The organism is Pseudomonas sp. P1.8 (assembly GCF_001269805.1).
GTDB lineage: Bacteria > Pseudomonadota > Gammaproteobacteria > Pseudomonadales > Pseudomonadaceae > Aquipseudomonas.
Genome location: NZ_LHVM01000019.1, coordinates 171,223 through 227,237, shown reverse-complemented (window position 1 = coordinate 227,237; position 56,015 = coordinate 171,223). Strand labels below are relative to the sequence as shown.

Below are 56,015 nucleotides of genomic sequence, written 5' to 3'. Positions count from 1 at the left end.
GGTGCGCAAGCGCGCTTCAAGGCCTGCCTGCTCGACGCCGCGAGCAATCTGCCGGGCCATTTCATTGGTCGAACCGCTACGGCTGTAATACAGAACCAGAATGTAGGGCGCACTCATGGCAACAGTTCCAGGATCAGCTCCGGAGGGCGGCCGACGACAGCTTTATCACCGACTTCGAGAATCGGTCGCTCCATCAGTTTTGGGTGGGCGGCGATGGCGGCGATCAATTGCGCTTCGCTCAGGCTGCTGTCGGCCAGGTTTAGGGTTTTGTACTCGTCTTCGCCGGTACGCAGCAATTGCCGGGCACCGATCCCGAGTTTGCCCAGCAGGTTCTGGATTTGCGCGGCGTCCAGCGGGGTTTCCAGATATCGGACCACGGTCGGCGTCAGGCCACGGGCTTCAAGCAGTTCGAGCGCACCGCGGGATTTCGAGCAGCGCGGATTGTGATAAAGCGTCAGATCGGTCATGAGCGGGTCGCATCTTGCGTAAGGTGACGGCTATTCTAACTGTGCAGCGCGCAATCCAGAACCGTGAGAGGCGATGGGTCGCAGGCGCATTTCAATTTTTGACAAGGAACACGACATGACAAGGCGACTGGCAGCGGCATTGGCGATCATCGGGGCGTTGATGCTGGGGGGCTGCGGTAATGACTATGGCATCGACCAGAATGGTCAGAAAATCGTCGCCGATCGCCTGGATGGAAAATGGCTGGTGCTCAACTATTGGGCGGAATGGTGCGGGCCTTGCCGTACCGAGATTCCAGAACTGAATGCCTTGGCTGAGCAGCTCAAGGACAAGAAGATTGGCGTGTTCGGGGTCAACTTTGACAACGTACAGGGTGAAGAGCTGAGAAGTGCCAGCGAGAAGCTGGGGATCAAGTTCACCGTGCTGGCGCAGGACCCTTCGGAATTGTTCGAGCTGCCGCGCAGTGAAGCGTTGCCGGTGACTTACATCATCGACAGCAAGGGCAAGGTGCGTGAGCAGTTGATGGGTGAGCAGACAGCGGCGGGGGTGGCGGCGAAGCTTGAGGCGTTGCAGGCGAAGAATTGATCAGAGAGACCTTGTAGGAGCCCGCTTGCTGGCGATAGCGCCAGATCGGTCAACATTGATGTCGCCTGAAACAATGCTATCGCCGGCAAGCCGGCTCCTACAGGTTTCGATGGTTGCGAAGGGATCAACCCTCTTCGAGCCACCAACGCAACGGCTGGCCTTCGGCGGGCCAGAAGCGCATCTGGTCGATCGGCGAAACATCCCAGCGCTGCACGTTTTCCAGCGCCTGAAGGAAGCGTTTTTCCTGCTCCATCAACGCTGGCACACAGAGCTTGCGGGTGCTGCCGATTTTGCCGAAGCTCAGCTTGTGGCCTTCTAGGGTGTAGGGTGCGAACCAGTGGTTGCAGCCGCCGTTGCCGTAGGCGCGACCGTCTTCACCGAGGGTGATGGTCAGGTGGCTGTAATCCATCAGTGGCCGCTCGCCGATCCATTCCAGAATGTAGCTGCGGTTTTGTTGCAATGGCACCGGATCGGCGGCGCAGCCCATCAGGCTGGCACCGACCATTCCGGTCAGAGCAAGGCGTTTCATCACGCAGGCTCCTGGCATTTCGGGCACAGGTGCTTCTCGCCAACAGTGGTCCAGCCCAACTCGGCAATGCGCGTGGTGGCGGCCGGTTTTTCGGCCTTGTTGCCTAGTTTGGCGTCCACCGCGAACTCGAAGCTCAGTTCTTTGGCGCAGCTGTCACAGTTCACCTGCCAGGTGTGGATTGCCAGTTCGCCGAATACCGGCCCACTGGCGACCGCGACCCATTGGCCCGGCGGATTGATCAGATGGCGAACCGTTTCGACCGTCAGGCGCATGGACAAGTCCCTGGCGCCTTTGAGCGTCACGACCAGCACGTCATTGTTGCGAATCGAACCACCGTTGCCGGTGACTTGATAGCGCCCCGGCACCAGGGCGCGGCATTCGGTGAGGGTGTGTTGCGGGTTCATCAGGCTGTAGCGGAAATCGTGTTCGACCATGGGTCCTCCAAATATGCGCGATATGCTAGCACGGGCTTGCACGCGACATATTGCAGGCGGCTGACCTTCGATCCGTTTCAGTCGCCCTCGACCTGATTTTGTGCCTTGCCCGCTGCCCAGGCGGCGATGTTCTGCAGGGTGGTGGTGGCAATCGCGTCCAGGGCTTCGCGGGTCAGGAAGGCCTGGTGCGCGGTGACGATCACGTTAGGAAAGGTCAGCAGACGCGCGAGCACGTCGTCCTGCAAGGGGAGGTCGGAACGGTCCTCGAAGAAGATTTGCGCTTCCTCTTCATACACATCCAGCCCCAGATAACCCAGGCGACCGTCCTTCAAGGCGTCGATCAGCGCCGGCGTGTCCACCAGGCCGCCACGTCCGGTATTGATCAACATGGCGCCGGGCTGCATGTGCGCCAGCGACTCGCGATTGATCAGGTGTTTGCTCTGTTCGTTGAGCGGGCAGTGCAGGCTGATGATCTGCGCCTGCGCCAGCAGCTGCGGCAAGCTCAGGTAACGTGCACCAAGGGCTTCGACCTGAGGATTGGGGTAGGGGTCGTAGGCTAACAGTTGGCAGCCGAACCCGTTCATGATTTTTGCGAAGGTCGCACCGATCTGCCCGGTGCCGACCACGCCGACGGTCTTGCCCACCAGATCGAAACCGGTCAATCCCTGAAGCCTGAAATCCCCCTCGCGGGTGCGGTTGTAGGCACGGTGCAGGCGTCGGTTGAGGGCCAGGATCAGCGCCACCGCATGTTCGGCGACGGCATGGGGCGAATAGGCTGGGACGCGTACGATGGCCAATCCCAAGCGTTTTGCGGCAGGCAGGTCGACGTGGTTGAAGCCGGCCGAGCGCAAGGCGATCAGGCGAGTGCCACCTGCGGCCAGGCATTCGAGCACCGGTGCGCTGAGATCGTCATTGATGAAGGCGCAGACTACCTCGTAACCTCGGGCCAGCGCTGCGGTATCGAGGCTCAGCCGTGCCGTCTGGAAATGCAGTTCGATGCTGCCCGCAGGTTCGGCACCGAGAAAGCTGTCGCGGTCGTAGGTCTGGCTGCTGAATAGAATCGTACGCATGATTTCCCCTGTGTCCTGTTCCAGCAGGAGCCGGCATGTCGGCGATGAGAACCTCAAGCGTTACGTTATTCCTGAGGCCGATTTCGCTGGCAAGCCAGCTCCTGCAGAGTTTGCGGTGAGCTTATGCTGATGTTGGAGCAACGCCGTTGCCTTGCATCAAGCATTCATGCGCGCCTGGGCTGCCAGACGATTGATCGCCCGGTCGAGTTCATCGAGCGCCGCGCGGGCTTTTGGATCTTGCTGCTTGAGCAGGGTTTCGCTGCGCTGGCAGGCGGCGCGCAGTTGCGGAACGCCGCAATAACGAGTCGCGCCATGCAGGCGATGAACCCGCTCGATCAGGGCATTGTGGTCATTACTTTGCTGGGCCAGACGAATGGCTTCGCGGTCGGCCTCAAGGGAGGCGAGCAGCATTGCCAGCATATCCGCTGCCAGGTCAGCCTTGCCGGCCGCCAGGCGCAATCCTTCTTCATGGTCGAGCACCAACAGGTCATGGCCGCCCGCGGGGCCATCGCTGGAACGCTCAGGACCATGGTTGCGCAGCGCCAGGCCGCTCCACTTCAGGACGACCTGTGCCAGTTGTCGTTCGCTGATGGGTTTGGTCAGGTAGTCGTCCATGCCGCTTTGCAGCAATGCGCGTTTTTCGTTGGCCATGGCGTGTGCGGTGAGCGCGACGATGGGCAGCGGCGTGCAATGCCGTTCACTTTCCCATTGTCGGATCGCCTCGGTGCTCTGGCGACCATCCATGCCGGGCATTTGCACGTCCATCAGCACCAGATCGAACGTCTCGTTCTGCACTGCTTTGATGGCGGCGTAACCGCTATCGACGGCCAGCACCTTGGCGCCCATGTCTTCGAGCAGGGTCTGCACCAGCAGCAGGTTGGCCGGGTTGTCGTCGACACACAAAACTTTCGGTGCGCGGCTGGACAACGGTTCGCCCGGACCGCTGCGCACGGGGCGCGGGTTGACCAGGTCGGACAACGAACGCCGCAGTTTGCGCGTGCAGGCCGGTTTGGCCTGGAGTTGGCTATGGGGGTTGGGCACCGAGAGATGAAACAGCGTTTGTTCCGTGGTAGGACACAGTACCAGCACCTTGCAGCCCAGGTGCTCGAGATCCCAGATGTGCTGATTGAGTCGTTCCGGAGGCATGTTGTTGCTGGTGATCCCCAGCACGGCCAGATCGATGGCCTGATCGGTTTGATGAGCGCTGGTGACGCCGTTGGTCAGGCTTTCCAGGGTATTGAACAGGGTGACCGAGAGGCCGCAATCTTCCAGTTGATGTTGCAACGCCTGGCGCGCCAGTTCGTGGTTCTCCAGCACCGCCACCCGGCGCCCGAACAACGGCGCCGAGGGTAAGTCTTCAGCGTCGTCCCGGGTTTTTGGCAAACTCAGGCTGATCCAGAATTCAGAGCCTTCGCCCGGTGTGCTCTCGACGCCGATCTCGCCGCCCATTTGCTCGATCAGGCGCTTTGAGATCACCAGCCCCAGCCCGGTACCGCCGGGTTGTCGCGACAGCGAGTTGTCCGCCTGACTGAACGCCTGGAACAAGGCGCGCACATCCTGGTTCGACAGCCCGATGCCGGTGTCCTGAATACTGATGCGCAGTTGTACGCTGTCTTCGCGATCCTCTTCGAGCATGGCGCGGGCGACGATGGTGCCTTCGCGGGTGAACTTGATCGCATTGCTCACCAGATTAGTGAGAATTTGCTTGAGACGCAGCGGATCGCCCACCAAAGACAGCGGCGTGTCGCGATAGACCAGGCTCACCAGTTCCAGCTGTTTGGCGTGGGCGGCGGGGGCCAGAATCGTCAAGGTGTCTTGCAGCAGGTCACGCAGGTTGAACGGAATATGGTCGAGCACCAGTTTACCGGCCTCGATTTTCGAGAAGTCGAGAATTTCGTTGATGATCCCCAGCAGGCTGTCGGCGGATTTTTCGATGGTGCCCAGGTAATCGAGTTGGCGCGGGGTCAGCTCGCTTTTTTGCAAAAGATGAGTGAAACCAAGAATGCCATTGAGTGGGGTGCGGATTTCATGGCTCATGTTGGCCAGGAATTCGGACTTGATTCGGCTCGCTTCCAGAGCTTCCTTGCGCGCCAGGTCCAGTTCGATGTTCTGGATTTCAATGGTTTCAAGGTTCTGGCGCACGTCTTCGGTGGCCTGGTCGATGCTGTGCTGCAATTCTTCCTGGGCATTTTGCAGGGTGCTGGCCATGCGGTTGATACCGGACGCCAGTTCATCGAGTTCCTGGTTGCCAAGCGGTGGCAAGCGGGTTTCCAGGTGTCCGTCCTTGAGCTGGGTCACGGCTTGCGTGATCTGGCTCAGCGGTCGATTGATGCTGCGGCCCATGCGTAAGGCCAACAGCGCCGCGCCCAGCAACCCCACTGCGATCATCATCAGGCTGGCGAACAGGCTGCGATAGCCGCGCAACAGCATGCCATTGTGGGACAGCTCCAGTTCGACCCAGCCCAGTAAACGCCCGGACTCCTCGGGAACCACTTCTGCGGCCAGGTTGCGATGTTTGCCGAACACAGGCAGCAGGTAGCGGGTTGCATCACTGCCGCTGCGATGGAGCATTTGGGTTCCGTTACCCAATGGCGATTGATTGAGCATGCTCGGGCCGGCGTGGGCGAGCGGGGTTCGGTCGGGAGCGAGGAGGGTGACGGCGCGTACGTCGACCTGTTCCAGAGCTTGCGTGGCGATGCGCTCCAGCAACTCGTTGTCCTGGTGGCCCAGGGCCGGGGCCACCAATGGGGCGAGTTGCTCGGTGATCATCTCGCCGCGTTGCATGAGTTGGGTCTGCAGGTCGGACTGTTGCATCCAGGTGAAGTAACCGCCCAGCACCAACGCCATCAGGCTGGTCGGCAACAGGGTCAGCAACAACACACGGCCTTTAATCCCCAGTTTCTTGAGCACGCCTCTCTCCTGCATCCCGCTATTCATTGACCTGCACTTGCGTGCGGCAAACACCACGTGCGCAGTGTAGCGATTTGCATGCAGGCAATCCTCGTAAAATTGTCCACCGTCGTTCGTCGGTCTGTGTACTGGATATCCGAAAGGGGCCAACCTTGGGTTGCCCCTGGCGAAGCAATCTTGAATAATCGCTCAACTGAGAATTATTTGCAGATAGTCATGACTCCCATCGCTGCCAGCCTTCCCCGAATCCTTTCTATCGAAGACGACCTGGTGCTCGGTGCTTATGTTCATGAGCATCTTGACCGCAGCGGCTTCCAGGTCACCTGGTGTCAGAACGGTCAGGAAGGCCTGACGATGGCCCGCGAGCAACCGTTCGATGTGGTGTTGATGGACATCCTGTTGCCCGGCATGGACGGCCTGGCGGTACTGACTCAACTGCGCCAGAGCCATTCCACCCCGGTATTGCTGATGTCGGCCCTGGGGGCGGAGGCGGATCGCATCAGCGGCTTTCGACTCGGTGCCGACGATTACCTGCCCAAGCCATTCAGCATGGCGGAATTGCGGGTGCGCATCGAAGCCATTCTGCGGCGAGTGGCCCTTGATCGTCGACCGGCTCCGGTAAACGTTGTGCCAGCGTTGGACAGTCTGCGTTTCGATGATGCGTGTTTCGATGTCATTTATGGCGAGCGGCCTGCCGGCCTGACTCGCAGCGAGTATCGGCTGCTGGATACGCTGTATCGCAGCGTCGACGAAGTCCTGAGCAAAGCCTTCCTTTATCAGCACGTATTGCAGCGCGGTTATGCGGCCCATGACCGCAGCCTGGACATGCACATCAGTCAAATCCGTCGCAAACTCAAGGCCATCGGTTACACCGAGCGCGAGGTGCGTACGGTCTGGGGCAAGGGCTACATCCTGAGTGCCAGCGATGAAATGTAACTTGCCGGGCCGGCATTCGCTGTTCTGGAAGCTGGCCTGTTTGCTGGTGGCGTTCTGTCTGTTGATGATCTGGCTGAGTTGGTCATGGGGCCGTTACATGGAGCAGCGAAATCAGTTCCTCTCCGATGTGGCCCGAGGCACGTTGACCGCTTATGCCGCCGAAGCCGAACAGGCGTGGCAGCAGCGCCAGAGTGACGGGGTCGATGACTGGCTGCACGGCATGTCTGAGCGGGAAAAAGGCTGGGTCGGCGTCATTGGCGGTGATTTGCAGTCTTTGAGTAACCAGCCGCTGACGGATAAGGATATTGAACACCTGACCTTTCTGCGTGGCCTCGATTGGCCGATCCACAAGAAAGGCCGGCCATGGATGCGAGTGCCGTTTCCCGGCGACGCCTCTGCCGGCAGTCTGGTCATCGAGCTGCCCCAGCGCTTTGTGCCCGGTCACTATCGGGTTTTCTGGCGAGTGATCACCAACGGCGTGATTCCGGGCCTGTTTACCTTGCTGTTATGCGTCGGTCTGTATCGTCTGCTGGTGGTGCCGCTCAACAGCCTGCGTGCACAGGCCAACGCCTGGCGTGCCGATCAGCTCAATGTGCGGTTGTCGACCCGGACCACCAATCGATCGGATGAGCTCGGTGAGCTGGGCAGGGCGTTCGATCACATGTCCGAACGCCTGCAAACCACCGTGGCATTGCAGCAGCAGCTTTTGCGCGACTTGTCCCATGAGTTGCGCACGCCTTTGAGTCGTCTGCGGGTGGCCAGTGAAAGCGAGCAAGGCCTGGAGCAATTGCGCGAACGTATCGGCCGCGAAGTCGATGGCATGCAACGGCTGGTGGAAGACACACTGCAACTGGCCTGGCTCGACACGGAGCGCACCCGATTGCCCGACGAAGCGATCCAGATCCAGGCTCTGTGGGAAATGCTCACCGAAAACGCCTGCTATGAAAGTGGCTGGCCGGCCTCCCGTTTCCAGTGTTCAGTGGATTCCTCCTGCTGGGTTCGCGGTCACCTCAACACCTTGGCCCAGGCGTTGGAAAACATCCTGCGCAACGCTATTCGTCATTCCCCCGATGGTGGCGTTGTCCAGCTGGGCGGGCAGCGTGATGGAAAATTCTGGCACCTGTGGCTGGAAGATCAGGGCGGCGGCGTGGCTGAAGCCGATCTGGAGCGGATCTTTTTACCGTTTACCCGACTTGATGGCTCGCGGCCAGGGGATGGTGGGTTTGGCCTGGGCTTGAGCATCGCTGCAAATGCAGTGCGACGTCAGGGTGGGAGCTTGTGGGCGCAGAACACCGGGACCGGGTTGCGTCTGAATATTCGTGTTTTGGCTTATCAGCTTTCAGCGTCTGATTCAGTTGCGCCAGAGTTTCAGTCCCAAAGGATCCCGGTTTAGGGCGGTGTCTCAACGCTTTGGGTAGTTGCATGCCGTCGCTGTTGGCAAGTTGGTGTTGCTCGCCATTTTATGTAGGAAAGTTCGGAATAATCTTTAACTAGTTGTTCGTGGGTTATGCATTTTCAGATGTTTCCTACAGTTGTCGTTGTGCTGTTTTGTAGGGTGAGAGAGTCACTGATCATTGTTGCGATTTTTTGAGACAGTTAGAAATATCTTCACAGTGTGCTTGCTCTAAAGCTTTCAATTTGGCTGGCGATACCCAGCTGAAAACAAAAACCAAGGAGATATTTGATGCCTGTTAATTATCCAGCCTTATCAACGAAGTGGGATGCCTACTCGATTAAAAAAACCCTTTCGAGGTGACTAACAAATTCACGAAGTCGAATGCCGATGACGCTGTGGAGACGCTGGGTCACACGGGGGCACTGTCAATGGCTGAACTGAAGGAGTCGATCAAGGAGTATGACTTTACATCGATCAGTACCAGAGAACTTGCAATGGTCAGTTTTTTGCTTCATGAAAATGGTCTGATAAATGATAGTGCGTCGCTTATTTTTTCGACGGGTAATGGGGCGTATGATGAGCGTGGTCATCAAACTGGAAAAGATGTGAAGTTCAACGCGATAGCTATGTTCAATCAGATGCTTGAAGAAACGCTGGCAGCAGGGACCCCGGGCTTTAAGGAGTACACCAAAGGTTTGATTCAAGTCAATCAAGTCTTGGGCGCGCTCTCTTATTTTGTGAATTCGGCTCAAAGCGACCTTTTTGTCAGCATTGAAGTCTGAGATGGCCGGTGCCCTGGGGTAGAACTGAAGGGCACCGGCATGTTTACAGCTTATCGTCCGTAACGCGTAGTGCCGGAATACCCTTTGGCCACGTTTTGATCGTTAATATGGCGAACCCGATAAATACCAGACGAACCAAGTGCCGAAGCGGTGCTGCGATAACCGCCGTCAAGATGTTTTCATGTTGACCCCTCCAGTTTTTCAATAACAAGTTGTGGGGGTGAGCCAACACCCAAGGCAGTGATCGTTGAGGAGATGTTTGCCCCTCGACAGCCATTTGCACCTGTGATGGTGAATGGTCCCTGGACAACAATTTTCGAATTGGCAGGCACCGTTCCGCTGTAGGTGTTTTGAATGTAAAGGCAGGCAGCAGAAGCGTGGCCGGCCATTAGCATTATCGCGGCGAGAGGGAGGGCAATTAAAGATTTCATTTGTTTTCTTCCTTGAGGTAAATGCCAGCTTGGCAAGGTTGTGTGAGTGAGCGTTGCAGTGCTTGCTCGTCACTCTATGACCCGGCTGCTGTTTTGCCTGTCGGGTTATTGAAAAAGATTATCTGCTGCATTGGATGGGCACCAGTTCATGCATGCTGTTGCAAGGCGCAGGAAATGTCCGATGGCTGGGTTCTTTTTTCTTACAGAGAATGGCTTTTTTTGGCGGCGATTTGTTACCGCTCGCTTTCATCGAGGAAAAAGCAGCGAGAGCAGATCGACGCGTGCGCTCTATGAGGCCACTCGATTCACCGTGAACCCGCCCTTATTCCCATAAGCCATAAGCACCGCACTTTGCGTGATATGGCCTTGCGAGGTTTGCCGGTATGATAGGCGCCCCCGCAGTCTGGATTGCGAATACGCCATGACCTTGCAGTACCCAACCATCGCCGATTGCGTCGGCAACACTCCGCTGGTCCGTTTACAGCGCCTGCCCGGCGCCACCAGCAATACCCTTTTGCTCAAGCTCGAAGGGAACAACCCGGCGGGTTCGGTCAAGGACCGTCCGGCGCTGTCGATGATCACCCGCGCCGAATTGCGCGGGCAGATCCATGCCGGCGATACGCTGATCGAAGCGACCTCGGGTAATACCGGGATTGCGTTGGCCATGGCCGCCGCGATCAAGGGTTACAAGATGATCCTGATCATGCCCGACAACTCCAGCGCTGAACGCAAGGCTGCCATGACTGCTTATGGCGCCGAACTGATTCTGGTCAGCCAGGAAGAAGGCATGGAAGGCGCCCGCGACCTCGCTCAACGAATGGAAGCGGAAGGCCGCGGCAAGGTGCTGGATCAGTTCGCCAACGGCGACAACCCGGAGGCGCACTACACCACCACCGGCCCGGAAATCTGGCGCCAGACCGAAGGTTCCATCACTCATTTCGTCAGTTCCATGGGCACCACCGGCACCATCATGGGCGTTTCGCGCTACTTGAAAGAGCAGAACGACAACGTGCAGATCATCGGCCTGCAACCCATGGAAGGCTCGGCGATTCCGGGCATCCGTCGCTGGCCCCACGAATACCTGCCGAAGATCTACCAGGCTGATCGCGTGGACCGGATCGTCGACATGGCGCAAAGCGAAGCCGAAGACGTGACCCGTCGACTCGCTCGCGAAGAAGGTATTTTCTGTGGTGTGTCCTCGGGCGGTGCCGTGGCAGCGATGTTGCGTCTGTCCAAAGAAGTCGAAAACGCGGTGATCGTGGCGATCATCTGCGACCGTGGCGACCGTTACTTGTCGACCGGCATTTTCGACGCGCCCAACTGATGGCCAAGCATGAGAGAGGCCTGCGCTTCCAGCCCACCGGCGGCAGCAAGACCCCGCAAGTCCCGACCGGAAAAAAGCAGCGCCTGACCATTGAGCGTTTGGCCAACGACGGTCGCGGGATCGCGTTTTTCGAAGGCCGTACCTGGTTCGTCATCGGCGCATTGGCCGGTGAAGAGATCGAGGCGCGTGTGCTTGGCGCCCACGGTAAAGTGGTCGAGGCGCGCACCGAGCGGGTTTTCACGGCCAGCCAATTGCGCCGCCCGGCGCCATGCGCCCACGCCGGTCGCTGCGGCGGTTGCAGTGTTCAGCATCTACCTCATAACGAACAACTCGCCCTGAAACAGCGCATGCTTGCCGAGCAATTGTCCAAGGTCGCGGGTGTCGAGCCTGACGAGTGGGCGCCGCCATTGAGCGGCCCTGAATTCGCGTACCGTCGTCGCGCCCGAGTCGCCGTGCGCTGGGACATTAAAGCGAAGAAACTCGAGGTCGGTTTCCGCGCAGCCGGTAGCCAGGACATTGTGGGCATCAATGAATGCCCGGTGCTGGTACAGCCCTTGCAGCCGATCATGGCCCGTTTGCCGGAGATGCTTCGGCGCTTGAGTAAACCTCAGGCGCTCGGGCACGTGGAATTGTTCAGCGGTTCATCGTTGGCGGTACTGCTGCGGCACATGGCGCCGTTGTCCGAGGCGGATCTGACGATCCTCAAGGAATTCTGCGCGTTCCATAAAGCCCAATTGTGGCTGCATGGCGACGGCGAGCCGCAACCGGTCGAGGCCGGTCAGTCGCTGGGCTATCGTCTGGAGCAATGGGATCTCGAACTGGCTTACCGCCCGGGGGATTTCATCCAGGTCAACGCCGGGGTCAACGAAGCGATGGTCGCCCAGGCGCTGGACTGGTTGAAGCCAACGGTGGATGAACGCGTTCTCGATCTGTTTTGTGGTTTGGGCAACTTTGCCTTGCCGCTGGCCAAGGCTGCGCGAGAAGTGGTGGCGGTGGAAGGCGTGCAAGTGATGGTTGATCGCGCAGCGGCGAACGCGGCTAGCAATAATCTGCATAACGCGACCTTTTTTCAGGCCGATTTATCCCAGCCTTTGACCGCCACCGAATGGGCGCGTGAAGGCTTTTGTGCGGTACTCTTGGACCCACCGCGTGACGGTGCTTTAGAGGTCGTGCGCAAGCTCAGGACGTTGGGTGCCGAACGGTTGGTGTATGTGTCGTGCAACCCGGCAACTCTGGCGCGTGACACGGTTGAATTGATCAAGCAGGGCTACCGGTTAAAACGTGCCGGGATTCTCGATATGTTTCCTCAGACGGCACATGTCGAGGCCATGGCGTTATTTGAAGCGAGCTAGGATGCTCGTCTGGTCCGACTGGCCCGCCCGTGCAGCCGCGCACCAGCCCGACGTGGGCGCACGGGCAACGAAGGTCAGCGATTTGACGCATTGAATCTGCGTCGTAGGGAAGGTAAGCAAGATGGTACAGGTGAGAGCACACCAGCCGATCAACACCGACGGCAGTATCAATCTCGAGGCTTGGCTCGATCACGCGGTAAGTGTCGATCTGGCACTGGATCGCGAAGCCTTGAAAGAAGCCTGCGAGTACGCTCGCGAGGCTGAGCAGCAAGCCAATGCGGCACAAAATCTGTGGTCGGAAGGCAACTCGACTTTCCGCACCGGGCTTGAGATCGCCGAGATTCTCGCCGACCTCAAGCTTGATCAGGATTCGCTGGTCGCCGCGATCCTGTATCGCGGCGTGCGCGAAAATCAGATCCCGCTGCCGGCCGTCAGCCAGCGCTTTGGTCCCGTGGTCGCCAAACTCATCGACGGCGTGCAACGCATGGCGGCGATCAGTGACAGCCTGAGCCCACGCAAGTCCATGGTGATGGGCACGCAGGGCCAGGTGGAAAACCTGCGCAAGATGCTGGTGGCGATGGTCGACGACGTGCGCGTCGCTTTGATCAAACTGGCCGAACGCACGTGCGCGATCCGTGCGGTGAAAACCGCCGACGACGAAAAGCGCAATCGCGTGGCCCGTGAAGTCTTCGACATCTACGCGCCACTGGCCCATCGTTTGGGGATCGGTCATATCAAGTGGGAACTGGAGGACTTGTCCTTCCGTTACCTTGAGCCTGACCAGTACAAACAGATCGCCAAGCTGCTCCATGAGCGGCGACTGGACCGCGAGCGCTTCATCAGCGAGGTGATGAGCCAGCTGAAGAACGAATTGCAGGCCACCGGTGTCGATGCCGACATCAGTGGCCGGGCCAAACACATCTATTCGATCTGGCGCAAAATGCAGCGCAAGGGTCTGGAGTTCAGCCAGATCTACGACGTGCGCGCCGTTCGCGTGCTGGTGCCGGAAATGCGCGATTGCTACACCGCGCTCGGTATCGTCCACACCTTGTGGCGGCACATCCCGAAAGAGTTTGACGACTACATCGCCAACCCCAAGGAAAACGGCTACCGCTCGCTGCACACCGCAGTCATCGGGCCTGAGGGCAAGGTGCTGGAAGTGCAGATCCGCACCCACGCGATGCACGAAGAAGCCGAGCTGGGGGTTTGTGCTCACTGGAAGTACAAAGGCACCGACGTCAAATCCGGGTCCAATCACTACGAGGAGAAAATCTCCTGGTTGCGTCAGGTGCTCGAGTGGCATGAAGAGCTGGGCGACATCGGTGGCCTGGCGGAACAGCTGCGGGTTGATATCGAACCCGACCGGGTCTACATCTTCACCCCGGACGGTCACGCCATCGACTTGCCCAAGGGCGCGACGCCGCTGGACTTTGCTTACCGCGTGCACACCGAAATCGGCCACAACTGCCGTGGCGCCAAGATCAACGGGCGCATCGTGCCGCTCAACTACAGCCTGCAAACCGGTGAGCAGGTCGAGATCATCACCAGCAAGCACGGCACGCCAAGCCGCGACTGGCTGAACCCGAACCTGGGCTACGTCACCACGTCGCGGGCGCGGGCGAAAATCGTCCACTGGTTCAAGCTGCAGGCGCGCGACCAGAACGTCGCGGCCGGTAAGACCCTGCTTGAGCGCGAACTCAATCGCCTCGGTCTGCCGGCGGTGGATTTCGACAAGCTGGCCGACAAGGCCAACATGAAAACCGCCGACGACCTTTTCGCGGCCCTCGGTGCCGGTGATTTGCGCCTGGCGCAACTGGTCAACCTGGCACAACAACTGGTTGAGCCGGAACGCGGCAATGAACAGCTGGAGCTGATTCCGCGCAAAGCCACCGGGTACAAACCGGGCAAGCGCGGCGACATCCAGATCCAGGGTGTGGGCAACCTGATGACGCAAATGGCCGGTTGCTGCCAGCCACTGCCGGGCGATGCCATCGTCGGTTACATTACCCAGGGCCGAGGCGTGAGTATTCACCGCCAGGACTGTGCCTCGGTGTTGCAACTGGGCGGGCGTGAGCCAGAGCGAATCATCCAGGTCAGCTGGGGCCCGGTGCCGGTGCTCACCTACCCGGTGGACATCGTCATTCGCGCCTACGACCGTTCCGGTTTGCTGCGTGACGTCTCGCAGGTGCTGCTCAACGAGCGGATCAACGTGCTGGCGGTCAACACCCGCTCGAACAAGGAGGACAACACTGCGCTGATGTCCCTGACGATCGAGATTCCGGGGCTGGACGCGTTGGGGCGGTTGCTGGGGCGGATTTCCCAGTTGCCGAACATCATCGAAACCCGGCGTAACCGCACACCTTGAGAGGCGCGCTTTACTGTAGGAGCGAGCTTGCTCGCGAAGAGCCAGAGGACGGCGCGTTCATCCAGATTGAACGCGTCATCGTTAACGTCCATCGCGAGCAAGCTCGCTCCTACAGGGAGCGGAAAGAGACTGAACGATGTATTCACTTGCAGACCTGCTTCACCTCATGAACCGCCTGCGCGACCCGCAGTACGGTTGCCCATGGGACATCAAGCAAACCTATGCAACGATCGTCCCGCACACCCTGGAAGAAGCCTACGAAGTGGCCGATGCCATTGAGCGCGGTGACTTCGATCACCTGCAGGGTGAATTGGGTGATCTGCTGTTCCAGGTGGTTTATTACAGCCAGTTGGCGCGGGAAGAAGGTCGCTTCGAATTTGACGGTGTGGTCGACAGCATCACCCGCAAGCTGATCCGTCGCCATCCCCACGTGTTTCCCACCGGCGATCTCTACGCACCGCTGGATGTCCCGCACCTGAGTGAAGAACAGGTCAAACAGCGCTGGGAAGAGATCAAGGCCGAGGAGCGTGCCGAGAAGTCTTCAGCACCCGAACAGCTGTCGTTGCTCGATGACGTGCCCGGCGCGTTGCCAGCGCTGTCACGCTCGGCGAAATTGCAGAAACGCGCAGGGCAGGTCGGTTTCGACTGGCCGGACGCCTTGCCGGTGCTGGACAAGGTGCGCGAGGAACTCGATGAAGTCCTCGAAGCCATGTCGGAAAATGATTCCGAGGCCGTAGCCGACGAGATTGGCGACCTGTTGTTTTCGGTGGTCAATCTGGCGCGTCACCTCAAGGTCGATCCGGAAACCGCATTGCGTGGCGCCAACAGCAAGTTCGAGCGACGCTTCCGTTTTATCGAACAGGCATTGCGCGACACCCACCGTCCCATGGAAGATTGCACCCTCGAAGAGTTGGACGCCCTGTGGGGCGAAGCCAAACGTCAGGAAAAGAATATGCCCAGCTGCGGTTGAGCAGTTGCCTAAGTGAGTAATAAGCACCATGAGCATTTCCCTTCGCGACCAGTTGCTCAAAGCAGGGCTGGTCAACCAGAAGCAGGCCAAGCAGGTCAGCAAAGACAAACAGAAGCAGCAGCGTCTGGCCCATAAAGGCCAGGTCGAGCTGGATGACTCGCAGCAGCGCGCAGCCCAGGAAGCCATGGCCGAGAAGGTCAAGCGCGACCAGGAGCTCAATCGCCAGCAGCAAGAGAAGGCTGAGGCCAAGGCCCGTGCCGCGCAGGTCAAGCAATTGATCGAAGTCTCGCGACTGCCGAAGCTGACGACCGAGGATTACTACAACTTCGTTGACGACAAGAAGGTCAAGCGCCTCTGCGTCAACACCCTGATGCGTAACAAGCTCAGCAGCGGCTCGCTGGCTATCGTGCATCATGCCGGGGGTTATGAAGTGATTCCGCGTGAAGCGGCGCTGAAGATCCAGGAGCGCGACCCACAGCGCATTGTGCAATTGAATGTGCAGACCGAAGAGGTCGCTGCCGAGGACGATCCGTACGCGGCGTATCAGATCCCTGATGATCTGATGTGGTAAGCCGTTAACGGCTGCAAAAACGACAAACCCCGCTCATGGCGGGGTTTGTCGTTTTCAATGCTGTGATTACGCGGAGCGCCGCTCGCGCCGTTGCTCAAGAGTTTCCAGTTCGGCCTTGTAGTTCTGCGCATCGGTTTCGGAGTGGAACATCCCCACCAACAGGTCTTGTTGATGGACATCCCAGATACGGATACCGGCGGCTACACCTTCGTGGGATTTATGTGAATCGTCGCGTTCAGTTACTTTTACAGTCATCTGCTAGCTCCAATCTCTGTTATCTGCAGCAAGGCATGTGCAGGACTCTGTTATAGAGTTTGATAGCTTGCTAAGTAAATGACTGAGTTTGGTAAGGGTTTTTTGCAAAAACGGCAACAGTGCTGCAGCCCACGGAATCCGCGACATTCGGTCGCAGGGCGTTTGGTTTCATGACAAATGCTTCATGTTCGGCTTGATGAATTCCCGACTTGAAATGCATACCTGTAGGAGCCCGGCTTGCCGGCGATGGCGTTCTCGAGGACGCCATCGCCAGCAAGCCGGCTCCTACGAAAAGCGATTTGCGATGCCACATTATTCAGTAAAAAAAAACGCCCCGAACCAGTCGGGGCGTTTTTCTGTGCGGCTCAGCGGCAGGGAATTACTTGCCTTCCCAGCGTTTCAGTACCAGCGTGGCGTTGGTGCCACCGAAACCGAAGCTGTTGCTCATCACAGTGTTGATCGTGGCGTTTTCGCGGGTCTTGGTCAGCACCGGCAGGTCGGCCACTTCAGGGTCCAGCTCGTCGATGTTGGCGGAACCGGCAATGAAGTTGCCTTCCATCATCAGCATGCAGTAGATCGCTTCGTGAACGCCGGCGGCGCCCAGGGAGTGACCCGACAGGCTCTTGGTGGAGCTGATGGCCGGAGCCTTGTCGCCGAACACTTCACGCACACCTTTCATTTCCGCGACGTCGCCGACCGGGGTCGAAGTGCCGTGGGTGTTCAGGTAGTCGATCGGGGTGTCGACGGTGGACAGCGCCTGCTGCATGCAGCGGATCGCGCCTTCGCCACTCGGGGCAACCATGTCGTAACCGTCGGAGGTCGCGCCGTAGCCAACGATTTCCGCGTAGATTTTTGCGCCACGGGCCAGAGCGTGTTCAAGCTCTTCAACCACGACCATGCCGCCACCGCCGGCGATGACGAAACCGTCACGGTCGGCGTCGTAGGCACGGGAAGCTTGTTCCGGGGTGTCGTTGCGCTTGCTGGACAGGGCGCCCATTGCGTCGAACAGGAACGACTGGCTCCAATGCTCTTCTTCACCGCCACCGGCGAACACGATGTCCTGCTTGCCCATCTGGATCTGTTCCATGGCGGTACCGATGCAGTGAGCACTGGTGGCGCAGGCAGAAGCGATGGAGTAGTTCAGACCCTTGATCTTGAACGGAGTCGCCAGGCAAGCGGAAACGGTGCTGCTCATGGTCCGCGTTACGCGGTATGGGCCGACGCGCTTGACGCCTTTCTCGCGCAGGATGTCCAGCGCTTCCATCTGGTTCAGGGTCGATGCGCCACCGGATCCGGCGATCAGGCCGGTACGCGGGTTGGACACTTGCTCTTCGGTCAGGCCGGAGTCAGTGATGGCGTCTTTCATGGCCAGGTAGGCGTATGCCGCCGCGTGGCCGACGAAGCGATAGATCTTGCGATCGATCAGTTCTTCAAGGTTGAGGTCAATGGAGCCGGAAACCTGGCTACGCAGACCCATTTCAGCATATTCCGGGTTGAACCGGATGCCAGGGCGGCTTGCACGCAGGTTAGCGGAGACGGTCTCTTTGTCATTGCCCAGGCACGAAACAATGCCCAGACCAGTGATAACGACGCGGCGCATGCGAATAACCCTTAGAAGTTGTCAGTTGAGGTAAACACGCCGACCCGGAGGCCTTCGGCGGTGTAGATTTCGCGACCGTCTACGGTCACCGAACCGTCGGCAATGGCCAGGTTCAGCTTGCCCTTGAGGACGCGCTTGATATGAATGTTATAGGTGACTTTCTTGGCGGTCGGCAGAACCTGGCCGAAAAACTTCACTTCGCCCGAACCCAGCGCACGGCCGCGGCCCGGCAAACCTTGCCAGCCCAGGAAGAAACCGACCAATTGCCACATGGCGTCGAGGCCAAGGCAGCCTGGCATCACCGGATCGCCTTCGAAGTGGCAGGCGAAGAACCACAGGTCCGGATTGATATCCAGCTCGGCGACCAATTCACCTTTGCCGTACTTGCCACCCTCTTCGCTGATCAGGGTAATGCGATCGACCATCAGCATGTTCGGGGCGGGCAGTTGCGCGTTACCAGGGCCGAACAACTCACCGCGACTGCAGCGCAGCAGGTCTTCCCGGGTAAAGGCGTTTTGTTTGGTCATGCGAGCTCCTCAATAGTCCCGTGCGGCAGGTGGGGCAAATCTTCCCGGCCGATCGAAGCGTTCATGCCTCGAACCGGCAGCCTACTCATAGACTATTGCGTTGTGGTGAAAGTCACAGCACCAAGGACATGAATGTACACTTGTGCACTGAAATTATTATTCAAGCCCCTTTTCGGGCTTGTCGAGGTGCCTAAGACTGCCGCACTTTCGTCTTTCACGCCAGTCGCAGATGGTCGAAAGGCCTGTACTACTGCACCCAGCGCTGCAAAATTTGATGAAGATCGTTCCGTTTGAAGGGCTTGGCCAGATAATCGTTCATGCCGGCGGACAAACAGGCTTCCCTGTCACCCTGCAGGGCATTGGCGGTCAGGGCAATGATCGGCAGATCTGTGCAGCCGGGTAGCTTGCGGATTTGTCGTGTGGCCTCGTATCCGTCGATGATTGGCAGCCGGCAATCCATCAGGATCGCTTCGAAAATCAGACTTTCGGCACTGCGAACTGCCTGCGCGCCATCGGCGGCAACGCTGACCTTGAACCCAAGGCTGCGCAGCATGGCTTCGATGACCGTCTGATTGACCGGGTTGTCTTCGACCAACAGCACATTGCGGCCGTCGCCATTACTGTTGCCGGCCGGCGCAAGCTGGACCAGCGTAGGCGGTGTCTGTTGATACAGGGCGAGCGGAATTTCCAGCGTGAATACCGAGCCGAGACCTTCTTCGCTCTGAGCGCGCAACGTTCCGCCCATACGCTCGGCAAGTGTGCGAGCAATCGGCAGGCCCAGGCCCGTTCCACCGTAACGTCGTGAAATGGAGCTGTCAGCCTGCTGAAACGCGTCGAACATCATCTCCAGGCTTTCGGACGGAATGCCGATGCCGCTGTCGCGCACGGTGCAGGTAAACCATAGCAATTCGTGATCCAGCGACTGCCACTGGGTTTCGATGGTGACGCGGCCCTGCTCTGTGAACTTCAGGGCATTGCCGAGCAGATTGACCAGGATCTGACGGATGCGCGTCGGGTCACCCTTGACCTGCAATGTCCGCATGTCTTCGGGAATCACCAGTTGCAGATCGAGGCTGCGTTGCGCCGCGCTGTGCTGAAACGACTGGGCGCAACTGCCGATCAGGTCGCAAAGGCTGAACGGAATGTGCTCCAGCTCCAGTTCCGAGCGTTCGATCCGTGAGAAATCGAGAATGTCGTTGATGACCTTCAACAGGTGTTCGGTCGATTCCGATGCCAGTGCCGCATATTCGACCTGCTCATCGGTCATGTCGGTGGTTTCCAGCAATTGCAGCATGCCCAGCACGCCGTTCATCGGAGTGCGCAATTCATGGCTCATCATGGCGAGAAAGTCGGACTTGGCGTTGTTGGCCTTTTCCGCTTCTTCGCGGGTCTGGATCAACTGCGCCATCGCTTGATGCTGCTCACGGCTGGCCTCTTCGAGGCCGCTGGCGAGGTTGTTGATGTGTTGTGACAGTGCCCCCAGTTCCGTGTCGTCGACGATGGGCAGCGGGGTCCTGTAGTCACCTTTCTGTATTGCCTTGACCGCATTGCCGATATCGCGGATCGGTTGCGACAGGCTACCTGCGAGCCGCCGGGCCAGCACAAAGGTAAACAGCAGGGCGAAAAAAGCCAGAATCGCAGCCTTCAGCAGGATTTCCTGCTGGCGTTGGCTGAATGCATCACTGGACAGGCCGACGATCACCCGGCCCAGATAGTCTTCGGTCGGGACGGGGGGGGGCTTGCTGCCCTGGAAAAAATCATTGTGCATAGCGATTCGCTGCAGGCGCACCGGTGCCTGGAACACTTCAACCTGTTTTGGGCGATTGTGATGTTCGGAGGGTTGTTCGACATAGACCAGAACACGGTTGGCGCTGTCCTGAACTTCCAGAAAGCGCACGTTGGGCGTAGCCAGTGTGGCCTTGAGCAGATTTTCGAGCACTTCGCTGTTGCCGGAAATCACACCGTACTCAGTCGCGGGCGCCAGTTGGTTGGCGATCAACTGGCCGGTGTGGGTGATTTCCTGGCGCAGGTCCTGGATGCGCACGAAGGTAAAGAAGCTGATCAACAACAACGTCAACAACAAGGCAGGGCCAAGGCTGATGAGTTGCGTGCGGGTGTTGATGTCCCAACGGCGACGGAAGGTCACGGGCGGCGTTCTCCTTCTGCCAGCAAAGTTGCGACGAGTACGTCGTCGATCTGTTCCATTCCCAATGAGCGAGCGACCTGCGGATTGCTCGAGACCTTGAAACGATTCGGGTAATACGTGCGCGGCCATGTCGACGTCGGCCGATCGAGCAGTTCGTCGAGGATGACCAACCAATCGTGTTGATCACTGTAAGTGCTGGCCAGGCTACCGGCCTTGACGAATGCTGTATTGGGACCGATCAACGCCATTTGCCGTGCATAGCTGCTGAGCAGAACGTTCTTTGCCGTCTGCGGGTTGTACAGGTCGGGGTCGTCCAGCCCCAGCAGGACGTCGCTTTTTTTCAGCAACGCCTGTAATGCACGGCTGTCGTGAGTGTTCTCCCAGCGCTGCGTGACCACCTCCAGACCCAATGGACGGGCCGCCTGACGCAATTCATCGAGCAGGAACTCGCTGTGATTGTCGTAGAGCACGCCGACCCGCTTGACTTGAGGCAACAGGACTTTGGTCAGGCGCAACTGCCGTCCCGGTGGCGGATCGCTCCACAACAGGCTGAGGTGTGGCGGGTGAATGTCATTCAGACGTTGTCGGGCTTGCAGGCGGCTGATCCGCAGTACCAGCGTCGCCGGACCTGCGATGTCCTGCAGACGCCAATCGAGGCAGGCCAGATCGAGCAGAATCAAACGGGTGTCAGCAGGCAGGTTACCTGGCGTCGGTAACTGCGCCAGCGCCTCGAAGCGCACGGTGTCGTTTGGACGCAGTTCTCTCAAAGCCTGGGTGAAGGCCTGCACGCCAGGACTGTCTTCGACGCCGGCCAACAGTATGTCCGCAGCATGGCCGGTCAGACTGCACAGCAGGCCGCTCGACAGCAGGCATAGCATGGCCAGCATACGGCCAAGCGCAGGCGCTTTCCAAACCGGTCGATGGCGCATCCTAGAGTTCCAGCTCCGCGCTGAAATACATCACACGTTGTTCATCGTAACGGTTGTCAGCGAACGTGGTTGGCTGATTGTCGAGGCGTTGCTGGAGCACTCCGGCCAGCTCCAGGCTACTTTTGCCAAGGCTGAGGCGTTTGGCGACACGGGCATCCACCCGTTCGAAGCGGTATCCATTCAGGGCGTCGTCTCCATAGTAGAAAAGGCCAGTGTTCCAGCCTCGCCCCCAATCCCGCAGCCAACTGGCGGAACCGCTGTTGCGTGCCGTCTGCCTGGCGTCCAGCGGGTTGCTCGCGTCGATGTCGATATAGGCATAGGTCAGTCTCAGGCGATCGAGGCTGCCGACCCGCCAGTCGAGTTGGGTCTCGGCTCCCGAGAAACGTGATGTGTTCGAGTTGCTGGCGATGAACTGATTGTTGCGCAGCGGCTCGCTGATCATGCCCGAGATTTCGTCGTAGAACAGTTTTACGTCCAGCGCAATTCCCTGCTCGGCAAAGTAGCCGTTGTAACCTAGCTCCCGAGAGCGCATGTGCTCCTGATCGAGATCGCCGGGGCCTCGGGTCTTGACGAAGTAGCGGGCGCTGGACTGGCCAAAGGCTTCCGGCTTGAGGTGCGTCACCCGATAACTCCAGTTAATGTTGTTCTCGAACATGTCCGGTGAACGGACGGCTTCGGAGTACACCGCACGAAAGCCGTGCCGTTGGTTGATCAGGTAGTTGAGTGCCACTCGTGGCGTCAGTGAACTGCCGATCAGCCGAGAATCTTCGAACATGCCCCCGCCTTGCACCAGCCAGTGTTCGGTGGCGCGCCACTCGAATTGGCCGAATACCCGCCAGGTCGTGTCGTCAAGAGTGCCATTGAAATAGGTTTCGGAATCTGCCTGGTCGTAACGATAGTTCAGGCCACTGACCAGTCGAAGGTTATCGGACAGGCTCAGGGTGTCCTGCACTTCGAGGTCGTAGCGCGATTCACGAGTGCTTTGGTCGAGGTTGCCGCAGACAGTCTGGCTGGCGCCATTGCGCCATTGGTCAAGCACCTGATTGGCCAGTGCCTGTTCGGCCAGCGAACCGGGCGGGGCACCGGGGCCGATGAAATCCGAGATATTGCGGGCCAGGTGTTCAGTGTAATTGGGGTTGAGTTGCCACAGTTCGCTCAACTGTGGGCTGAATGAAACCTGCGCGTCACAGGCGCGCCAGGTTTGCTGGCGATCCCAGTGTTGCGCGGAGCCCTGAATGTAAAGACTGTGATCGGGGTTGATGTCCCGGTTCCAGCGCAAAGAGCCGGCATAGTCCTTGGCCGTGACGTCGGAATCGTCGCCTGCGCGAGTAGTCCCCGCAAACACGGGGCGGTAGGTATAAGGTCGCTGGTTGGTGCCGTCCTTGGCATTGATTTGCCAATCGATGCTCTGCTGTTCATTGAGCGTCTGGTTGACGGCGAGGTTGAAGCGGTTGAGACGGCGATTGTCATGGTAATCGACGCCTTTTCGGTCCGAGTCGAAGCCATCGTCCTGCTGTCCGGACAGCGACAGGCGCAGATCACCGTCCTTCCAGCCCAATCCCTGACTGGCGTAAAAATCGTTGATGCCGCGCTGCCCCTGGGTGACTTTCATCCGCGTACCGTGGCTGTCGGCTGGCCGTCGGGTGACGACATTGACCACCGCCATCAAGGCGTTGGCCCCATAACTGACGGTGTTCGGGCCGCGAAAGACTTCGATGCGCTCGATGTCCTCCATGGCCACTGGGATATCGCTCCAGTCCACCGTGGCCAAACCGGCGCGGTATACCGAGCGCCCGTCGATCAGTATCTGCATGCGCCGTGCTGCGGTGGCATTGGTGCCGTGGTAGTTCACCGCTGCCTGATTGCCGCTGATATTGCCGACCATCATGCCCGGAATCAGGCGCAACAGTTCGCTGATGTCCCGGGCACCGCTGGCGTTGATCAGTGCGCTGTCTATCACGGTCATGCTCCCCGGCACGGCGGCCGGTGACTGCTTCAGACGTGTGGCTGTCAGCACTTTAGGCAGTGGCTCGCTGTCGAGGAACATGTCGTCGCCCAGTGCCGGCGGGCTGAAGATCAGCGCCAGTACCAGAGGCGAGCGTGGCGAAGGAGAACCCGGAGACACCGCACATCCCTGTTAGCGTTCAAAGTCGCGCATTTTAACCGAGGCGATCAACTTTTCCATTCACGATGCCCGCATTTTCTGCGTATTAAATGGTCTTCTTGCAACAGATGTCGCTATTTGACACGGGGGCTGTCCGCGCAGGGGCCGCTCCGTATAATGCCTGCATCGCCACTGGTATGGATTAACGGATTACATATGACTGAACAGCGCCCGATTGCGGTCCTGGGAGGCGGAAGTTTTGGAACCGCCGTGGCTAATTTACTGGCCGAGAACGGGCATCAGGTCCTTCAGTGGATGCGTGATCCCGAGCAAGCCGAAGCTATTCGAGTCAATCGCGAGAATCCGCGTTACCTCAAAGGCATCAAGATTCTACCCGCCGTAACGCCGGTTACCGATTTGCAGGCGACCCTGCAAGCCTGCGACTTGTGTTTCGTTGCGTTGCCGTCCAGCGCGTTGCGTTCGGTGCTGGTACCGAATGCCGAGCGCTTGAGCGGCAAGATGCTGGTCAGTCTGACGAAAGGCATTGAGGCTCAAACCTTCAAACTGATGAGTCAGATCCTTGAAGAGATCGCGCCACACGCACGAATCGGCGTGCTGTCGGGGCCTAACCTGGCCCGTGAAATAGCCGAGCATGCGCTGACCGCCACGGTGGTTGCCAGTGAAGACGAAGAGCTGTGCCAGCAGGTTCAAGCCGCGTTGCACGGTCGCACCTTCCGCGTTTACGCCAGTGCCGACCGTTTTGGCGTGGAGTTGGGCGGAGCGCTGAAGAATGTCTACGCGATCATCGCCGGCATGGCGGTGGCTCTGGGCATGGGCGAAAATACCAAAAGCATGCTGATCACCCGGGCGCTGGCCGAGATGACCCGTTTCGCGGTGAACCAGGGCGCCAACCCGATGACGTTCCTGGGCCTGGCGGGGGTGGGCGATCTGATCGTGACCTGCTCGTCGCCCAAGAGCCGTAACTATCAGGTCGGATTCGCGCTCGGTCAGGGTTTGAGCCTGGAAGAAGCCGTCAACCGCCTGGGCGAAGTCGCCGAAGGGGTCAACACCCTCAAGGTGCTCAAGGCCAAAGCCCAGGAAGTTGGCGTGTACATGCCCCTGGTCGCCGGGTTGCACGCAATATTGTTCGAAGGACGCACGCTTGAGCAGGTCATCGGCCTGTTGATGCGCGGCGAACCGAAAACCGACGTCGACTTTATTTCCACCAGCGGCTTCAACTGAGCCCTCAATTTAATTCAACCGAGCCCTCTTTAATAGGAACGGAGCGAGACATGAACGATCAGAAAGTAGAAGCCAAGTACGAATCCATCCTGCTGCGGGTACTTTGGATGATCGTCTTTGTGCTGGTCTGGCAAGTGGCGCAGTTCATTCTCGGCGCCGTCGTGCTGGTGCAGTTGATCTATCGTTTGTTCTATGGCGCCCCGAGCGCCAGCCTGATGAACTTCGGCGACAGCCTGAGCCAGTTTCTGGCGCAGATCGGTCGTTTCGGCAGCTTCCACAGCGACCAGAAACCCTGGCCGTTCGCCGACTGGCCGACGCCGCGTACACCGGAAGGTGAAGCGCCGCACGTCGTGGCGCCGGCACCGCATCCGGCCCGAGATGAGGAACCCAAGCTATGAAACTCTGGGTATTGCGTCATGGTGAAGCTGTACCGCACGGTTCCCGCCCCCACGATTCGGAGCGGGAATTGACGGATCACGGCCGCAAGGAAGTGCTGAAAAGTGCCGCGCTGTTGATGGGGCAACCATTGACGGCAATCTACGCCAGCCCTTATCTGCGCGCGCAACAGACTGCGCAACTGGTGCGTGAGGCATTGGGGTTCGAGCCGGAAATTCGCACCGTCGAATGGCTGACGCCTGACACCGAGCCGGACAAGGTGGCCGAGCAAATGGTGGCTGTGAGCGATGTGCTGCTGGTCAGCCACAATCCGCTGGTGGGAAATTTGTTGAGTTACCTGGAACACGGCGCGGGGCATCCGCCGGAGCGAGTCAGCACCGCCGGGCTGGCCGAGCTCTCGGGCGCGGAACTGATTGTCGGCTCGATGAAGCTCAACGGCATCAAGCACCCGTAGACGCAAAGATCGCAGCCTGCGGCCCTCCTACAGGCGACTTAAAAAAGTCAACCAAGCACTTGCTTGGTTGACTACGCTTGCTCCAGACCAAAAAAACAGGAGCGAGTCATGTCTGCTGCTTTTCGTTTGCCTCTGGACGTTTTCTACGAACGTGAGGCCCGGCATCCGCGCCAACGCTTTTTGGTCCAGCCTGTCGGCGGTGGTCAGGTTGAAACCCTGACCTGGGGGGATGTCGGTCATCAGGCCCGCTGCGCTGCGCATTGGCTGCGAGCGCGCGAGTTACCGCTAGGCAGCCACGTTGCCCTGATTTCGAAAAACTGCGCGCACTGGATCATTGCCGACCTGGCGATCTGGATGGCCGGGCATGTCTCGGTACCGCTGTACCCCAACCTCACCGCCGAGACCGTTGCCCAGGTCCTCGAACACTCAGAAGCGGCGCTGGTCTTCATTGGCAAACTCGACGATTGGCCAGGGATGTCTCGTGGGGTTCACCCTGACTTGCCGACCATCAGTCTGCCGCTGCATCCGCCCGGCACCTTCGATTTCAGCTGGGCCGATCTGCAACGCTGCTCGCCCATCCAGGACGATCCCAGGCCGGCCGCCGATCAACTTGCCACCATCATTTACACCTCCGGCACCACCGGCATGCCCAAAGGCGTGATGCACAGTTTTGGCAATCTGGGCTTTGCTACCACGCGCGGCACTTCACTGTTCGGCCTCAATGAGTCGGACCGGCTGCTTTCCTATTTGCCGCTGTGCCATGTGGCGGAGCGGATGTTTGTTGAATTGGCCTCGATTTATACCGGCCAAACAGTGTTTTTTGCTGAAAGCCTCGAGACCTTCCTCACGGATTTACAGCGAGCGCGGCCCACTGCGCTGTTTGGTGTCCCGCGGATCTGGACCAAATTCCAGATGGGTGTGTACAGCAAGATCCCGGCAAAGCGCCTGGATTTTCTTCTCGGACTTCCATTCATAGGCAAGCGGGTAGGGCATAAAGTCCTGGCCGGCCTAGGACTCGACGCCTTGCGCATCGCACTTTCCGGGGCCGCTCCTGTGCCGCAGACCTTGCTGCTGTGGTACCGCAAACTGGGCCTGGATGTGCTGGAGGTTTACGGCATGACCGAAAGCTGCGGTTACTCGCATATCTGCCTGCCTGGCCAGAACAAACCGGGCTGGATCGGCAAGCCATGCCCGGAAGTCGAGGTGCGGATAGCCGAGACAGGGGAGGTCTTGGTGCGCAGTGGCGCGACCATGCTCGGGTATTACAAGGAGCCGGAAAAAACTGCTGACACCATCACCGAAGACGGATTTCTGCGCACCGGTGACAAAGGCGAGGAAGACGCCGAAGGCAACCTGCGTCTGACTGGACGGCTGAAGGAAATCTTCAAGACCAGCAAGGGCAAATACGTGGCCCCTGCGCCGATTGAAAACCGCTTGGCGGTGCACTCGCGCATCGAACAGGTTTGCGTGGTCGGGGATGGCTTGAGTGCGCCGTTGGGCTTGTGTGTGCTCTCTGCCGTCGGACAGCAGGAGGCACGGGCGGGGTTGCATTCCAGCCTGGAAAAACTGCTGGAAGAGGTCAACGCGCTGCTCGATAAGCACGAACGTCTGCGCAGCCTTGTGGTGGTCAAGGATAGCTGGGCAGTAGAGAACGGTTTTCTCACGCCGACCCTGAAGATCAAGCGCAATGTGATCGAAGCCGCGTATGGAGAGCGTTTTGAAGAGTGGAGCGAGCGCAGTGAGGCGGTGCTGTGGCAGGATTGATCCACGAACAAAACCAACAAGGAAAATCTGCAATGAGCCTGTGGCGTACCACTCCCAATATCGAGCAGTTGAACTTAATCCAGAAAAACACCATCGGCGAAGTGCTGGACATACGTTTCGAAGCCTTCGACGAAGAGTCGCTGACGGCCAGCATGGTCATCGACCATCGCACTCATCAGCCTTATGGTCTGCTGCATGGCGGCGCCTCGGTGGTGCTGGCCGAGTCGGTCGGTTCCATGGCCAGCTACCTGTGCATCGACACCAGCAAGTTTTATTGCGTGGGTCTGGAAGTCAACGCCAACCACTTGCGCGGCTTGCGCAGCGGGCGCGTGACGGCGGTGGCCAAGCCAATCCACATTGGCCGTACGACACATGTCTGGGACATCCGTTTGACCAGCGACGAGGGCAAGTCCAGTTGTGTGTCGCGACTGACGATGGCTGTGGTGCCGTTGGGTGAAAATCCGCCTGCCCGTTGAAACCTGCGTTCGTCTGTAGGAGCGAGCTCGCTCGCGATGGTCGCTAACGATAACGCGGGTTACCGGGAAAACGCGGTGCGCTTGAGTTCATCGCGAGCCAGCTCGCTCCTACAGGGATCGGTATTCGTATGGCCGGACTGTCATCATTCCTGTCAGTTACGGTCATTGCTGCCGGACGCTCTCTTGCGGACAATCAACGCCTGTTCTCGCTCATGGATTTGCAGGTATGTCGCAACAGATATTTTTCGCCCACGCCAACGGTTTTCCTTCCGGAACCTACGGCAAACTGTTTGCGGCGCTGGCGCCCGAGTATCAGGTGACGCATCTGGAGCAGCACGCCCATGATCCGCGTTTCCCGGCGGACGATAACTGGTACAACCTGGTGGATGAGCTGATTCATCACCTGCAGCAACAGTCGGAACCGGTGTGGGGCGTGGGCCATTCCTTCGGTGGGGTTCTGCATCTGCATGCGGCGCTGCGTTGCCCCGAGCTGTATCGAGGCGTGGTCATGCTTGATTCGCCAGTACTGACCCGCACTGATCAATGGGTCATTCGTGCGGCCAAGCGCTTTGGTTTCATTGATCGATTGACACCGGCCGGGCGCACGTTGGGTCGACGAGAGGAGTTTTCCGACCTCGAAAGCGCCCGTCGCTATTTCGCCGGCAAAACCCTGTTTCGCAGCTTCGACCCGGAATGCTTCGATGCGTACCTGCACTACGGATTGCACAAGGTTGGCGACAAGCTGCGCCTGCGTTTCGATCCTGCAACGGAAATCAGTATCTACCGCGGCGTGCCGCACACCAGTCCTGGCAGAACGCGCCAGTTGAAGGTGCCGCTGGCAGTGGTTCGCGGAAATAAAAGCAAGGTAGTGATGCGTCATCACGCCAGTTCCGTCGGGCGCATGCCGTTGGGTGAGTCCCTGAGCATGCCTGGTGGCCATATGTTTCCCCTCGAACGCCCGCAGGACACCGCCGCAATGCTCAAGGGCCTGTTCGATCGCTGGGTTGGCCGTCAGGATTGCGCATGAGCAAGGTCGTCGAGGAAGTCCGTCTGAGCCTGCCGCACATCGAGCTGGCGGCGCACTTGTTCGGCCCTGAAAACGGATTGCCGGTGATTGCCTTGCACGGCTGGCTGGACAACGCCAACAGTTTCTCCCGCCTGGCGCCCAAGCTCAAAGGTTTGCGCATCATTGCCCTGGACATGGCCGGTCACGGTCATTCCGGGCATCGTCCGGCAGGGGCTGGCTATGCAATGTGGGACTACGCCCACGATGTGCTGCAAGTGGCCGAACAACTCGGACTCAAGCGGTTTGCGCTGCTGGGGCACTCCATGGGCGCCATCGCTTCGTTGATCATCGCCGGTTCCTTGCCGGAGCGAGTGACCCATCTGGCCTTGATCGACGGCCTCATTCCTCCTACAGACAACGTTGAAAATGCCGCCGAGCGCATGGGTATGGCCCTGCAAGCGCAACTGGAGCTGCGGGAAAAACGCAAACCGGTGTACAACACGCTCGAGCGCGCCATCGAAGCGCGCATGAAAGGTGTGGTGGCTGTCAGCCGTGAAGCAGCCGAACTGTTGGCCCAGCGTGGGCTCATGCCGGTGCCGGGCGGTTACACCTGGCGCACTGACAATCGCCTGACGCTGCCATCGCCGCTGCGTCTTACAACCGAACAGGCGATGGCGTTCGTCCAGCGAATCAGGTGCCCTGCAAAACTGGTGGTGGCTGCCGACGGTATGCTCGCCCGACAAACGGAGTTGCTCAAGCGTCTACCCTTTAGCCGTGAACAGCTGCCAGGCGGCCATCATCTACACCTGAATGATGAGACCGGTGCCGATCTTGTCGCAGACTGTTTCAATCGGTTCTTCGCCATTCCTTGACTTGCACCGGGCAACTGTCGAGGCTGGGCGGGTTGAAATGGGAGACAACCATGATAGATCTCTACACCGCTGCGACCCCGAATGGCCACAAGGTCTCTATCGTGCTCGAGGAACTCGGCCTGCCCTATACGGTGCATGCCTTGAGTTTCGACAAAAAGGAACAGAAATCCCCGGACTTCCTCAAGATCAACCCCAATGGCCGGATTCCGGCGATTGTCGACCGCGCCAACGGCGATTTTGCCGTATTCGAGTCCGGCGCTATCCTGATTTACCTTGCTGAAATGACCGGAAAACTGTTGCCTGCCGACCCCAAGGGGCGCTCGGTGGTGTTGCAGTGGCTGATGTTCCAGATGGGTGGGATCGGGCCGATGCAGGGGCAGGCCAACGTGTTTTTCCGGTATTTTCCGGAAAGACTGCAGGGCGCCATTGACCGTTATCAACACGAAACCCGGCGCCTTTACGAGGTGCTTGATACTCGTCTGCAAACCGTGGAGTTTCTTGCCGGCGAATACAGCATTGCCGACATCGCGACGTTTCCATGGGTGCGGGGCTACGAGTGGTCAGGCGTCTCGGTGGACGGCTTGACGGCGTTGCAACGCTGGATGGCAACCATGGAGGCGCGTGCGGCGGTGCAGCGTGGTTTGCAGGTGCCTCAGCGCGCCGATGAAGCCAGTATCGTCAAGGGTGCCCAGGCCATGCTGATCCGATGAGTTTATCCATGCGTTCAATCACCCTGCTGGCGCTGTGCTGTTTCAGTCCATTGTTGCTTGCCGCCGATCTACCGGGCAGTCAGGACCTGCCGATCGTGCCGCGTATGGTCGACGCCCAGATTGTCGATTACCGCCCACCGGCGGAACTGGAGCGGATCTACCCGCTGGGCTCGATTCGTAAAATCAGCGGCCAATTGCGTTTCGATGGCCAGGTCAGCGCCCGAGGGCAGGCCACTTCGGTGACCTACGAGCTGCCGCCGGAACACACATCCAACGACGCCTTCACTGCCGCCCGCGAAGCCTTGCAGAAGCAGGACGCGCAATTGCTGTTCTGGTGCCAGGCCCGTGATTGCGGTGAAAGCAGCCTGTGGGCCAATGAAGTCTTCGGCAACGCCAAGTTGTATGGCGCCGATGATCAGCAAGCCTATTTGCTGTTGCGCCTGGCAGCACCACAGGACAACACGCTGGTGGCGCTTTACAGCATCACCCGTGGCAATCGCAAAGCCTACTTGCATGTCGAACAGTTCAACGCTTCGGCGCCGCTGGGCGATCTGCTGCCAACGTCTGCGACCTTGCTGCGTGAACTCAAAAGCACCGGTGAACTCGATTTTCCGAAACTGACCGAGGCGCCTGACGAGACCTGGCTGCGCCTGATTTCCCGGGGGCTGAACCTGGACACCACGCTGCGGGTCAGTATTTCCGGGGCCAATGCCGAGGCCTGGCGTCAGGCCTTGATCACACAAGGTGTGAGGACGGCCAGAATGGAAACCGGCAGTGCCGACGGCTCTGGCCTGCACATCGAACTATTGCGGTAGGCTTTACCGGGTGAACGTGCACGCCACGTTCGCCTACTCTTTTGCTGACAGATTTTTTCGGGATTTCAAATGCTCAATAACGATCGCCTGTTGGTGCAGATCCTGCTCGTGGCGCTGTTCGGCGCGAGTTTATGGGTGATGGCGCCGTTCTGGTCGGCGTTGTTCTGGGGAGCAGTGCTGGCGTTTGCCAGTTGGCCACTGATGCGATTGCTGACCCGCTGGCTCAATGGCCGCGAGTCCCTCGCGGCCGCATTGTTGACCTTCGGCTGGATGGTGCTGGTCGCGGCGCCCCTGGTTTGGCTGGGTTTCAACCTGGCGGATCATGTGCGTGATGCCACGGTATTCATCAAGGACGTTCAGGTCGATGGTTTGCCGCATGCACCGGTGTGGCTGGGCGCTATTCCCCTGGTGGGCGAACGTCTGGTCGTAATCTGGAACAGTATCGATCAGCAGGGCGCGGCGATGATGGTGTCGATCAAGCCGTATCTGGGGCAGGTCGGCAATTGGTTCCTGGCGCGCAGTGCGCAGATCGGTGGCGGTATTCTCGAGCTGACGCTGAGTATCGTCTTCGTGTTCTTTTTCTATCGCGACGGGCCGCGGCTGGCGGCGTTTGTTCACAGCTTGCTGGAGCGGTTGATCGGCCAGCGTGCCGGTTATTACATCGAACTGGTGGCCGGTACGGTGCAACGAGTGGTCAACGGCGTGATCGGCACGGCGGCGGCCCAGGCAATCCTGGCGTTGATCGGTTTCCTGATTGCCGGAGTACCGGGGGCTCTGGTGCTCGGTATCGTGACTTTCCTGCTCAGTCTGATCCCCATGGGCCCACCGCTGGTGTGGATTCCTGCCACGGCATGGCTGGCCTGGAAAGGCGAATACGGAATGGCCATGTTCCTGGGGGCCTGGGGCATGTTCATCATCAGTGGCGTCGACAACGTACTCAAGCCTTACCTGATCAGTCGCGGCGGTAATCTGCCGCTGGTCATCGTGCTGCTCGGAGTGTTTGGCGGCTTGATTGCGTTTGGCTTTATCGGCCTGTTCATCGGGCCTACTCTGCTGGCAGTGGCTTACAGCCTGTTGACTGACTGGAGCAAGAGCCAGGCGCGGGTTGAAGATCGCCGCCCCTGAGTTCCTGGAGCAAACAAAGCCCACTGAAGCTGTCACGAGGTCAGTGGGCTTTTTGTTGAGGGTTCATGGCCACTTCGCGAGCAAGCTTTCCTGCGTCGACGCAGATCCACTGTAGGAGCGAACTCGCTCGCGATGTGTTTGCATCAAGCCGCCACGTTCAGGTGTATCCCAACGCTCGTCACATTGTCGAGCGAGTACAGCTTGCTCAAATTGGCGATCATTTTCTGTAATGCCTCGTTGCCGCTCGATTGAGCTGAGGTACTGTCAGTGTTCTGTTCACGACCCGTCTTCAAGGCTGTTATGAGTTCGTCGCTGCTGACTCCACCGCTACCATCGCTGTCCAGCGCCGTGAACAGGGTCGTGCTGTTGTCGGTGATGGTCGATGAGTCGCGGTCGCTCGCCTGCAAGGCATTCAGTTCATCGCTACTGATGACACCATCCCCGTTGGCGTCGAGAGCACTGATCAGCGCATCGGCAAGTTCGGCGTCGGCCGGTGCATTGCCGGGCGGTGGCGGCGGGGGAGCCATGGCGGCCATTTCTTCACTGCTCAGGCTGCCGCTTTCGTCGCTGTCAAGGTCGGCAAAGTTCTCGCTCAGGCTGACCAGCAAGCCATCGTCTGACTTCTGCGACAGGGCGCTACCGAGTTCATCCTGATCCACCGAACCATCGCTGTTGCTGTCGAGCCTGGCCAGCAACTCTTCCTGGAACTGCTGGCTGCGGGCGCTGTTGGTTGCCGCGTTGCTAGTGTTGGTGCTGGTATAGCTGGTGTAGTTGCTGATGCTGCCGATCATTGGGCTCACTCCCTGGAATCGAAAACCGGTGGGTGTACCGGCTTATGTAGGCTCACGGGGGGAGTTGTCGCGGGTGTGTGGGGTTTGTACCGACTGGTACACACTGCGTAATCAACCTCGGGGCAGTTGAATAACGGCGGTCAAGCCACCGCCCGGTGTTTCTTCCAGGCTCAAGTTTGCGCCCATTCGCTGGGCAGCTTCGCGCGCAATGGTCATGCCCAGTCCAACACCGCCGGAGTTGCGATTACGCGATCCCTCAAGGCGAAAGAAGGGTTCAAACACCGCTTCGCGCTGATCCGCGGCGATACCCGGGCCATGGTCGATGACGCGGATCAGCAGGTGGTCGCGATGGTCTTCCAGGCTGATCAACGCCTGCCCGGCATAGCGCAGGGCATTGTCCATGAGGTTATTGATGCAGGAGCGCAGCGCCATCGGCTGCACGCGCAACGGCGCACAGTGTCCGCTGGACTGCACGTCGGCACCCTGGTCCTGGGCATTTTCGCTGAGGGATTCAACCAGTGCCTGCACATCCATCCTCTGCAAGGCCTCGCTGGTACGTTGCTCGTGGAGATAAGTCAGGGTTGAATCGAGCATGCTGATCATGTCGTCCAGGTCCTGGCGCATCTGACCTTGCAGTTGCTCGTCGTCGATTTTTTCCAGTCGCAGCTTGAGCCGCGACAGCGGCGTACGCAGGTCATGGGACACGGCGCCAAGCATGCGCGAGCGCTGATTCACTTGCTCGATGATGCGACGCTGCATCTTGTTGAAGGTGTGTGCCGCTTGCCGCGCTTCCCGCGGGCCGGACTCATCCAGAGGCGGGCTGTCGAGGTTTTCGCTCAGACGCTCGGCCGCATCGCTCAGGCGCTGGATTGGGCGGCTGAGCAACTTGGCACCGTACCAGGCGGCGATGATCAGCGTGATCAGCTGAAACGTCAGAGGCACGACGGGGCCGCCGAACCAGGGGCGCGCAGGCCGCTCTTCAAAGCGTGGATCCGCTGGCGGGCGGGCCCCATCCGTGCTTTCGGGAAACTCCGGCGGTGGTGGCGGCGGCGGTGGACCGTAATGATGAAACCAGGCAAAGGCCAGCAGGTGCGCGAGGATAATCGCCAGCAGTAGCACGCCAAACAGGCGGCCGAAAAGCGTATCGAAGCGCCTGCGCATCAGCCGATGTCTCGTGCATCAAACAGGTAACCCTCACCGCGAACGGTCTTGATCAGATGCGGCGCTTTAGGGTCATCGCCGAGCTTCTGGCGCAGGCGTGAGACCAACAAATCAATGCTGCGATCAAAGGCTTCAATCGAACGACCGCGTGCGGCATCGAGCAATTGTTCACGGCTGAGCACCCGGCGCGGGCGTTCGATAAATACCCAGAGCAGGCGGAACTCGGCGTTGGACAGCGGCACCACCAGCCCATTGTCAGCGATCAACTGGCGCAACACGCTGTTCAGGCGCCAGTTATCGAAGCGAATGTTCGCCCGCTGTTCGCTGCGGTCGTCACGCACTCGACGCAAAATGGTCTGGATGCGTGCCACCAGCTCCCGGGGCTCGAACGGCTTGGCCATGTAGTCATCGGCGCCCAGTTCGAGGCCGATGATACGGTCGGTCGGCTCGCAACGAGCCGTGAGCATCAGGATCGGGATATCCGACTCGGCGCGTAGCCAGCGACATAGCGACAGTCCGTCTTCGCCGGGAAGCATCAGGTCGAGCACCACCACATCGAAATGCTCCGCCTGCATCGCCTGCCTCATGGCAGTGCCGTCGGTGACGCCGCTGGCGTGGATGTTGAACCGGGCCAGATAGTCGATCATCAGTTCGCGGATCGGGACATCATCGTCGACGATCAGGGCGCGAATGCTCCAGCGCTTGTCGTCGCCGGGCGCTTTTTGGTCGTCGTTCACAGGAGCTTGGGTGTTGTGCATGCGTGCATTCATCTGCCAGTAGGCTGCCAACCACAAAGATGGGCCGCGAGGTTGTGGTTCCAGCATAGGCGTCCGGCCCGGAGGCGGGAAGTGCTGTAGTAAGGACGTATTGCGGTTGGCGAGGGTAGCGGGCATGGGTGTTGTGGGCGTGTCGTGTGTGTATCGGACTCGACACAATTGCCGCAACGGCTAGTCTTGCCTGAGCCATCTCGACGATTTACCGATCATCGGGTCCCGCAGGGGCGCTGGTTCCGCTACAATGCGCGCCGATTTCGACTTGCCTGAGAGCCCACTCATGTCCGCCTGCCAGACTCCTATCATCGTCGCCCTGGATTTCCCCACCCGTGACGCCGCACTGAAGCTGGCCGATCAGTTGGACCCGAAGCTGTGCCGGGTCAAAGTCGGTAAAGAACTGTTTACCAGCTGCGCCTCGGAAATTGTCGGAACCCTGCGGGACAAGGGTTTCGAAGTGTTCCTGGACCTCAAGTTCCACGACATTCCGAACACCACCGCCATGGCCGTCAAGGCTGCCGCGGAAATGGGCGTATGGATGGTCAATGTGCATTGCTCCGGTGGTATGCGCATGATGGCGGCCTGCCGTGAAGTACTGGACAAGCGCAGCGGCCCACAGCCACTGCTGATCGGCGTGACCGTACTGACCAGCATGGAACGTGAGGATCTGGCGGGTATCGGACTCGATATCGAGCCGCAGGAGCAGGTGCTGCGTCTGGCTGCACTGGCGCAAAAAGCCGGCATGGACGGTCTGGTGTGTTCGGCCCTGGAAGCCCAGGCGCTGAAATCGGCACACCCGTCGCTGCAACTGGTGACTCCGGGGATTCGTCCGGCGGGCAGCGCCCAGGACGATCAGCGCCGCATTCTGACGCCGCGTCAGGCACTGGATGCCGGTTCCGACTATCTGGTGATTGGTCGCCCGATCAGCCAAGCGGCGGATCCGGCCACGGCGCTGGCTTCGGTAGTGGCCGACCTGGCGTAAACATCAAAGCTGTAGGAGCCGGCTTGCTGGCGATCGCGTCACCACGGTTTACCTGTGTAATCGCGGTGATGCGATCGCTGGCAAGCCAGCTCCTACAAGGGCAACGTTAAACCTTCAGCACCAACTTCCCGAAATTCTCCCCGCTGAACAACTTCATCAGCGTCTCTGGAAAAGTCTCCAGACCTTCGACAATGTCTTCCTTGCTCTTGAGTTGCCCTTTGGCCATCCAGCCGGCCATTTCCTGCCCGGCAGCGGCGAACTGTGCGGCATAGTCCATCACCACAAACCCTTCCATCCGCGCACGGTTGACCAGCAGCGACAGGTAGTTGGCTGGGCCTTTGACCGCTTCCTTGTTGTTGTACTGGCTGATCGCACCGCAAATCACCACCCGCGCTTTCATGTTCAGACGGCTCAACACGGCGTCGAGAATGTCGCCACCGACGTTATCGAAATACACGTCCACACCTTTCGGGCACTCGCGTTTGAGGCCGGCGATCACATCTTCGTTCTTGTAATCGATTACTCCGTCAAACCCCAGTTCATCGACCAGGAACTTGCACTTGTCCGCGCCACCGGCGATGCCGACGACCCGGCATCCTTTGATCTTGGCGATCTGACCGGCAATGCTGCCCACTGCCCCCGCCGCGCCTGAGAGCACCACCGTGTCACCGGCTTTCGGAGCGCCGACGTCGAGCAGGGCGAAATATGCAGTCATCCCGGTCATGCCCAGCGCAGACAAGTAGCGCGGTAGCGGTGCCAGATTCGGATCGACCTTGTAAAAACCTCGCGGCTCACCGAGGAAATAATCCTGCACTCCGAGGGCACCGTTGACGTAGTCGCCGACGGCAAAACCCGGGTTATTCGAGGCGACGACCTTGCCTACACCCAATGCCCGCATGACTTCGCCGAGACCGACTGGCGGGATGTAGGACTTGCCTTCGTTCATCCAGCCACGCATCGCCGGGTCCAGGGACAGGTATTGGTTTTTTACCAGGATCTGACCCGCCGCCGGTTCGCCGACTGGAACTTCCTGATAGGTGAACGTCTCGCGAGTCGCTGCGCCGACCGGGCGTTTGGCGAGCAGGAATTGGCGGTTGGTCTGGGTAGTCATGACAGGCACTCAAGATGAATGAAGCCTTGTTGATAGCTGCTTAAGCGAGCGGTCGCAAGACCGGCTGATGTGGCGAATACATGCCGATCCAGTGCGGTGATGGAGAAGCCGGTAGTTTCATCACTGCAACTCATGGCCGCTTAACCGGCCTTCTGATAGTGCTGCCGCGCTCAAGGCCCCTGTGTCTAGACTGGGGGCACGCAAACTCCGGCTTCTTCTTTACGAGGACATAACAATGAGCATGACCTTTTCCGGCCAGGTGGCAGTGGTGACAGGTGCAGCGGCGGGCATTGGTCGCGCAACTGCTCAGGCATTCGCAGCCGAAGGCCTGAAGGTAGTAGTGGCCGATATGGATGCGGCGGGGGGCGAAGGCACGGTGGCGCTGATTCGTACGGCCGGTGGCGAAGCGACCTTCGTACGCTGCAACGTTACACTCGAAAACGAAGTGAAAAATCTGATGGATGAGGTGATCAATACCTACGGCCGCCTCGACTATGCCTTCAACAATGCCGGCATTGAGATCGAAAAAGGCAAGCTTGCCGAAGGTACCGTCGACGAATTCGACGCGATCATGGGCGTCAATGTCAAAGGCGTCTGGCTGTGCATGAAGTACCAGTTGCCATTGTTGTTGGACCAGGGTGGCGGTGCGATCGTCAATACCGCTTCAGTCGCCGGCCTCGGGGCGGCGCCAAAAATGAGCATCTACGCGGCATCCAAACATGCAGTGATTGGTCTGACCAAATCGGCCGCCATCGAATACGCCAAGAAAAAGATCCGGGTGAACGCAGTATGTCCGGCAGTCATCGATACCGACATGTTCCGTCGAGCCTATGAAGCAGACCCGAAAAAGGGCGAGTTCGCCAATGCCATGCACCCGGTAGGTCGCATTGGCAAGGTCGAGGAGATTGCCAGCGCGGTGCTGTATCTGTGCAGCGACGGGGCGGCCTTCACCACGGGGCATTCGTTGGCGGTAGACGGTGGCGTCACCGCATTCTGAAATCGCTCGATGCAAGAATGAACCCGCCGTCGTGCGGGTTTTTTCTTGGGATCGAGAAAGCTTCGATAATGTGTTTCAAACGGTAAGAAATTCAGTGTTTGGTGTCTTTCGCGCACATTCCGTTCAGCGTTCCTGTGATTAACTGCGCCCGGCAAAAACGAACAGGAGTTTGCTTGCTCATGGAGTTGAGAATTGATCGACAGGCATTGGTGCCGGTCGTACAGCAAATCGTTGATGCATTGACCTGCTGGCTTCGCTCCAGTGCAGTAACGCCCGGCGTGCGCTTGCCTTCGGTGCGGCAAATCGCACGAATCAATTTGCTCAGCCAGTCGAGTGTTTCAGAGGCCTGCGACCGTCTGGTCACACAAGGCTTGCTCCTGTCATGTCATCGGGGCGGCTATTGGGTTGCCGATCTGGCGGCGCTCGTGCAGGAGAGCTCGGAGGAAAGGGGAGCAATCAAGCCTGTCTCAACGTTGAGCGAGTTGCGATTGGGTTGCGGCGGATTACCCGAGAGCTGGCGCGAGACAGACGATCTGGGGTATGCGATTCGCCAGGTCAGCCGCACCGACATGGCTGGACTTTTCAACTACAGCACGCCATTGGGGTTGCCAGCTTTGCGCCAGCAGATCCTCAAGCGCCTCAAACAGTTGGGTATCGAGGCGTCGGATAATCGAATCGTGACTACGGCAGGGGCCAGTCAAGGGCTCGACCTGATTGTACGAACGTTGTTCAAGCCGGGCGATCAGGTAGTCGTTGAAAGCCCGGGCCATCCCTTGTTGTTCGATCTGCTCAAACTACATGGCATCGGCCTGGTCGAGGTGCCACGAACCCCGCGTGGGCCGGAACTGGAGGTCCTTGAGCAGTTGATACTCAAGCACCGGCCCCGGGGGCTGTTCATCAATAGCTTCCACCACAACCCGACCGGCAGCAGTGTTACCCCGCTCATGGCGAGAAAGATTCTGCAACTGGTCAATAACCATGATGTTCTGTTGATCGAAGACGATGTCTACGCGGATTTCTACACCGGCCCCGGTACGCGATTAGCAGCACTGGATGAAAACGTGATTTACGTCGGCAGTTACTCCAAGACATTGAGCAGTTCCTTGCGGGTCGGTTTCGTGGTGGCCAACGCCGGGATTGTTTCGCGCCTGGCCGAGATCAAGATGATCAGCAGCATGGGGGGGTCTCGATTTTGCGAAGCGGTACTGGCATGTCTTTTGGCCAATGGTGCATATCGCAAGCTGGTACAGCGCCAGGAACAACGCTTGTGCAGTAACAGACTGTCTGCCTTGCAGTTGCTGGAAGACGCCGAGTGGGAGGTTTTCGGAAAGCCGGCAGGGGGGTTGTTCATTTGGGCACGTTCACGAATGTCAGACGCCGATCAGGTGCGCGAGCAGGCGCGACGCTTTGGCGTCTTGCTGTCACCGAGTTCAGCCTTCAGCCCTACCGGCCAGTCCAGTGACTGGCAGCGCATCAATGTGGCCTATGCCTGCGATCCCCGTGCGCGAGCATTCTTCCAGGCCACCGCTGCGGATCGACCTCAAACATTCTGAAAACGACGTTGGTGTAGCTTTTTGCCATTGTTCAGGCGCCAGAGCCTTGTGTTGCTGCAAGCGCATTGCGAGTCTGCGTCTACAGACGATGGCAGGAGATTGAGTGCAATGAATTCGGCCGTGCAGGGACGTTTTACCAACCTCGGTATGGCGAAAAAACTGGGTATGGGTTTTTTGCTTGTACTGTTGTTGACGGCCCTGGTGGCGAGTATTGGCATCTGGTCCCTACAAGCTATCAGCCAGCGCTTCGACGGACTGAAACAGATGTCTTCGCTCAACAGCGGTTTGCTCAAGGTGCGGCTGCTGGAGCAGGAATATGCCCTGCACGCAAACCCTGAAACCATCGACGCGTTGCACGAGGGCGTTGACGGGTTGATCGCACTGGCCACTCAGCTCAAGGCGGGGTCTTCGGCAAGCGTCGAGCAGTCCTTGGTCGCCTACCGTAAGGCTTTCGACGAGTTTGTTTCCCTCAGTCAGGCCAAAGACCTGGCGCTGGAAATGGCCAGTTGGTCAGTGTCCAGCGTGGCCAACAATCTTGATGTCCTGCAGGCTGGGCTTGCCGATGATGCTGCCTACACGCTGAAAGATTCAGACGGTAAGGACGGTGGGCAATTCATCGAGCAAGCCGGTCAGGTCAGCCAGGTTTCGCGGCTGATGCTGCAAGCCATGAATGAAGCGCGCACGCGACTGGATCAGAGCCGCAAGGGCGATGTCAGCGTCGGGCAGGGCAAAATCGAGCAGGCCAGTCAGGCGCTCATTCAGGCTGAACAGCTCAAAACCACGGTCAAGGATGAGGGCTACCAGACCGTCCTCAACGAAGTGACGGGTCACATTGCCAGCTTCAGCGACAAGCTCGCGGAGTACACCGGTCTGTTGGAGCAGGAAAAAATCGTTTACCAGAATCTTCATCAGCGCGCGGCTGAAGTGGTTGATCGGGTGGACCAGTCCTATATGGCCCAAGACCGTTCGATGCAGGCCGAGCTGAAAAAGAACACGCTTCTGATCCTCGGTTCTTCTGCTTTGGCACTGTTGGCCGGATTGATTGCAGCGTGGCTGATTACCCGGTTGATCGTGGCGCCGCTGCACAGTGTGATCCAGGTCGCCCAGCAGATTGCTGCAGGGGATTTGAGTGCGAGGATCGACGTGAACCGTCGTGACGAGATCGGTCAATTGATGCGGGCGATGCAGCAGATGGGCGCGGGACTGAACCATATTGTCAGTGGTTTGCAGTCGGGTATCGGGCAATTGGCGAGCTCTGCGCAATCGCTGTCGGCGGTAACAGAGCAGACCAATCTGGAGGTCAGCAGCCAAAAGGAAGAAACCGAACAGGTTGCCACGGCGATGAATCAAATGACCGCCACCGTGCACGACGTCGCGCGCAATGCGCAAGAGGCGGCCCAGGCCGCGCAAACGGCGGATGACAAGGTTGAAAGCGGTCAGCAAGTGGTGCGCCAGAGCATGGTGCGGATCGAACAGCTGGCGGACTCTGCCACTGCGGCCAGTTCGAGCATCGAAAGCCTGAGTGCAGAAATCCAGAATATCGGCGCAGTGTTGAGTGTGATCAAAAGTGTAGCCGAACAAACCAACCTGTTGGCGTTGAACGCGGCAATCGAGGCCGCCCGGGCTGGCGAGCAAGGTCGAGGGTTTGCGGTGGTGGCCGACGAAGTGCGCGCACTGGCCAGGCGGACCCGGCAATCAACCGAGGAAATTGAACACCTGATCAGCGCCTTGCATTCGGCAGCGCAGGAATCAGTGCGGCAGATTCAAGGCAGTGGTGAACTGGTGAAGCTGGCGGTCAGTGATGCGCTGCAGACCGAGAGCGCGCTGGGGAGCATTGCGGCGGCGGTGTCGTTGATTCAGCGGATGAACCAGCAGATTGCCGCCGCTGCCGAGGAGCAGAGCTCAGTGGCTGAGGAGATCAATCGCAGTGTCACCAGCATTCGGGCAAGCGCGGATCAATCATCGATGGCGATGCAGGGGAACGCAACGTCGAGCATTCAGTTGGCGCAGCTGGGAGTTGAACTGAAGGGGATGGTGGGGCATTTCAGGCTTTAAGCAGGAGCGAGCTCGCTCCTACAAATTTGTTGCCACCTTTGCGGTGGCTTCTCGATTTCGATGATCAGTCGTAAATCACTTTCTTCTTCCAGTCCGCATCGGCTTCAACGTCTTTGAGGCCTTCGGTCAACTGGTTGACCTCGCCCTCTACCGGCGCGATGCGATCCATGACCTGGTCGTTGGCTCGGGCCAGGAGCTTTTCCAGATACTCCAGTTGTTCAGCGTAGACCTGTGGATCCTGCTGTTTGCGCAGATACTGCACGCCGCGCTCGAACGCCAGCCGTGCCTGGCCGGGCTGATTTTGTTGCAGGGAGTGCTGGCCGAGGTTGTTGAAGAACTCTATGTGCAGCAGTACCAGAATGTGGCGGACTTCGCGGATCCAGCGTTTGGCTTCGCTGGGCGGCAAGAATCCGTCCTGGGCCGCGCGAGTAATCTGGCCGTGCAATGCTTCGAGCAGAAAGCGCACGTCCTTGGCCTTGGCTTCGGTATGGATGGGTCCGGGTGGATTATTGACCGGAATGGATTCACCCTGGCCAACGAGGGCCTCCAGCTCGGTAATCCGTGCCTTGAGATTGGCGCTGGACTTTTCCAGGTTGAGCAAGCGTTGGCAGACGTTCAGTTCCAGGCGAGTCACCAGCAGCTTGAGTGCCGGGGTCATCAATTGACCGGGAAAGGTCTCGGTGATTTCGCCGCAGCGACGCACGCGATCATTGAGTTCAAGCTTGGTACGGGCCTTTTCCAGCTTATTGTTTTCCACTACATGGTTCATGTAGCCAATGGCAATCAACAGTGCGATCCCGGCTACAACCAGCAGGGTGATCATGAGTGGTGTCACCGTTAAGACCTCTTATATAGGGTTTGCGTGCGAGTGTAGTGGCTGGGTATTCAAGCGCATAGGCTCGCACGACGGGCGAATCGGACAGGCTTGTGCCTATATCGGCCGCAGTCCCGGTTCTATAAATAATGGCACCTAACAGGCAGGTTGCCATCATTGGAGGGACTATAGCGTCTTGATGAATGCCAGAATATAGGCGTCAAACGTTGGGCATCCCAAATTCCGCCGAGGCGCCCAAAAGCGGGGCGAAGTCATTGATTTAAATAAATTTATATCTGGGGGTTGACGACTTCTCAATCCATCCATAGAATGCGCGCCACTTGCAGCGTAAAGCACACAGCGAAACGAAGCAGGTAGTGAATGTTGTACGTGTGTCCCCTTCGTCTAGTGGCCTAGGACACCGCCCTTTCACGGCGGTAACAGGGGTTCGAGTCCCCTAGGGGACGCCAATGCGGGAATAGCTCAGTTGGTAGAGCACGACCTTGCCAAGGTCGGGGTCGCGAGTTCGAGTCTCGTTTCCCGCTCCAATTTTAAACAGCGTTGCTTTCGGGCAGGGCTGAGTGAAACCAGAACCAAGTCTTCGGATGCGGGTCTGGGCACCGAAACACACACCATGTGTTCCGGGCAGCGTGTCCCCTTCGTCTAGTGGCCTAGGACACCGCCCTTTCACGGCGGTAACAGGGGTTCGAGTCCCCTAGGGGACGCCATTTGCGGGAATAGCTCAGTTGGTAGAGCACGACCTTGCCAAGGTCGGGGTCGCGAGTTCGAGTCTCGTTTCCCGCTCCATATTTAACAAAAACGCCGCTCATTGAGCGGCGTTTTTGTTTGTGCGCGATTTGTATCGATAGTTGATAAAAAAGGCCCGCCAGTCTGACTGAGCGGGCCTTATTCATGTCAGGCGCTTGTTACATCGACAGAATCAGCCTTCCGGCGAATAAAATCAGAATCACTCCCATGGTCCGTTCAAACCAGTGCCCCAGCCGCATGAACAGCAACCTCACCTGGCTGCTGGAAAAGAACAGCGCAACGATGACGAACCACAGGGCATTCACCAAACACATCCAAACGCCGTACAACGCCTGTATCTTCAGGGGTGTGGTGGCGCTGATAATCGTGGTGAAAATCGCCAGGAAAAACAGTGTGGCTTTTGGATTGGTCGCGTTGGTCAGAAAACCTGTGGAGAAGGCCTTGAAGAGCGTTTGCTCGGCTAGCGGTTCATCGCCAGCCTTTTGAACTTCCGGTAACGATTTAGGTTTGCTGCGCAGCAAGCTCACGCCGAGATACAAGATGTAGGTACCTCCCACGACTTTGGCCATCGTCAGTAGCCAGGGAATCGTGTGCATCAATGCGCCGACGCCCAGCAATGTGTAAAGCACGTGCACGGAAATACCTGCGCCGATACCCAGCGCCGTACAGACCCCGACCACTCGACCGAAGCGTACGCTCTGCCGGATTGTCACGGCGAAATCTGGCCCGGGAGCGACCACCGCTAGAAAGTGGACGGTCGCCAATGCCAGAAATTCGCCCAGGTAGTTCGAAAGCATTTCAACTCCAGACATTCAGATGTGCGCGCTATCACCGAGAAAGAAAAACGCTCGCGGGAAATGACGGCTGGGTTCTCTGCTCAGCCCACGTGATAGTGGACGGACAACGCGCCTTTCTTGTTCGAAAGGGAATCGATCGTGACAACGCCAAGGTCCTTCAGGCTTCGGACATGGGTGCCGCCACAGCCATAGGCGGGCAGCTCACCGAAACCGATTTCCCGAGCACCTTCGCGCAGCGAGGTCAGGCGCGGCAGATCGTGGCTGACCCAATGCTTGATGCCTTGCTGAACAGCCAGGGCATCGACATCCTGCGCGGAATTCCCGGGCATGAACTGAACGCGACCTTCACCTGGCCAGTGATGTGCCTTGACGGGCATCCAGCCCAAAGCCTGGACGAAGTGACCGATCAGATGACCGGCGGAGTGCATGCGTGTGTTGAGCCAGCGACTGTGTTCATCGACCCGTATGACTGTCATGCCGAGTCTTACCGGCAGGTCGACGAAATGGATGATCCGCTCGGGGTCCTGAACCACTCGCAATACCTGGCTTTCGCCAATCCAGCCTGTATCAGAAGGCTGTCCACCGCCTTGTGGGTGAAACAGGGTGGCACGCAAGACCACGGCAAACTCGTTCTCGTGAGGGATGCATTCCAGGACTTCCACGTTGGCCTTGAGCTCATCGCTATGGAAAAAAAGGCGCAGCGTCATATTTCAGGCTCGATAGAATTTCTGGTTTTTATTATAGAAAGCCTGCAAATGCGTGATAATCCAGCCAAACATCAAAGGACTGTTGCGCTGTGAGCATAAATCTTCCGCTGCCACTACTGGGTGAAATGGCAATTTTCGTCAAGGTCGTCGAGACCGGCAGCTTCTCCGAAGCGGCACGTCAATTGGGCTCTTCGCCTTCAGCGGTCAGCCGCAGCATTTCGCGGCTGGAAAAAGCGCTGGCAACTCGTCTGCTGCAGAGAACCACGCGCAAGTTACGTTTGAGCGACGGTGGTGAAGAAGTGTTCAAGCGATGCCAGGAAATGGTCAGTGCCGCCCGTTCCGTGATGGAGGTCAGTGGTCAATTTACCGACGAACCCGAGGGCCTTGTGCGTCTCAGTGTGCCAAAAGCGGTCGGTCGAATTGTGATCCACCCGCATGTGCCGGAGTTTTTGCGCCGTTATCCCAAAGTGGATGTGGAACTGTTGCTTGAGGATCGACAGGTGGATTTGATCGATGATCACGTCGACCTGGCGATTCGTATTACCGACCGCCCGCCCGTGGGATTAGTGGGGCGACAGTTGCTGACTATCGACCACCTGCTCTGCGCGACACCGCAATATCTGGCCGAACACGGTACACCGACGCACCCCCATGACTTGCTCAACCACAGCTGCATTTACCTGGGTGAAACCCCGAGCGATGCGCGCTGGAAATTCAAGAAGGGCAGCAAATCCGTCACCGTCGGTGTGCGTGGGCGATATGCCGCCAATCACACGGGCGTGCGATTTGGTGCGGTTCTGCAACACATCGGTATTGGCAGTCTGCCGTACTTCACTGCGCGCCGAGCTCTGGAGAAGGGGTTGATGGTGCAAGTGCTGCCGGACTGGACCTTTTTGGCGTCCTATCATGGCGGTGCCTGGTTGCTGCATTCACCGACCCGATATTTGCCGCCCAAGCTTAGGGTGTTGATTGATTATTTGGTGGAGTGTCTGGAGCAGGAACCGACTCTGACCAAGCCCGGCAAGTCGAGCGGTCTGAATACAGCCGTATCGGAGTATGAACTGCCGGAGAGTGACGGGTTGTTCTGAATAAAGATCAAAGATCGCAGCCTTCGGAAGCTCCTACATTGGAATGCGCTTTTCCTGTAGGAGCTGCCGAAGGCTGCGATCTTTTGATCTGCCTGAAATGAAGAGGCCCGCATGTTCAACCATGCGGGCCTTTTTCATTACGGATGCAGGATCAGTGCTTGCTGTCCTGGTTCGACAGCGCCAGCAGTTGTTTCTCCTGGTTCCAGTCGAAAGGCTCGTCATTCTGCTCGGCTTCGAAGCGACGTTCTTCCAGTGCCTGATACAGGTCGATTTCTTCATCGGCCAAGTAGTGCAGGCAGTCACCGGCGAAATACCACAGCAGATCCCGTGGAATCAGGTGGGCGATTTGCGGATAACGGGAAATGACTTGAGTCAGGATGTCCTGGCCCAGGTATTGGCTTTCGATCGGATCGATCGGCAGTGACGCCAGCAGTTCGTCGAAGCGCTCCAGGAACAAGGCATGGCTTTCTTCGGGAACCTGTTCGGCCTCACCTACGGCGACCAGGATGCTGCGCAGGTGGTCGAGTAAAACGAGATGATCGGCAACGATGTTGGACACGAGATAAGTCCTCAAGAGCAAAACGGGCGCCGGAGTATAAAGCTCCAGCGCCCGTTTTTACATGCCTGGGTAGATCAGCGGACCTTGCGGTCGGCCAGTGCCAGTTCCTCTTTATCGAAATCGTCGACATCGATCACTTTGCGCTGTGCTGCTTCTGCCTCCCGCAGGGTTTGTGCTTCCACCGGTTGCAACACACCAGCCTCCAGCGCGGCGTCGATGACATGTTCCCCGGCAACCGGTTTGAGCTGACCACTTTTGAGCGCTAAATGCAGTTTTTTCTGCAAGGGCTGCGCTGTGCTCAACAGGTTGCAGGCATGTTGCAGGGCCCCGACCGCATCGTCGGGCGACTGTGGGCGATAGCAGCCCAAGAGCAATTCCTCCAGGGCCGGGTCGCCTTTGGCGCGGCCGCTAATTGCAGCCACTTCGGCACCGAGGCTGTCGGACGGTCCTTTGTGCCGGCGACCGAGCGGGAACACGATCACTCGCAGCAGGCAGCCCACAACTCTATTCGGGAAGTTGTTCAGCAGTTCATCCATGGCCCGTTCGGCCTGCCCCAGACTTTCTTCCATGGCCCAGGTCAGCAGCGGTGTCATGTACTCCGGCGCGTCGAGGTCGTGATAACGCTTGAGCGCGGCGGATGCCAGGTAAAGATTGCTCAGGATGTCACCGAGTCGTGCGGAGAGGCGTTCGCGGCGTTTCAGTGCGCCGCCCAGCAACATCATGCTGAGGTCGGCGAGCAAGGCAAAAGCGGCGGCCTGACGATTGAGGGCGCGGAAATAACCCTGGCTGAGTTTGTCGCCGGGCGTGTGCTCCAAGTGTCCAAAACCGAGGTTCAGCACCAACGTGCTGGCGGCGTTACTCACGGCAAAACCGATGTGCTGGAGCAGCAGGTCGTCAAACTCCTTGAGTGCCTGATCCTTGTCTTCGCGGCCGGCGAGGGCCATTTCCTTTAGCACAAAGGGATGGCAGCGAATCGCGCCCTGACCGAAGATCATCAGGTTGCGCGAAAGAATGTTCGCGCCCTCGACGGTGATGAAAATCGGCGCACCGCACCATTTGCGCGCGAGGTAATTGTTCGGCCCCTCAATGATCGCCTTGCCGCCGTGCACGTCCATGGCATCGCTGATGCAATCGCGGGCCCGCTCGGTGAGGTGGTACTTGAGAATGGCCGACAGGACCGACGGCTTCTCACCCAGATCCACGGCGTTGGCAGTCAGCATGCGGGCGGCGTCCATCATCCAGGCGTTGCCGCCGATACGGGCCATGGCTTCCTGGATGCCTTCGAACGCGGCAATCGGGACGTTGAACTGTTCGCGAATCTGCGCGTACTGGCCCGTCACCAGGCTGGTGAACTTGGCCATACCGGAACCCACCGCCGGCAGGGAAATCGAGCGCCCGACCGACAGGCAATTCATCAGCATCATCCAGCCCTTGCCGAGCATTTCCTGACCGCCGATGAGGAACTCCAGCGGTACGAACACATCCTTGCCCGCATTCGGACCGTTCATGAAGGCAGCGCCCAAAGGCAGGTGGCGGCGACCGATATCGACGCCGGGAAGATCGGTTGGAATCAGCGCCAGGCTGATGCCCAGGTCTTCCTTGTCGCCCAACAGATGATCCGGGTCGTAGGCCTTGAATGCCAGGCCGAGGAGGGTGGCGACCGGTCCGAGGGTGATGTAGCGCTTTTCCCAGTTCAGGCGCAGGCCCAGGGTTTCCTGGCCTTCCCACTCACCTTTGCAGATTACCCCGGTGTCGGGCATGCCGCCGGCATCGGAACCGGCCAAGGGCCCAGTGAGGGCGAAACAGGGAATGTCGTCACCCCGTGCCAGGCGCGGCAGGTAGTGGTTGCGTTGTTCATCGGTGCCGTAGTGCAGTAGCAGTTCGGCCGGGCCGAGGGAGTTGGGGACCATCACGGTGGAGGCGAGGTCGCCGCTGTGGCTGGCCAGTTTCATCGCGACTTGCGAGTGGGCATAGGCCGAGAAGCCCTTACCACCAAACTCCTTGGGAATGATCAGGGCGAAGAAACCTTTGTCCTTGATAAAGGCCCAGGCCTCGGCAGGAAGATCCATGGTCTGGCCCAGCTCCCAGTCACTGACCATGGCGCACAGTTCTTCTGTCGGGCCGTCGATGAAGGCCTGTTCTTCTTCGTTCAATTGCACTTTGGGGTAGGAAAGCAGTTTGTTCCAGTCCGGACGGCCGCTGAACAACTCGCCATCCCACCACACCGTACCGGCATCGATGGCGTCGCGTTCGGTTTGCGACATCGGTGGCAGGGTTTTCTGGAACCAGTCGAACATCGGTGCGCTGAAGAATTTACGGCGCAGGTCGGGCAGCAACAAGGGGGCGGCAATTGCCGCGATCAATACCCAGAAAATCAGCAGCAGCCAGCCCGGTGCGTGGCTGAAGGCCCCCATGGCCACGACATAGACAGCCACGATGCCCAGGGCAGGCAGAGGCGCAATGCGGCGGTGAGCCAAATAGGCAATCCCGACCACCAGAACCAGTATCCACAACAGCAGCATATTTAATCCTCCGTGAACCCAGGGCAAAACAACCCTCAGAGCTTAGACGGCATCCGAAAAACCGGTTGGTCGCGGCATGTGACTGAAGTCGTGAGAAACCCTGGATGAATTTCGTCGCCCCGAGTGGTGGCGGGCGCAGGAAATTTGAGCGAGCGGCATAGCGCCCATGTTTGGCCGAAACGTCGTTATCTCTGTGCTCAACCTCTGGTTAGACTCGAGACTTCCCCAGGAGATTGTTCTCATGCACGAGTATCTGCGTCCCGGCCGCTTCATCGATAGTGACCACCCGTGCGTGGTGGAGTTCGCCGAAAAACACCGTGGTGCCCGCCGCGACCCGCTTGAGCAGGCGATCAATCTCTATTACGCCGTGCGCGAGGCGGTGCGCTACAACCCCTACACTTTCAGCCGCGACCCGCAAACCTTGCGCGGCAGTTATGCGCTGGCGACCGGCGAAAGTTACTGCGTGCCCAAAGCCACTTTGCTGGCAGGTGCTGCGCGACATTGCGGCATTCCTGCACGGATCGGTCTGGCGGACGTGCGCAATCATTTGTCCACGCCTCGCCTGCTTGAGTTACTCAAGAGCGACATGTTTGCCATGCACGGCTACACCGAGTTCTATTTGAATGATCGCTGGGTCAAGGCCACACCCGCGTTCAATCAGAAACTCTGCGAGCTGTTCAATGTGGCGCCGCTGGAGTTCGACGGGATCAACGACAGTGTTTTCCACCCGTACAACCGTGATGGCGAGAAGCTGATGGAATATCTGGTCGATCATGGCCAGTTTGCCGATGTGCCGGAACAGTTCTTTTTCGAGCACCTGGAAAAGTGTTATCCGCACTTGTTCGGCGATCAGCTGACACCGCTGCTGGGTGACATGCAGAGCGATTTGAGTCGCGCGTGATCCGGCGTATGCTGCCTGCCCACTTATGGAAAAAGAGGCGGTCATGCTGAAGATCTGGGGTCGGAAAAATTCGTCGAATGTCAGAAAGCCGCTGTGGGCCGCCGAAGAATTGGGGCTGGCCTATGAAACCATCGATGCGGGCGGCGCCTTTGGTGTCGTCGATACGCCTGAGTACCGTGTGATGAACCCCAACGGCCGTGTACCGGTCATTGAAGATGACGGCTTTGTCCTGTGGGAATCCAATGCCATCGTGCGCTACCTGATGGCCCGCCACGCCAGCGGCACAGCCTGGTACCCGGCGGACCTGCAGGCCCGCGCCAGCGCCGACAAGTGGATGGACTGGACTACCTCAAATCTCGCCGGCCCGTTCCGCACCGTGTTCTGGGGCGTGCTGCGCACCCCCGCCGACCAACAGGACTGGCCCGCGATCAAGGCGGCGATCAAAGAGTGCGAGACCCTGCTGGCGATGGCCGACCAGGCGCTGGCGGACAAACCCTGGCTGTCCGGTGACGAGATCGGCATGGGCGACATTCCCCTGGGCAGTTTCATTTATGCCTGGTTCGAGATGCCGATCGAGCGTGCGCCGCAGCCTCATCTGGAGGCCTGGTACGCCCGGTTGAAACAGCGTCCGGCGTATCGCAAGGCCGTTATGACCGCGTTGACTTAATACTCACTATCGACACACTTGACTGTACTTGTGTGGCGGCGACAAGCACCATTGCGCTCATGCGCTGCGGTTGCATTGCTCGCCGTCCGCCCATATTTATCCCTTTCCTCCCTTCTTGGTGCGTAAATCCGATATGAGTTCCGCTCTGTCCATCCGGCAGCTAACCAAAACCTACGGCAACGGTTTCCAGGCATTGAGTGGTATCGATCTGGATGTCGCCGAAGGTGACTTCTTCGCCTTGCTCGGCCCTAACGGTGCCGGTAAATCCACGACCATCGGCATTCTCTCGACCCTGGTGAACAAGACCAGCGGCACGGTGAATATCTTCGGTCACGACCTGGACAAGAATCCTGCACAGCTCAAGCGCTCCATTGGCGTGGTGCCGCAGGAATTCAATTTCAACCAGTTCGAAAAGACCTTCGACATCGTCGTGACTCAGGCCGGTTACTACGGCATCCCGCCGAAAATCGCCAAGGAACGCGCCGAGCAATACCTGACCCAATTGGGGCTGTGGGACAAGCGTGATGTGCCGTCGCGCTCGCTGTCCGGCGGCATGAAGCGTCGACTGATGATCGCCCGCGCGCTGGTTCACGAGCCGCGCCTGCTGATTCTCGACGAACCGACTGCCGGGGTGGACATCGAACTGCGTCGCTCGATGTGGAGTTTCCTCACTGAGCTGAACCAGAAAGGCATCACCATCATCCTCACCACCCACTATCTGGAGGAGGCTGAACAGCTGTGCCGCAACATCGGCATCATCGATCACGGCACCATCGTCGAGAACACCAGCATGAAGCAGTTGCTCAGCCAACTGCACGTAGAAACGTTCCTGCTGGACATGAAGAACACCTTGCAAGTGGCGCCTCAGTTGATCGGCTACCCCGCCAGACTGATCGACAGCCACACCCTGGAAGTCCAGGTCGACAAGGCCATGGGCATCACTGCGCTGTTCACCCAACTCGCGCAGCAGAACATCGAAGTGCTGAGCCTGCGTAACAAAACCAATCGCCTCGAGGAGTTGTTCGTGTCCCTGGTGGAGAAAAATCTGTCGAAGGTGGCGGTATGAGTTCCGAGTTGCGCCCCAACCTCATTGCCCTCAACACAATTGTTTACCGTGAAGTCCGGCGCTTTACCCGGATCTGGCCGCAGACCTTGCTGCCGCCGGCAATCACCATGGTTTTGTACTTCGTGATTTTCGGTAATCTCATCGGTCGGCAAATTGGCGACATGGGTGGCTTCACCTACATGGAGTACATCGTGCCGGGGCTGATCATGATGTCGGTGATCACCAACTCCTACGGCAACGTGGTGTCGAGTTTCTTTGGCAGCAAGTTCCAGCGCTCCATCGAAGAGTTGATGGTATCGCCGCTGTCACCGCACACCATCCTCATCGGCTACACCCTGGGCGGCGTGCTGCGCGGGTTGATGGTGGGGATCATCGTGACCTTGCTGTCGCTGTTCTTCACCCACTTGCAAGTGCATCACCTGGGCTTGACCATTTTGGTGGTGGTGCTGACCGCGACGATCTTCTCGTTGCTGGGCTTTATCAACGCCGTGTTTGCGCGCAACTTCGATGATATCTCGATCATCCCGACCTTCGTGCTGACACCGCTGACGTACCTGGGTGGTGTGTTCTACTCGATCTCGTTGCTGCCGCCATTCTGGCAGACCGTTTCCCTGGCCAACCCGGTGCTGCACATGGTCAATGCGTTCCGTTACGGCATCCTTGGGGTGTCGGACATCAGGATCAGCATTGCGATCACGTTCATGCTGGTGGCGACCGTGGTCCTGTACCTCGGGTGTGCGCGGTTGTTGGTCAGCGGGCGCGGAATGCGTACCTAACGACGACTAACCAACCTGATTCGCGGACGTATCACGCCGTAGGAGCTGCCGAAGGCTGCGATCTTTTGATCTTGCCTTTAAAAATAGAGATCAAAAGATCGCAGCCTCGTTGCACTCGACAGCTCCAACAGGGAATCACGCACGCATCAGAACCAGGCCGGCCGGTTAGCCGCCCCCGGCCATGGATGGCCGATGGTGGCGGGCCCACGGCGCAGGACCGGAGCGAGGCACCGAATGTCAGGGGCAAGAGCCCTTGGTTACTTGGGGCCGGGCGGCGTTCCGTTTTTTCCAAGTGACCCGCCGTAAGGGCGGAACCAATAGCCGCCGTCACCGCAGCAACGGATATGTACCCCCTCCCTTAAAATGCAAAAAAAACGGCCTCCCATATCGGAGGCCGTTCTGCATTCTCACATCCTGCTTTTCTTGCGCCGCTTCCATTGCCGCGCCACCCACCAGCGCCAATACATCATCACCAGGCAATAGGCCAATGCGCCAAGGACCACCCCCGTCACCACCGAACCCAACAAAAACGGCTGCCACAACGTCGAGAGTTCTCCGCTGACCCATTCCCAGGTCAGTTCATCCGGCAGGTGCCGGGTGGGAACATCCATCAGCCAGGCACCGGTCTGGTACGTGCAGAAGAACACGGCGGGCATGGTGATGGGATTGGTCAGCCAGACCAGGCTCACCGCAATCGGCATGTTGCCGCGCACCACAATGGCCAGGATCGACGCCAGCAGCATCTGCATCGGAATCGGCAGGAACGCCGCGAACAGGCCGACCGCCATGGCGCGTGCAACCGAGTGCCGGTTCAGGTGCCAAAGATTCGGGTCATGCAGCAGCGTGCCTAGAAAGCGTAAGGATTTGTGTTCCCTGATGCTGATCGGATCTGGCATGTAACGTTTGAATAAGCGCCGGGGCATAAGGCTTCTCGGTCGGTCAAGGCGGCAAGTATGTCTGGAATCCATGAACTGCCCATTCAGACTTTGTGACAATTGATAACGACGTCGATACGACGGACGGGCTAAGCCTAGGGCTGGGACTCTCAAGGACGGGCTTATGCGCATAGGGATGATGGCGCTGGCGCTGGGATTGTTGGCCTTGCGTTTTTTACCGGCACTACCGCCGGTCTGGTTGTGGTGGGTGATGCCGGTGGCGGGTTTGATGTTGCTGCCGTTCAGGACGTACCCGGTGGCGTTTTTTCTGTTCGGGTTCAGTTGGGCCTGCGCAAGTGCGCAATGGGCCATGGATGAACGGTTAACACCGGCGCTGGATGGGGAAACCCGCTGGATCGAAGGTCGAGTGACCGGTTTGCCCCGGCATGATGACGGTGTCGTTCGATTCGAGTTGAGCAACAGCCAGTCCCGCCGCGTCCGCCTGCCGCAAAAAATGCGTCTGGCCTGGTACGGCGGACCGCCGGTGAGCAGCGGTGAGCGCTGGCGCCTGGCAGTCAAGTTGAAGCGTCCGGTGGGGCTGCTCAACCCCCACGCCTTCGACTACGAGGCCTGGCTACTGGCACAACGCATTGGCGCAACCGGGACGGTCAAGGATGGTCAACGTCTTATGCCGGCGAGTGGAGCTTGGCGTGATGCTGTTCGTCAGCGTTTGCAGACTGTGGATGCCCAGGGAAGAACCGGAGCGCTGATTGCGCTGGTCCTCGGAGACGGTGCCGGGCTGACGCGTGAGGACTGGCAAGTGTTGCAGGACACCGGCACCGTGCACCTGTTGGTGATCTCCGGGCAGCACATCGGTTTGCTTGCCGGGCTCATCTATTTGTTGATCGCCGGCATGGCCCGCCTTGGCCTGTGGCCCAGTCGACTGCCGTGGTTACCTTGGGCGTGCGGGCTGGCGTTTGCCGCCGCACTCGGCTACGCACTGCTTGCCGGGTTCGGAGTGCCGGTAAGACGGGCCTGCCTGATGATCGGTCTGGTGTTGTTGTGGCGTCTGCGTTTTCGTCACCACAGCGCCTGGTGGGCGCTGCTGCTGGCGCTCAATGGCGTTCTGTTGTTCGATCCGCTGACCAGCTTGCTCCCCGGGTTCTGGTTGTCTTTTGCTGCAGTGGCGGTATTGGTCTTTACATTCGCAGGCCGTCTGGGACCTTGGCGATGGTGGCAGACCTGGACCCGTGCCCAGTGGTTGATCGCGATCGGGCTGTGCCCATTGTTACTGGCATTGGGATTGCCAGTCAGCCTGAGCGGCCCACTGGCCAATTTGTTTGCGGTGCCCTGGGTCAGTCTGGTGGTGCTTCCCCCTGCGTTGCTCGGGACGCTGCTGCTGCCCGTGCCTTTTGTGGGGGAGGGATTGCTGTGGCTGGCGGGCGGTTTGATCGATGGGTGGTTCAGGGGGCTGCGGCTGGTGTCCGGTCAGGTTCCCGCATGGGTGCCCGCGGCCGTTCCGCTCTGGGCCTGGGCAATCGGTGCCGTTGGCGCCTTTTTGCTATTACTGCCCCGAGGCGTGCCGATGCGACCCTTAGGGTGGCCGATGCTGTTGATGCTGGTGTTTGCGCCCCGGACGATGGTGCAGGAAGGTATCGCTGAAGTCTGGCAACTGGATGTCGGTCAGGGTCTGGCAATCCTCGTGCGTACTCGGCATCACACATTGCTGTTTGATGCCGGACCACGCTTCGGAGAACTTGATCAGGGGGAGCGGGTGGTGTTGCCGGCATTGCGCAAACTGGGGGTGGAGGATCTGGACCTGATGTTGATCAGCCATGCCCATGCCGATCATGCCGGCGGTGCCCAGTCGGTTGCCAAGGGCCTGCCGGTGAAACAGGTGATCAGTGGTGAGCCGTCTGACTTGCCTGCACAGTTGCGAGCCGGGCGTTGTGAGAGCGGCCGGCGATGGACCTGGGACAGCGTTGACTTCCAGCTTTGGCATTGGCCATTGGCCAGCGACAGCAATCAGAACTCCTGTGTATTGCTGATCGAGGCCAATGGCGAACGGTTGCTGTTGAGCGGCGACATTGATGTCTTTGCCGAGCGAGCCCTGCTGGACAGCCCCATGGCCGTGCCCATCGATTGGTTGCAGGCACCGCACCACGGTAGTCGAAGCTCGTCGTCCAAGGCGCTGCTGAATGTGTTGCAGCCCAAAGGCGCGCTGATCTCCCGTGGACAGGGCAACTCGTTCGGACATCCGCATCCAACCGTCATCCAGCGTTATCGCAACCGAGACATGGCGATTTACGATAGCGCCGAACAGGGCGCCATCCGTCTGCAATTGGGACGCTTCGAAGCACCCTGGACGATGCGTCAGGAGCGGCGTTTCTGGCGTGAACCAGCACCGCAAAGCCAATAATCCGCAATTATCAGAGCCCGACCGGAAGCGACATCACGGTCTTCGATGCGCCGACCCCCTATGTTAGAGTGGCGCACTTTTTCGAGGGGATTGTC

The 56,015-nt window shown here is 58.9% G+C and carries 52 protein-coding genes, 4 tRNA genes and 1 pseudogene (1 of these 57 running past the window's edge); 34 read left to right on the top strand and 23 right to left on the bottom strand.

What is annotated here, in order from left to right; genetic code table 11:
* Positions 1-117: the 5' portion of an NAD(P)H:quinone oxidoreductase gene (gene wrbA, locus AD668_RS21665; protein ID WP_053162034.1), read on the bottom strand. 480 nt of this gene lie to the left of the window's left edge; only the first 117 of its 597 coding nucleotides appear in the window; it begins with the start codon at positions 115-117; the stop codon falls past the left edge of the window.
* Entirely contained in the window at positions 114-467 is a 354-nt protein-coding gene (gene arsC / locus AD668_RS21660; RefSeq protein WP_053162032.1) for an arsenate reductase (glutaredoxin), read from the bottom strand. Before arsC ends, wrbA begins: the two co-directional genes overlap by 4 nt.
* 115 nt (positions 468-582) lie before the next feature.
* Between arsC and AD668_RS21655 the strand changes: the two genes are divergently transcribed.
* A complete protein-coding gene (locus tag AD668_RS21655; RefSeq protein WP_053162030.1) occupies positions 583-1,050 on the top strand; it encodes a TlpA disulfide reductase family protein in 468 nt (155 codons plus the stop codon).
* Positions 1,051-1,174: 124 nt separating this feature from the next.
* On the opposite strand, the gene AD668_RS21650 is transcribed toward AD668_RS21655, so the two are convergent.
* The 4 genes from AD668_RS21650 to AD668_RS21635 form a co-directional block, all read right to left on the bottom strand.
* Positions 1,175-1,579 carry an META domain-containing protein gene (locus tag AD668_RS21650; RefSeq protein ID WP_053162028.1) on the bottom strand — a complete coding sequence of 135 codons (405 nt, stop codon included), beginning with the start codon at positions 1,577-1,579 and terminating at the stop codon, positions 1,175-1,177.
* On the bottom strand, positions 1,579-2,013 hold the full coding sequence (locus tag AD668_RS21645; RefSeq protein ID WP_053162026.1) for a hypothetical protein: 435 nt from the start codon (positions 2,011-2,013) through the stop codon (positions 1,579-1,581). Before AD668_RS21645 ends, AD668_RS21650 begins: the two co-directional genes overlap by 1 nt.
* Positions 2,014-2,090: 77 nt before the next feature.
* The gene (locus tag AD668_RS21640; RefSeq protein WP_053162024.1) at positions 2,091-3,083 is read right to left on the bottom strand and encodes a 2-hydroxyacid dehydrogenase; all 993 of its coding nucleotides are present in this window, start codon (positions 3,081-3,083) and stop codon (positions 2,091-2,093) included.
* Between the two features lie 156 nt (positions 3,084-3,239).
* A complete protein-coding gene (locus tag AD668_RS21635) occupies positions 3,240-5,993 on the bottom strand; it encodes a response regulator (protein WP_053162022.1) in 2,754 nt (917 codons plus the stop codon).
* A gap of 216 nt (positions 5,994-6,209) precedes the next feature.
* Here AD668_RS21635 and AD668_RS21630 point away from each other — a divergent pair, with 216 nt between their 5' ends.
* The 3 genes from AD668_RS21630 to AD668_RS21620 all read left to right on the top strand — a co-directional run bounded on the left by AD668_RS21630 (position 6,210) and on the right by AD668_RS21620 (position 9,107).
* Complete coding sequence (locus AD668_RS21630; RefSeq protein ID WP_053162020.1) at positions 6,210-6,929, top strand: response regulator transcription factor; 720 nt, start codon at positions 6,210-6,212, stop codon at positions 6,927-6,929.
* The gene (locus AD668_RS21625) at positions 6,919-8,322 is read left to right on the top strand and encodes a sensor histidine kinase (RefSeq protein ID WP_053162018.1); all 1,404 of its coding nucleotides are present in this window, start codon (positions 6,919-6,921) and stop codon (positions 8,320-8,322) included. The genes AD668_RS21630 and AD668_RS21625 overlap by 11 nt, the downstream gene beginning before the upstream one ends.
* 431 nt (positions 8,323-8,753) lie before the next feature.
* Complete coding sequence (locus AD668_RS21620; RefSeq protein WP_053162016.1) at positions 8,754-9,107, top strand: hypothetical protein; 354 nt, start codon at positions 8,754-8,756, stop codon at positions 9,105-9,107.
* A gap of 179 nt (positions 9,108-9,286) precedes the next feature.
* Here AD668_RS21620 and AD668_RS29575 read toward each other — a convergent pair whose 3' ends face one another.
* Positions 9,287-9,538: a hypothetical protein gene (locus tag AD668_RS29575; RefSeq protein ID WP_156322384.1), complete on the bottom strand. Its 252-nt coding sequence runs from the start codon at positions 9,536-9,538 to the stop codon at positions 9,287-9,289.
* Between the two features lie 421 nt (positions 9,539-9,959).
* On the opposite strand from AD668_RS29575, the gene cysM reads away from it, so the two are divergent.
* The 5 genes from cysM (at position 9,960) to AD668_RS21595 (ending at position 16,120) form a co-directional block, all read left to right on the top strand.
* Positions 9,960-10,862 (top strand): cysteine synthase CysM, encoded by a 903-nt coding sequence (gene cysM / locus AD668_RS21615; protein ID WP_053162014.1) that lies wholly within the window; start codon positions 9,960-9,962, stop codon positions 10,860-10,862.
* Entirely contained in the window at positions 10,862-12,214 is a 1,353-nt protein-coding gene (gene rlmD, locus AD668_RS21610) for a 23S rRNA (uracil(1939)-C(5))-methyltransferase RlmD (RefSeq protein ID WP_053162012.1), read from the top strand. Before cysM ends, rlmD begins: the two co-directional genes overlap by 1 nt.
* A 121-nt stretch (positions 12,215-12,335) precedes the next feature.
* Positions 12,336-14,579, top strand: a complete 2,244-nt coding sequence (gene relA, locus AD668_RS21605; RefSeq protein WP_053162010.1) for a GTP diphosphokinase — start codon at positions 12,336-12,338, stop codon at positions 14,577-14,579.
* Between the two features lie 136 nt (positions 14,580-14,715).
* Complete coding sequence (gene mazG, locus AD668_RS21600; RefSeq protein ID WP_053162008.1) at positions 14,716-15,549, top strand: nucleoside triphosphate pyrophosphohydrolase; 834 nt, start codon at positions 14,716-14,718, stop codon at positions 15,547-15,549.
* A 28-nt stretch (positions 15,550-15,577) separates the two neighbouring features.
* Entirely contained in the window at positions 15,578-16,120 is a 543-nt protein-coding gene (locus AD668_RS21595) for a DUF2058 domain-containing protein (protein WP_053162007.1), read from the top strand.
* Positions 16,121-16,186: 66 nt separating this feature from the next.
* Here the strand turns inward: AD668_RS21595 and AD668_RS21590 are convergent, their stop codons facing one another.
* The 6 genes from AD668_RS21590 to AD668_RS21565 form a co-directional block, all read right to left on the bottom strand.
* Complete coding sequence (locus tag AD668_RS21590; protein WP_053162005.1) at positions 16,187-16,375, bottom strand: hypothetical protein; 189 nt, start codon at positions 16,373-16,375, stop codon at positions 16,187-16,189.
* A gap of 379 nt (positions 16,376-16,754) precedes the next feature.
* Complete coding sequence (fabB, locus tag AD668_RS21585; protein WP_015096439.1) at positions 16,755-17,975, bottom strand: beta-ketoacyl-ACP synthase I; 1,221 nt, start codon at positions 17,973-17,975, stop codon at positions 16,755-16,757.
* An 11-nt stretch (positions 17,976-17,986) separates the two neighbouring features.
* Entirely contained in the window at positions 17,987-18,502 is a 516-nt protein-coding gene (gene fabA / locus AD668_RS21580) for a 3-hydroxyacyl-[acyl-carrier-protein] dehydratase FabA (RefSeq protein ID WP_003227150.1), read from the bottom strand.
* A gap of 247 nt (positions 18,503-18,749) precedes the next feature.
* Positions 18,750-20,648 (bottom strand): ATP-binding protein, encoded by a 1,899-nt coding sequence (locus tag AD668_RS21575; protein ID WP_053162002.1) that lies wholly within the window; start codon positions 20,646-20,648, stop codon positions 18,750-18,752.
* Positions 20,645-21,577, bottom strand: a complete 933-nt coding sequence (locus AD668_RS21570; protein WP_053162000.1) for an ABC transporter substrate-binding protein — start codon at positions 21,575-21,577, stop codon at positions 20,645-20,647. Before AD668_RS21570 ends, AD668_RS21575 begins: the two co-directional genes overlap by 4 nt.
* Before the next feature lies 1 nt (position 21,578).
* A complete protein-coding gene (locus AD668_RS21565) occupies positions 21,579-23,702 on the bottom strand; it encodes a TonB-dependent siderophore receptor (RefSeq protein ID WP_053161998.1) in 2,124 nt (707 codons plus the stop codon).
* 195 nt (positions 23,703-23,897) lie between these two features.
* On the opposite strand from AD668_RS21565, the gene AD668_RS21560 reads away from it, so the two are divergent.
* The 10 genes from AD668_RS21560 to AD668_RS21515 all read left to right on the top strand — a co-directional run bounded on the left by AD668_RS21560 (position 23,898) and on the right by AD668_RS21515 (position 32,541).
* A complete protein-coding gene (locus tag AD668_RS21560; RefSeq protein WP_053161996.1) occupies positions 23,898-24,923 on the top strand; it encodes an NAD(P)H-dependent glycerol-3-phosphate dehydrogenase in 1,026 nt (341 codons plus the stop codon).
* A gap of 50 nt (positions 24,924-24,973) precedes the next feature.
* A complete protein-coding gene (locus tag AD668_RS21555; protein WP_053161994.1) occupies positions 24,974-25,321 on the top strand; it encodes a DUF4389 domain-containing protein in 348 nt (115 codons plus the stop codon).
* Positions 25,318-25,773, top strand: coding sequence for a phosphohistidine phosphatase SixA (gene sixA, locus AD668_RS21550; protein ID WP_053161992.1), 456 nt, complete (start codon positions 25,318-25,320; stop codon positions 25,771-25,773). The genes AD668_RS21555 and sixA overlap by 4 nt, the downstream gene beginning before the upstream one ends.
* A gap of 108 nt (positions 25,774-25,881) precedes the next feature.
* On the top strand, positions 25,882-27,537 hold the full coding sequence (locus AD668_RS21545) for an AMP-binding protein (RefSeq protein ID WP_053161991.1): 1,656 nt from the start codon (positions 25,882-25,884) through the stop codon (positions 27,535-27,537).
* Between the two features lie 32 nt (positions 27,538-27,569).
* Positions 27,570-28,013, top strand: a complete 444-nt coding sequence (locus AD668_RS21540; protein ID WP_053161989.1) for a hotdog fold thioesterase — start codon at positions 27,570-27,572, stop codon at positions 28,011-28,013.
* Between the two features lie 226 nt (positions 28,014-28,239).
* Complete coding sequence (locus tag AD668_RS21535; protein WP_053161987.1) at positions 28,240-29,040, top strand: alpha/beta fold hydrolase; 801 nt, start codon at positions 28,240-28,242, stop codon at positions 29,038-29,040.
* The gene (locus tag AD668_RS21530) at positions 29,037-29,891 is read left to right on the top strand and encodes an alpha/beta hydrolase (protein WP_053161985.1); all 855 of its coding nucleotides are present in this window, start codon (positions 29,037-29,039) and stop codon (positions 29,889-29,891) included. The genes AD668_RS21535 and AD668_RS21530 overlap by 4 nt, the downstream gene beginning before the upstream one ends.
* A gap of 50 nt (positions 29,892-29,941) precedes the next feature.
* The gene (locus AD668_RS21525; protein WP_053161983.1) at positions 29,942-30,601 is read left to right on the top strand and encodes a glutathione S-transferase family protein; all 660 of its coding nucleotides are present in this window, start codon (positions 29,942-29,944) and stop codon (positions 30,599-30,601) included.
* 8 nt (positions 30,602-30,609) lie between these two features.
* A complete protein-coding gene (locus AD668_RS21520) occupies positions 30,610-31,416 on the top strand; it encodes a DUF4892 domain-containing protein (RefSeq protein ID WP_053161981.1) in 807 nt (268 codons plus the stop codon).
* Between the two features lie 69 nt (positions 31,417-31,485).
* Positions 31,486-32,541, top strand: a complete 1,056-nt coding sequence (locus tag AD668_RS21515) for an AI-2E family transporter (RefSeq protein ID WP_053161979.1) — start codon at positions 31,486-31,488, stop codon at positions 32,539-32,541.
* A gap of 143 nt (positions 32,542-32,684) precedes the next feature.
* On the opposite strand, the gene xopAW is transcribed toward AD668_RS21515, so the two are convergent.
* The 3 genes from xopAW to AD668_RS21500 all read right to left on the bottom strand — a co-directional run bounded on the left by xopAW (position 32,685) and on the right by AD668_RS21500 (position 35,251).
* Positions 32,685-33,332, bottom strand: coding sequence for a XopAW family type III secretion system calcium-binding effector (xopAW, locus tag AD668_RS21510; RefSeq protein ID WP_053161977.1), 648 nt, complete (start codon positions 33,330-33,332; stop codon positions 32,685-32,687).
* A 111-nt stretch (positions 33,333-33,443) separates the two neighbouring features.
* Positions 33,444-34,493, bottom strand: a complete 1,050-nt coding sequence (locus AD668_RS21505; RefSeq protein ID WP_053161975.1) for a HAMP domain-containing sensor histidine kinase — start codon at positions 34,491-34,493, stop codon at positions 33,444-33,446.
* Entirely contained in the window at positions 34,493-35,251 is a 759-nt protein-coding gene (locus AD668_RS21500; protein WP_053162109.1) for a response regulator, read from the bottom strand. The genes AD668_RS21505 and AD668_RS21500 overlap by 1 nt, the downstream gene beginning before the upstream one ends.
* A 295-nt stretch (positions 35,252-35,546) precedes the next feature.
* Between AD668_RS21500 and pyrF the strand changes: the two genes are divergently transcribed.
* Positions 35,547-36,245 (top strand): orotidine-5'-phosphate decarboxylase, encoded by a 699-nt coding sequence (gene pyrF, locus AD668_RS21495; RefSeq protein WP_172681853.1) that lies wholly within the window; start codon positions 35,547-35,549, stop codon positions 36,243-36,245.
* Between the two features lie 106 nt (positions 36,246-36,351).
* Here pyrF and AD668_RS21490 read toward each other — a convergent pair whose 3' ends face one another.
* Positions 36,352-37,356, bottom strand: a complete 1,005-nt coding sequence (locus AD668_RS21490) for an NADP-dependent oxidoreductase (protein ID WP_053161971.1) — start codon at positions 37,354-37,356, stop codon at positions 36,352-36,354.
* A gap of 235 nt (positions 37,357-37,591) precedes the next feature.
* On the opposite strand from AD668_RS21490, the gene AD668_RS21485 reads away from it, so the two are divergent.
* The 4 genes and pseudogenes from AD668_RS21485 (at position 37,592) to AD668_RS30395 (ending at position 41,961) form a co-directional block, all read left to right on the top strand.
* Complete coding sequence (locus AD668_RS21485; RefSeq protein WP_053161970.1) at positions 37,592-38,353, top strand: SDR family oxidoreductase; 762 nt, start codon at positions 37,592-37,594, stop codon at positions 38,351-38,353.
* A 179-nt stretch (positions 38,354-38,532) separates the two neighbouring features.
* Positions 38,533-39,906 carry a PLP-dependent aminotransferase family protein gene (locus AD668_RS21480; protein WP_053161968.1) on the top strand — a complete coding sequence of 458 codons (1,374 nt, stop codon included), beginning with the start codon at positions 38,533-38,535 and terminating at the stop codon, positions 39,904-39,906.
* Positions 39,907-40,014: 108 nt separating this feature from the next.
* Positions 40,015-41,103: pseudogene (locus tag AD668_RS30400) on the top strand (HAMP domain-containing protein); the annotation flags it as partial.
* Positions 41,080-41,961, top strand: coding sequence for a methyl-accepting chemotaxis protein (locus tag AD668_RS30395; RefSeq protein WP_371259838.1), 882 nt, complete (start codon positions 41,080-41,082; stop codon positions 41,959-41,961). The pseudogene AD668_RS30400 and the gene AD668_RS30395, both read left to right, overlap by 24 nt.
* Positions 41,962-42,025: 64 nt before the next feature.
* Here AD668_RS30395 and AD668_RS21470 read toward each other — a convergent pair whose 3' ends face one another.
* Positions 42,026-42,784 (bottom strand): hypothetical protein, encoded by a 759-nt coding sequence (locus tag AD668_RS21470; RefSeq protein WP_053161963.1) that lies wholly within the window; start codon positions 42,782-42,784, stop codon positions 42,026-42,028.
* Between the two features lie 385 nt (positions 42,785-43,169).
* Here AD668_RS21470 and AD668_RS21465 point away from each other — a divergent pair.
* From AD668_RS21465 to AD668_RS21450, 4 genes are all read left to right on the top strand, one after another.
* A tRNA-Glu gene (locus AD668_RS21465) sits at positions 43,170-43,245 on the top strand.
* Between the two features lie 2 nt (positions 43,246-43,247).
* Positions 43,248-43,323: transfer RNA gene (locus AD668_RS21460), tRNA-Gly, on the top strand.
* Between the two features lie 104 nt (positions 43,324-43,427).
* A tRNA-Glu gene (locus AD668_RS21455) sits at positions 43,428-43,503 on the top strand.
* A 3-nt stretch (positions 43,504-43,506) separates the two neighbouring features.
* Positions 43,507-43,582: transfer RNA gene (locus AD668_RS21450), tRNA-Gly, on the top strand.
* Between the two features lie 119 nt (positions 43,583-43,701).
* On the opposite strand, the gene AD668_RS21445 is transcribed toward AD668_RS21450, so the two are convergent.
* Together AD668_RS21445 and AD668_RS21440 are read right to left on the bottom strand one after the other, a co-directional pair.
* Positions 43,702-44,340, bottom strand: coding sequence for a LysE family translocator (locus tag AD668_RS21445; RefSeq protein ID WP_053161961.1), 639 nt, complete (start codon positions 44,338-44,340; stop codon positions 43,702-43,704).
* A gap of 80 nt (positions 44,341-44,420) precedes the next feature.
* Positions 44,421-45,047, bottom strand: a complete 627-nt coding sequence (locus AD668_RS21440) for a serine-tRNA(Ala) deacylase AlaX (RefSeq protein WP_053161959.1) — start codon at positions 45,045-45,047, stop codon at positions 44,421-44,423.
* An 89-nt stretch (positions 45,048-45,136) separates the two neighbouring features.
* Here AD668_RS21440 and AD668_RS21435 point away from each other — a divergent pair, with 89 nt between their 5' ends.
* Positions 45,137-46,135, top strand: coding sequence for a LysR family transcriptional regulator (locus AD668_RS21435; RefSeq protein WP_053161957.1), 999 nt, complete (start codon positions 45,137-45,139; stop codon positions 46,133-46,135).
* A 151-nt stretch (positions 46,136-46,286) separates the two neighbouring features.
* Here the strand turns inward: AD668_RS21435 and AD668_RS21430 are convergent, their stop codons facing one another.
* Both AD668_RS21430 and AD668_RS21425 read right to left on the bottom strand, forming a co-directional pair.
* A complete protein-coding gene (locus AD668_RS21430) occupies positions 46,287-46,694 on the bottom strand; it encodes a PA2817 family protein (protein ID WP_053161955.1) in 408 nt (135 codons plus the stop codon).
* 74 nt (positions 46,695-46,768) lie between these two features.
* Complete coding sequence (locus AD668_RS21425) at positions 46,769-49,216, bottom strand: acyl-CoA dehydrogenase (RefSeq protein ID WP_053161953.1); 2,448 nt, start codon at positions 49,214-49,216, stop codon at positions 46,769-46,771.
* A gap of 241 nt (positions 49,217-49,457) precedes the next feature.
* On the opposite strand from AD668_RS21425, the gene AD668_RS21420 reads away from it, so the two are divergent.
* The 4 genes from AD668_RS21420 to AD668_RS21405 all read left to right on the top strand — a co-directional run bounded on the left by AD668_RS21420 (position 49,458) and on the right by AD668_RS21405 (position 52,626).
* Positions 49,458-50,117 (top strand): transglutaminase family protein, encoded by a 660-nt coding sequence (locus tag AD668_RS21420; RefSeq protein WP_053161951.1) that lies wholly within the window; start codon positions 49,458-49,460, stop codon positions 50,115-50,117.
* 43 nt (positions 50,118-50,160) lie between these two features.
* Positions 50,161-50,784, top strand: coding sequence for a glutathione S-transferase family protein (locus tag AD668_RS21415; protein ID WP_053161949.1), 624 nt, complete (start codon positions 50,161-50,163; stop codon positions 50,782-50,784).
* 133 nt (positions 50,785-50,917) lie between these two features.
* Positions 50,918-51,850 (top strand): ABC transporter ATP-binding protein, encoded by a 933-nt coding sequence (locus AD668_RS21410; protein WP_053161948.1) that lies wholly within the window; start codon positions 50,918-50,920, stop codon positions 51,848-51,850.
* On the top strand, positions 51,847-52,626 hold the full coding sequence (locus AD668_RS21405) for an ABC transporter permease (RefSeq protein ID WP_053161946.1): 780 nt from the start codon (positions 51,847-51,849) through the stop codon (positions 52,624-52,626). Before AD668_RS21410 ends, AD668_RS21405 begins: the two co-directional genes overlap by 4 nt.
* A gap of 407 nt (positions 52,627-53,033) precedes the next feature.
* On the opposite strand, the gene AD668_RS21400 is transcribed toward AD668_RS21405, so the two are convergent.
* The gene (locus AD668_RS21400) at positions 53,034-53,549 is read right to left on the bottom strand and encodes a DUF2062 domain-containing protein (RefSeq protein ID WP_053161944.1); all 516 of its coding nucleotides are present in this window, start codon (positions 53,547-53,549) and stop codon (positions 53,034-53,036) included.
* A 136-nt stretch (positions 53,550-53,685) separates the two neighbouring features.
* Between AD668_RS21400 and AD668_RS21395 the strand changes: the two genes are divergently transcribed.
* Positions 53,686-55,920: a DNA internalization-related competence protein ComEC/Rec2 gene (locus AD668_RS21395; RefSeq protein WP_053161942.1), complete on the top strand. Its 2,235-nt coding sequence runs from the start codon at positions 53,686-53,688 to the stop codon at positions 55,918-55,920.
* Positions 55,921-56,015 lie beyond the last annotated feature (95 nt).

Bases quoted from the DNA above. Each gene is read 5' to 3' on its own strand.
- AD668_RS21405 (WP_053161946.1), top strand. From the start codon at position 51,847: ATGAGTTCCGAGTTGCGCCCCAACCTCATTGCCCTCAACACAATTGTT.
- rlmD (WP_053162012.1), top strand. From the start codon at position 10,862: ATGGCCAAGCATGAGAGAGGCCTGCGCTTCCAGCCCACCGGCGGCAGC.
- AD668_RS21560 (WP_053161996.1), top strand. From the start codon at position 23,898: ATGACTGAACAGCGCCCGATTGCGGTCCTGGGAGGCGGAAGTTTTGGA.
- fabA (WP_003227150.1), bottom strand. From the start codon at position 18,502: ATGACCAAACAAAACGCCTTTACCCGGGAAGACCTGCTGCGCTGCAGT.
- AD668_RS21505 (WP_053161975.1), bottom strand. From the start codon at position 34,493: ATGCGCAGGCGCTTCGATACGCTTTTCGGCCGCCTGTTTGGCGTGCTA.
- AD668_RS21500 (WP_053162109.1), bottom strand. From the start codon at position 35,251: ATGCACAACACCCAAGCTCCTGTGAACGACGACCAAAAAGCGCCCGGC.
- mazG (WP_053162008.1), top strand. From the start codon at position 14,716: ATGTATTCACTTGCAGACCTGCTTCACCTCATGAACCGCCTGCGCGAC.
- AD668_RS21420 (WP_053161951.1), top strand. From the start codon at position 49,458: ATGCACGAGTATCTGCGTCCCGGCCGCTTCATCGATAGTGACCACCCG.
- sixA (WP_053161992.1), top strand. From the start codon at position 25,318: ATGAAACTCTGGGTATTGCGTCATGGTGAAGCTGTACCGCACGGTTCC.
- AD668_RS21415 (WP_053161949.1), top strand. From the start codon at position 50,161: ATGCTGAAGATCTGGGGTCGGAAAAATTCGTCGAATGTCAGAAAGCCG.
- AD668_RS21445 (WP_053161961.1), bottom strand. From the start codon at position 44,340: ATGCTTTCGAACTACCTGGGCGAATTTCTGGCATTGGCGACCGTCCAC.
- relA (WP_053162010.1), top strand. From the start codon at position 12,336: ATGGTACAGGTGAGAGCACACCAGCCGATCAACACCGACGGCAGTATC.
- AD668_RS21440 (WP_053161959.1), bottom strand. From the start codon at position 45,047: ATGACGCTGCGCCTTTTTTTCCATAGCGATGAGCTCAAGGCCAACGTG.
- AD668_RS21530 (WP_053161985.1), top strand. From the start codon at position 29,037: ATGAGCAAGGTCGTCGAGGAAGTCCGTCTGAGCCTGCCGCACATCGAG.
- AD668_RS30395 (WP_371259838.1), top strand. From the start codon at position 41,080: ATGCGGGCGATGCAGCAGATGGGCGCGGGACTGAACCATATTGTCAGT.
- AD668_RS21515 (WP_053161979.1), top strand. From the start codon at position 31,486: ATGCTCAATAACGATCGCCTGTTGGTGCAGATCCTGCTCGTGGCGCTG.
- AD668_RS21595 (WP_053162007.1), top strand. From the start codon at position 15,578: ATGAGCATTTCCCTTCGCGACCAGTTGCTCAAAGCAGGGCTGGTCAAC.
- AD668_RS21590 (WP_053162005.1), bottom strand. From the start codon at position 16,375: ATGACTGTAAAAGTAACTGAACGCGACGATTCACATAAATCCCACGAA.
- pyrF (WP_172681853.1), top strand. From the start codon at position 35,547: ATGTCCGCCTGCCAGACTCCTATCATCGTCGCCCTGGATTTCCCCACC.
- AD668_RS21485 (WP_053161970.1), top strand. From the start codon at position 37,592: ATGAGCATGACCTTTTCCGGCCAGGTGGCAGTGGTGACAGGTGCAGCG.
- AD668_RS21655 (WP_053162030.1), top strand. From the start codon at position 583: ATGACAAGGCGACTGGCAGCGGCATTGGCGATCATCGGGGCGTTGATG.
- AD668_RS21490 (WP_053161971.1), bottom strand. From the start codon at position 37,356: ATGACTACCCAGACCAACCGCCAATTCCTGCTCGCCAAACGCCCGGTC.
- AD668_RS21410 (WP_053161948.1), top strand. From the start codon at position 50,918: ATGAGTTCCGCTCTGTCCATCCGGCAGCTAACCAAAACCTACGGCAAC.
- AD668_RS21640 (WP_053162024.1), bottom strand. From the start codon at position 3,083: ATGCGTACGATTCTATTCAGCAGCCAGACCTACGACCGCGACAGCTTT.
- AD668_RS21470 (WP_053161963.1), bottom strand. From the start codon at position 42,784: ATGATCACCCTGCTGGTTGTAGCCGGGATCGCACTGTTGATTGCCATT.
- AD668_RS21570 (WP_053162000.1), bottom strand. From the start codon at position 21,577: ATGCGCCATCGACCGGTTTGGAAAGCGCCTGCGCTTGGCCGTATGCTG.
- arsC (WP_053162032.1), bottom strand. From the start codon at position 467: ATGACCGATCTGACGCTTTATCACAATCCGCGCTGCTCGAAATCCCGC.
- AD668_RS21630 (WP_053162020.1), top strand. From the start codon at position 6,210: ATGACTCCCATCGCTGCCAGCCTTCCCCGAATCCTTTCTATCGAAGAC.
- AD668_RS21425 (WP_053161953.1), bottom strand. From the start codon at position 49,216: ATGCTGCTGTTGTGGATACTGGTTCTGGTGGTCGGGATTGCCTATTTG.
- AD668_RS21520 (WP_053161981.1), top strand. From the start codon at position 30,610: ATGCGTTCAATCACCCTGCTGGCGCTGTGCTGTTTCAGTCCATTGTTG.
- cysM (WP_053162014.1), top strand. From the start codon at position 9,960: ATGACCTTGCAGTACCCAACCATCGCCGATTGCGTCGGCAACACTCCG.
- AD668_RS21645 (WP_053162026.1), bottom strand. From the start codon at position 2,013: ATGGTCGAACACGATTTCCGCTACAGCCTGATGAACCCGCAACACACC.
- AD668_RS21525 (WP_053161983.1), top strand. From the start codon at position 29,942: ATGATAGATCTCTACACCGCTGCGACCCCGAATGGCCACAAGGTCTCT.
- AD668_RS21620 (WP_053162016.1), top strand. From the start codon at position 8,754: ATGGCTGAACTGAAGGAGTCGATCAAGGAGTATGACTTTACATCGATC.
- AD668_RS21650 (WP_053162028.1), bottom strand. From the start codon at position 1,579: ATGAAACGCCTTGCTCTGACCGGAATGGTCGGTGCCAGCCTGATGGGC.
- AD668_RS29575 (WP_156322384.1), bottom strand. From the start codon at position 9,538: ATGAAATCTTTAATTGCCCTCCCTCTCGCCGCGATAATGCTAATGGCC.
- AD668_RS21545 (WP_053161991.1), top strand. From the start codon at position 25,882: ATGTCTGCTGCTTTTCGTTTGCCTCTGGACGTTTTCTACGAACGTGAG.
- AD668_RS21535 (WP_053161987.1), top strand. From the start codon at position 28,240: ATGTCGCAACAGATATTTTTCGCCCACGCCAACGGTTTTCCTTCCGGA.
- xopAW (WP_053161977.1), bottom strand. From the start codon at position 33,332: ATGATCGGCAGCATCAGCAACTACACCAGCTATACCAGCACCAACACT.
- fabB (WP_015096439.1), bottom strand. From the start codon at position 17,975: ATGCGCCGCGTCGTTATCACTGGTCTGGGCATTGTTTCGTGCCTGGGC.
- AD668_RS21480 (WP_053161968.1), top strand. From the start codon at position 38,533: ATGGAGTTGAGAATTGATCGACAGGCATTGGTGCCGGTCGTACAGCAA.
- AD668_RS21540 (WP_053161989.1), top strand. From the start codon at position 27,570: ATGAGCCTGTGGCGTACCACTCCCAATATCGAGCAGTTGAACTTAATC.
- AD668_RS21555 (WP_053161994.1), top strand. From the start codon at position 24,974: ATGAACGATCAGAAAGTAGAAGCCAAGTACGAATCCATCCTGCTGCGG.
- AD668_RS21395 (WP_053161942.1), top strand. From the start codon at position 53,686: ATGCGCATAGGGATGATGGCGCTGGCGCTGGGATTGTTGGCCTTGCGT.
- AD668_RS21625 (WP_053162018.1), top strand. From the start codon at position 6,919: ATGAAATGTAACTTGCCGGGCCGGCATTCGCTGTTCTGGAAGCTGGCC.
- AD668_RS21400 (WP_053161944.1), bottom strand. From the start codon at position 53,549: ATGCCCCGGCGCTTATTCAAACGTTACATGCCAGATCCGATCAGCATC.